54 protein-coding genes are annotated in these 55,356 nt (G+C 63.1%); 30 read left to right on the forward strand and 24 right to left on the reverse strand.

All coding sequences use genetic code 11. The features are described from left to right. Nucleotides 1-62 precede the first annotated feature (62 nt). The gene (locus AC1DXN_RS20160; RefSeq protein WP_477270825.1) at nt 63-278 is read right to left on the reverse strand and encodes a hypothetical protein; all 216 of its coding nucleotides are present in this window, start codon (nt 276-278) and stop codon (nt 63-65) included. Between the two features lie 201 nt (nt 279-479). Here AC1DXN_RS20160 and AC1DXN_RS20165 point away from each other — a divergent pair, with 201 nt between their 5' ends. Next, nucleotides 480-716, forward strand: a complete 237-nt coding sequence (locus tag AC1DXN_RS20165) for a hypothetical protein (protein WP_477246343.1) — start codon at nt 480-482, stop codon at nt 714-716. 24 nt (nt 717-740) lie between these two features. Here the strand turns inward: AC1DXN_RS20165 and AC1DXN_RS20170 are convergent, their stop codons facing one another. Then, nucleotides 741-1,088: a hypothetical protein gene (locus AC1DXN_RS20170; RefSeq protein WP_477246345.1), complete on the reverse strand. Its 348-nt coding sequence runs from the start codon at nt 1,086-1,088 to the stop codon at nt 741-743. Between the two features lie 190 nt (nt 1,089-1,278). Here AC1DXN_RS20170 and AC1DXN_RS20175 point away from each other — a divergent pair, with 190 nt between their 5' ends. The 7 genes from AC1DXN_RS20175 to phoB all read left to right on the forward strand — a co-directional run bounded on the left by AC1DXN_RS20175 (nt 1,279) and on the right by phoB (nt 12,569). Further along, nucleotides 1,279-5,859 carry a PAS domain-containing protein gene (locus AC1DXN_RS20175; RefSeq protein ID WP_477421637.1) on the forward strand — a complete coding sequence of 1,527 codons (4,581 nt, stop codon included), beginning with the start codon at nt 1,279-1,281 and terminating at the stop codon, nt 5,857-5,859. Nucleotides 5,860-6,372: 513 nt separating this feature from the next. Continuing rightward, nucleotides 6,373-7,401 carry a substrate-binding domain-containing protein gene (locus tag AC1DXN_RS20180; protein ID WP_477246349.1) on the forward strand — a complete coding sequence of 343 codons (1,029 nt, stop codon included), beginning with the start codon at nt 6,373-6,375 and terminating at the stop codon, nt 7,399-7,401. A 95-nt stretch (nt 7,402-7,496) separates the two neighbouring features. Beyond that, complete coding sequence (gene pstC, locus AC1DXN_RS20185; RefSeq protein WP_477270829.1) at nt 7,497-8,957, forward strand: phosphate ABC transporter permease subunit PstC; 1,461 nt, start codon at nt 7,497-7,499, stop codon at nt 8,955-8,957. After that, nucleotides 8,954-10,270 (forward strand): phosphate ABC transporter permease PstA, encoded by a 1,317-nt coding sequence (gene pstA / locus AC1DXN_RS20190; protein ID WP_477270831.1) that lies wholly within the window; start codon nt 8,954-8,956, stop codon nt 10,268-10,270. Before pstC ends, pstA begins: the two co-directional genes overlap by 4 nt. A gap of 16 nt (nt 10,271-10,286) precedes the next feature. Then, nucleotides 10,287-11,111: a phosphate ABC transporter ATP-binding protein PstB gene (pstB, locus tag AC1DXN_RS20195; RefSeq protein WP_202299037.1), complete on the forward strand. Its 825-nt coding sequence runs from the start codon at nt 10,287-10,289 to the stop codon at nt 11,109-11,111. Nucleotides 11,112-11,152: 41 nt separating this feature from the next. Continuing rightward, complete coding sequence (phoU, locus tag AC1DXN_RS20200) at nt 11,153-11,860, forward strand: phosphate signaling complex protein PhoU (protein ID WP_477270833.1); 708 nt, start codon at nt 11,153-11,155, stop codon at nt 11,858-11,860. A gap of 19 nt (nt 11,861-11,879) precedes the next feature. Then, the gene (gene phoB, locus AC1DXN_RS20205; RefSeq protein WP_477270835.1) at nt 11,880-12,569 is read left to right on the forward strand and encodes a phosphate regulon transcriptional regulator PhoB; all 690 of its coding nucleotides are present in this window, start codon (nt 11,880-11,882) and stop codon (nt 12,567-12,569) included. 338 nt (nt 12,570-12,907) lie between these two features. Here the strand turns inward: phoB and AC1DXN_RS20210 are convergent, their stop codons facing one another. Next, nucleotides 12,908-14,155 carry an ROK family protein gene (locus AC1DXN_RS20210; protein WP_477270837.1) on the reverse strand — a complete coding sequence of 416 codons (1,248 nt, stop codon included), beginning with the start codon at nt 14,153-14,155 and terminating at the stop codon, nt 12,908-12,910. A gap of 272 nt (nt 14,156-14,427) precedes the next feature. On the opposite strand from AC1DXN_RS20210, the gene xylF reads away from it, so the two are divergent. The 4 genes from xylF (at nt 14,428) to AC1DXN_RS20230 (ending at nt 19,567) form a co-directional block, all read left to right on the forward strand. After that, on the forward strand, nt 14,428-15,468 hold the full coding sequence (gene xylF / locus AC1DXN_RS20215; protein WP_477246362.1) for a D-xylose ABC transporter substrate-binding protein: 1,041 nt from the start codon (nt 14,428-14,430) through the stop codon (nt 15,466-15,468). 150 nt (nt 15,469-15,618) lie between these two features. Next, nucleotides 15,619-16,950 carry a sugar ABC transporter permease gene (locus AC1DXN_RS20220; protein WP_477270839.1) on the forward strand — a complete coding sequence of 444 codons (1,332 nt, stop codon included), beginning with the start codon at nt 15,619-15,621 and terminating at the stop codon, nt 16,948-16,950. Nucleotides 16,951-16,963: 13 nt separating this feature from the next. Then, nucleotides 16,964-17,761: an ATP-binding cassette domain-containing protein gene (locus tag AC1DXN_RS20225; protein ID WP_192259350.1), complete on the forward strand. Its 798-nt coding sequence runs from the start codon at nt 16,964-16,966 to the stop codon at nt 17,759-17,761. Nucleotides 17,762-17,944: 183 nt separating this feature from the next. Next, nucleotides 17,945-19,567, forward strand: a complete 1,623-nt coding sequence (locus AC1DXN_RS20230) for a CHASE domain-containing protein (RefSeq protein ID WP_477270841.1) — start codon at nt 17,945-17,947, stop codon at nt 19,565-19,567. A gap of 90 nt (nt 19,568-19,657) precedes the next feature. Here the strand turns inward: AC1DXN_RS20230 and AC1DXN_RS20235 are convergent, their stop codons facing one another. The 6 genes from AC1DXN_RS20235 to AC1DXN_RS20260 all read right to left on the reverse strand — a co-directional run bounded on the left by AC1DXN_RS20235 (nt 19,658) and on the right by AC1DXN_RS20260 (nt 23,115). Next, nucleotides 19,658-19,900: a YMGG-like glycine zipper-containing protein gene (locus AC1DXN_RS20235; protein WP_477270843.1), complete on the reverse strand. Its 243-nt coding sequence runs from the start codon at nt 19,898-19,900 to the stop codon at nt 19,658-19,660. A gap of 83 nt (nt 19,901-19,983) precedes the next feature. After that, on the reverse strand, nt 19,984-20,310 hold the full coding sequence (locus AC1DXN_RS20240) for a hypothetical protein (protein ID WP_477270845.1): 327 nt from the start codon (nt 20,308-20,310) through the stop codon (nt 19,984-19,986). 114 nt (nt 20,311-20,424) lie between these two features. Further along, nucleotides 20,425-20,607: a hypothetical protein gene (locus AC1DXN_RS20245; RefSeq protein ID WP_477270847.1), complete on the reverse strand. Its 183-nt coding sequence runs from the start codon at nt 20,605-20,607 to the stop codon at nt 20,425-20,427. A gap of 136 nt (nt 20,608-20,743) precedes the next feature. Further along, a complete protein-coding gene (locus tag AC1DXN_RS20250; RefSeq protein WP_477270849.1) occupies nt 20,744-21,778 on the reverse strand; it encodes a sensor histidine kinase in 1,035 nt (344 codons plus the stop codon). 172 nt (nt 21,779-21,950) lie between these two features. Beyond that, nucleotides 21,951-22,118 carry a DUF1328 domain-containing protein gene (locus AC1DXN_RS20255; RefSeq protein WP_023670098.1) on the reverse strand — a complete coding sequence of 56 codons (168 nt, stop codon included), beginning with the start codon at nt 22,116-22,118 and terminating at the stop codon, nt 21,951-21,953. A gap of 202 nt (nt 22,119-22,320) precedes the next feature. Further along, a complete protein-coding gene (locus AC1DXN_RS20260) occupies nt 22,321-23,115 on the reverse strand; it encodes a response regulator (RefSeq protein WP_477246376.1) in 795 nt (264 codons plus the stop codon). Nucleotides 23,116-23,337: 222 nt separating this feature from the next. On the opposite strand from AC1DXN_RS20260, the gene AC1DXN_RS20265 reads away from it, so the two are divergent. Continuing rightward, complete coding sequence (locus AC1DXN_RS20265) at nt 23,338-23,541, forward strand: NepR family anti-sigma factor (RefSeq protein WP_477271483.1); 204 nt, start codon at nt 23,338-23,340, stop codon at nt 23,539-23,541. A gap of 3 nt (nt 23,542-23,544) precedes the next feature. After that, nucleotides 23,545-24,096, forward strand: coding sequence for a sigma-70 family RNA polymerase sigma factor (locus AC1DXN_RS20270; RefSeq protein ID WP_258607097.1), 552 nt, complete (start codon nt 23,545-23,547; stop codon nt 24,094-24,096). A gap of 32 nt (nt 24,097-24,128) precedes the next feature. On the opposite strand, the gene AC1DXN_RS20275 is transcribed toward AC1DXN_RS20270, so the two are convergent. Continuing rightward, nucleotides 24,129-24,449: a response regulator gene (locus tag AC1DXN_RS20275; protein ID WP_477271485.1), complete on the reverse strand. Its 321-nt coding sequence runs from the start codon at nt 24,447-24,449 to the stop codon at nt 24,129-24,131. A 208-nt stretch (nt 24,450-24,657) separates the two neighbouring features. On the opposite strand from AC1DXN_RS20275, the gene AC1DXN_RS20280 reads away from it, so the two are divergent. The 3 genes from AC1DXN_RS20280 (at nt 24,658) to AC1DXN_RS20290 (ending at nt 26,355) form a co-directional block, all read left to right on the forward strand. Then, entirely contained in the window at nt 24,658-25,419 is a 762-nt protein-coding gene (locus AC1DXN_RS20280; RefSeq protein ID WP_477270851.1) for a Crp/Fnr family transcriptional regulator, read from the forward strand. A 133-nt stretch (nt 25,420-25,552) separates the two neighbouring features. Further along, a complete protein-coding gene (locus tag AC1DXN_RS20285; protein ID WP_477246380.1) occupies nt 25,553-25,879 on the forward strand; it encodes an ElaB/YgaM/YqjD family protein in 327 nt (108 codons plus the stop codon). 11 nt (nt 25,880-25,890) lie between these two features. Continuing rightward, nucleotides 25,891-26,355 (forward strand): hypothetical protein, encoded by a 465-nt coding sequence (locus tag AC1DXN_RS20290; protein WP_477270853.1) that lies wholly within the window; start codon nt 25,891-25,893, stop codon nt 26,353-26,355. A gap of 4 nt (nt 26,356-26,359) precedes the next feature. Here AC1DXN_RS20290 and AC1DXN_RS20295 read toward each other — a convergent pair whose 3' ends face one another. Beyond that, nucleotides 26,360-27,874 carry a sensor histidine kinase gene (locus AC1DXN_RS20295; RefSeq protein ID WP_477271487.1) on the reverse strand — a complete coding sequence of 505 codons (1,515 nt, stop codon included), beginning with the start codon at nt 27,872-27,874 and terminating at the stop codon, nt 26,360-26,362. 169 nt (nt 27,875-28,043) lie between these two features. Here AC1DXN_RS20295 and AC1DXN_RS20300 point away from each other — a divergent pair, with 169 nt between their 5' ends. Beyond that, the gene (locus AC1DXN_RS20300; protein WP_477270855.1) at nt 28,044-28,259 is read left to right on the forward strand and encodes a hypothetical protein; all 216 of its coding nucleotides are present in this window, start codon (nt 28,044-28,046) and stop codon (nt 28,257-28,259) included. Here AC1DXN_RS20300 and AC1DXN_RS20305 read toward each other — a convergent pair. After that, nucleotides 28,241-29,161, reverse strand: a complete 921-nt coding sequence (locus AC1DXN_RS20305) for a diacylglycerol/lipid kinase family protein (RefSeq protein ID WP_477270857.1) — start codon at nt 29,159-29,161, stop codon at nt 28,241-28,243. The two genes, AC1DXN_RS20300 and AC1DXN_RS20305, sit on opposite strands and share 19 nt — an antisense overlap. A gap of 109 nt (nt 29,162-29,270) precedes the next feature. Beyond that, nucleotides 29,271-30,851, reverse strand: a complete 1,581-nt coding sequence (locus tag AC1DXN_RS20310; RefSeq protein ID WP_477270859.1) for an alkaline phosphatase family protein — start codon at nt 30,849-30,851, stop codon at nt 29,271-29,273. Between the two features lie 234 nt (nt 30,852-31,085). Between AC1DXN_RS20310 and AC1DXN_RS20315 the strand changes: the two genes are divergently transcribed. The 4 genes from AC1DXN_RS20315 (at nt 31,086) to AC1DXN_RS20330 (ending at nt 34,163) form a co-directional block, all read left to right on the forward strand. Beyond that, complete coding sequence (locus AC1DXN_RS20315; protein WP_477270861.1) at nt 31,086-32,018, forward strand: VOC family protein; 933 nt, start codon at nt 31,086-31,088, stop codon at nt 32,016-32,018. 4 nt (nt 32,019-32,022) lie between these two features. Beyond that, nucleotides 32,023-32,655: an alpha/beta hydrolase gene (locus AC1DXN_RS20320; RefSeq protein WP_477270863.1), complete on the forward strand. Its 633-nt coding sequence runs from the start codon at nt 32,023-32,025 to the stop codon at nt 32,653-32,655. Then, the gene (locus tag AC1DXN_RS20325) at nt 32,648-32,947 is read left to right on the forward strand and encodes a GNAT family N-acetyltransferase (protein ID WP_477246395.1); all 300 of its coding nucleotides are present in this window, start codon (nt 32,648-32,650) and stop codon (nt 32,945-32,947) included. Before AC1DXN_RS20320 ends, AC1DXN_RS20325 begins: the two co-directional genes overlap by 8 nt. Before the next feature lie 157 nt (nt 32,948-33,104). Next, nucleotides 33,105-34,163 (forward strand): dipeptidase, encoded by a 1,059-nt coding sequence (locus AC1DXN_RS20330; protein WP_477270865.1) that lies wholly within the window; start codon nt 33,105-33,107, stop codon nt 34,161-34,163. Between the two features lie 150 nt (nt 34,164-34,313). Here AC1DXN_RS20330 and AC1DXN_RS20335 read toward each other — a convergent pair whose 3' ends face one another. From AC1DXN_RS20335 to AC1DXN_RS20350, 4 genes are all read right to left on the reverse strand, one after another. Then, on the reverse strand, nt 34,314-34,571 hold the full coding sequence (locus AC1DXN_RS20335; protein ID WP_477270867.1) for a hypothetical protein: 258 nt from the start codon (nt 34,569-34,571) through the stop codon (nt 34,314-34,316). 2 nt (nt 34,572-34,573) lie between these two features. Next, nucleotides 34,574-35,809, reverse strand: a complete 1,236-nt coding sequence (locus AC1DXN_RS20340) for an aminomethyl transferase family protein (protein WP_477270869.1) — start codon at nt 35,807-35,809, stop codon at nt 34,574-34,576. Between the two features lie 210 nt (nt 35,810-36,019). After that, nucleotides 36,020-37,585, reverse strand: a complete 1,566-nt coding sequence (locus tag AC1DXN_RS20345) for a phytoene desaturase family protein (protein ID WP_477270871.1) — start codon at nt 37,583-37,585, stop codon at nt 36,020-36,022. After that, nucleotides 37,572-39,191, reverse strand: a complete 1,620-nt coding sequence (locus AC1DXN_RS20350) for a phytoene desaturase family protein (protein ID WP_477270873.1) — start codon at nt 39,189-39,191, stop codon at nt 37,572-37,574. Before AC1DXN_RS20350 ends, AC1DXN_RS20345 begins: the two co-directional genes overlap by 14 nt. Nucleotides 39,192-39,391: 200 nt before the next feature. Between AC1DXN_RS20350 and AC1DXN_RS20355 the strand changes: the two genes are divergently transcribed. The 5 genes from AC1DXN_RS20355 to AC1DXN_RS20375 all read left to right on the forward strand — a co-directional run bounded on the left by AC1DXN_RS20355 (nt 39,392) and on the right by AC1DXN_RS20375 (nt 44,517). Next, nucleotides 39,392-40,192, forward strand: a complete 801-nt coding sequence (locus AC1DXN_RS20355; RefSeq protein ID WP_477270875.1) for a class I SAM-dependent methyltransferase — start codon at nt 39,392-39,394, stop codon at nt 40,190-40,192. 27 nt (nt 40,193-40,219) lie between these two features. Continuing rightward, nucleotides 40,220-40,885: a transcriptional regulator BetI gene (gene betI, locus AC1DXN_RS20360; RefSeq protein ID WP_477270877.1), complete on the forward strand. Its 666-nt coding sequence runs from the start codon at nt 40,220-40,222 to the stop codon at nt 40,883-40,885. 54 nt (nt 40,886-40,939) lie between these two features. Beyond that, entirely contained in the window at nt 40,940-42,022 is a 1,083-nt protein-coding gene (locus AC1DXN_RS20365; protein ID WP_477270879.1) for an ABC transporter substrate-binding protein, read from the forward strand. 111 nt (nt 42,023-42,133) lie between these two features. Next, entirely contained in the window at nt 42,134-43,210 is a 1,077-nt protein-coding gene (locus AC1DXN_RS20370; protein WP_477270881.1) for an extracellular solute-binding protein, read from the forward strand. Further along, nucleotides 43,207-44,517 carry a flavin monoamine oxidase family protein gene (locus tag AC1DXN_RS20375; RefSeq protein WP_477270883.1) on the forward strand — a complete coding sequence of 437 codons (1,311 nt, stop codon included), beginning with the start codon at nt 43,207-43,209 and terminating at the stop codon, nt 44,515-44,517. Before AC1DXN_RS20370 ends, AC1DXN_RS20375 begins: the two co-directional genes overlap by 4 nt. Here the strand turns inward: AC1DXN_RS20375 and AC1DXN_RS20380 are convergent. Genes AC1DXN_RS20380 through AC1DXN_RS20390 form a run of 3 tightly spaced genes read right to left on the reverse strand, consistent with a single transcriptional unit; the run spans nt 44,481 to nt 47,330 of the window. Next, complete coding sequence (locus AC1DXN_RS20380) at nt 44,481-45,554, reverse strand: ABC transporter ATP-binding protein (RefSeq protein WP_477271489.1); 1,074 nt, start codon at nt 45,552-45,554, stop codon at nt 44,481-44,483. The two genes, AC1DXN_RS20375 and AC1DXN_RS20380, sit on opposite strands and share 37 nt — an antisense overlap. 37 nt (nt 45,555-45,591) lie before the next feature. Continuing rightward, complete coding sequence (locus AC1DXN_RS20385; RefSeq protein ID WP_477270885.1) at nt 45,592-46,416, reverse strand: ABC transporter permease; 825 nt, start codon at nt 46,414-46,416, stop codon at nt 45,592-45,594. Then, a complete protein-coding gene (locus tag AC1DXN_RS20390; protein WP_477270887.1) occupies nt 46,413-47,330 on the reverse strand; it encodes an ABC transporter permease in 918 nt (305 codons plus the stop codon). Before AC1DXN_RS20390 ends, AC1DXN_RS20385 begins: the two co-directional genes overlap by 4 nt. Nucleotides 47,331-47,601: 271 nt before the next feature. Between AC1DXN_RS20390 and AC1DXN_RS20395 the strand changes: the two genes are divergently transcribed. Further along, nucleotides 47,602-49,017 carry an aminotransferase gene (locus AC1DXN_RS20395; protein WP_477270889.1) on the forward strand — a complete coding sequence of 472 codons (1,416 nt, stop codon included), beginning with the start codon at nt 47,602-47,604 and terminating at the stop codon, nt 49,015-49,017. A gap of 176 nt (nt 49,018-49,193) precedes the next feature. Here the strand turns inward: AC1DXN_RS20395 and AC1DXN_RS20400 are convergent, their stop codons facing one another. Then, a complete protein-coding gene (locus tag AC1DXN_RS20400) occupies nt 49,194-50,396 on the reverse strand; it encodes an aromatic ring-hydroxylating oxygenase subunit alpha (RefSeq protein WP_477270891.1) in 1,203 nt (400 codons plus the stop codon). 442 nt (nt 50,397-50,838) lie between these two features. Between AC1DXN_RS20400 and AC1DXN_RS20405 the strand changes: the two genes are divergently transcribed. Continuing rightward, complete coding sequence (locus AC1DXN_RS20405) at nt 50,839-51,249, forward strand: hypothetical protein (RefSeq protein ID WP_477246423.1); 411 nt, start codon at nt 50,839-50,841, stop codon at nt 51,247-51,249. A gap of 190 nt (nt 51,250-51,439) precedes the next feature. Here the strand turns inward: AC1DXN_RS20405 and AC1DXN_RS20410 are convergent, their stop codons facing one another. Further along, a complete protein-coding gene (locus tag AC1DXN_RS20410; RefSeq protein ID WP_477246424.1) occupies nt 51,440-53,527 on the reverse strand; it encodes a GAF domain-containing sensor histidine kinase in 2,088 nt (695 codons plus the stop codon). Between the two features lie 61 nt (nt 53,528-53,588). Then, entirely contained in the window at nt 53,589-54,320 is a 732-nt protein-coding gene (locus AC1DXN_RS20415) for a response regulator (protein ID WP_477270893.1), read from the reverse strand. A gap of 94 nt (nt 54,321-54,414) precedes the next feature. Here AC1DXN_RS20415 and AC1DXN_RS20420 point away from each other — a divergent pair, with 94 nt between their 5' ends. Further along, complete coding sequence (locus tag AC1DXN_RS20420) at nt 54,415-55,101, forward strand: response regulator transcription factor (protein WP_477246428.1); 687 nt, start codon at nt 54,415-54,417, stop codon at nt 55,099-55,101. Between the two features lie 78 nt (nt 55,102-55,179). Here the strand turns inward: AC1DXN_RS20420 and AC1DXN_RS20425 are convergent, their stop codons facing one another. Next, complete coding sequence (locus AC1DXN_RS20425) at nt 55,180-55,347, reverse strand: hypothetical protein (RefSeq protein ID WP_477270895.1); 168 nt, start codon at nt 55,345-55,347, stop codon at nt 55,180-55,182. Nucleotides 55,348-55,356: the final 9 nt, after the last annotated feature.

The raw sequence follows: 55,356 nt of genomic DNA on the forward strand, positions 1-55,356 counted from the left end.
AAAAGTATCCAGCGCGCGACACGCGGGCAATCGTGGGTGGTGCGGGTGCTGACTTGTCGTTATCAGTGGTGCAGGCGCCTCGCATTGACATGCCGTTGCAGTTCCGGCGTCTCGAAGACGTAGTCGCTCCAGGCCGATTCCGGAATCTGGCCGGCCATATAGCATTCCAGCAGCAGGCTCTGCTCAGGCGTCAGGGGTCTCGGCGCCCGCTCATGGTCGAGTCCCAGCGAGTGGAACAGGTTTCTGGTCAGGCCAGAGACGGTGAAGTGAACAGACATCTTCGGTCTCCTTAGCACACACAACGCGAGCACACACAACGCGCAGGACCGGGCAAAGGTTTCAGCGGCAAGCGGCCGATGTTGCGGGATCGGGATCCATGGTGCCCCTCAGGCCGTGGCGCCGGGGCGACATGCATCGAGCTGCCTGGAACGCTCTTGCCGTCACGGCGTTGTGACAGGGATCAACCAGGAGCAATCGCCATGGTCACGTTCAGGGAAATGAAGGTGCAGGAGATTGTCGAAGACCAATCTCTGACCACCGATCAGAAAATCGCCAGGCTTCGCGACATCGAATCCGAGGCGCGCGGCTTGCAGCGGGCGGCGTCGGAAAGTTCGATGAGCGACGATGATGGCTGGCAGGATGAGCTGCGCCAGGTGCGTTTCGCGCTGGAGAAGCTCGGCGCCAAGGAGCCTAAAAAGGGCGCAGCGTCGCTTTGACTATCTCAACTGAAAGTCGGCCGGCTATTCGCAGACGACGCGATAGCGCTTGCCGGGTGCGCTGACGTCCTTGCAGGTCAGCGGCTTCGTTGGCTCGGCAGACAGGCTGGGCGGGTTGGAGACCCTGGTCAGGCGCCGTGCCGGCGGGGTGTCGCTGTGGGCCACCCATCGTCTCGGCTCCTGCGGCGGCACCGGAAAGACACCGGTTTGCGCCTGCAATTGGGTTGCCCGCGTCTGCGATGGATCCTGGTCCCAGAAACGCCTGACATCGAGCGGTCTGGGGATGACCACCGTCCCGTCATAGCTGCGCGCGCAACCACTGCCGAAAAGCAGCGTCACGCCCAGGAAACAAGGCAGAATCCGACCGAACATTAGCAATACCCCTTGGTAACTTATAACGCGGCTGCGGTCCCGCCGACAACCGGCCGAATTGACGCGTTGCAGTTGCCGTCTTTTGGATCAATGCAACCCGTTATGGTTAGCGGATCATTAATGCTTCTCGGGCACATTCCGTCGGCGAACCGCGGGGAGGGTTCGGCCTTGGTTTTCGGGGTGGGACGGGATGGCGGAAGCGGACGAAACAGTTGGGGCACGTGGCAAGCGCGGTGCCCGCAAGAAGGGTGTGCACGGCGACGATGCGCTCGCCGATCACATCGATTCGGCCGAGGCGCTGCGCCAGTTGGTCGAAGCGGGCGCTGACTGGGTCTGGGAGACCGACGCCGAGTTGCGCTTCTCCTGGGTTTCGGAAAACTACCAGGCCGCCACCGGCATCGATCCCGCGACCATTCTTGGCCGATTCCGCTTCGATTTCCTCAAGCAGATGATGGACGGCAATCGCAATGCCGCCGCGCATCTGGAGGATTTGCAGGCGCATCGGCCGTTCCGGGATTTCGTCTACGAATTGCAAGGCGGCCGCCCCGACTGCCACCGGGTTGCGATCACCGGCTTTCCACGCTTCGATTCCGAGGCGAAATTTGCCGGCTATCGCGGCATTGGCCGCAATGTCACGGCGTTGGCCGATGCATTCGACCAGCTGAAGCCGACGCAGCAAGACAGCGATGCGCCGGCAGCCGGCGAGAATGCACAGCATCTGGCCGATCTCGAGCGGACCATGGACGCCATGCATATGGGCGTCGTGCTTCTGGACGCCCGGCTCGAAACGCTGATCGTCAACAAGGCCTATCGCGACCTCTCCAGGATTCCGGAGGGCGCCGTGACCATTGGCGCCCCGTTCAGCCTGTTGATGGAATTGAACCGCCGCAACGGCATCTATGGCGATATCAACGAACAGGCGTGGCAGCGCTACCTCGCCAGCCGCATCGAGGAGATTCGCGCCGGCTCCGTCGCGCCGCGCGAGTTCCCGCACGCCGATGGCCGGACGATGATGTTCTCGGTGACGGCGCTGTCGGGAGGCAAGCGGCTGTTGACCTATTACGAGGTCACCGAGCTCAAGGCTCGCGATGCCGAGATCGTCAGCGCCAACGCCCGGACTGCTGAAACCTTCGCCAATCTGCGCACGATGGTCGACCAGATGCCGATCGGCGTCCTCGTCCTCGATGCCGACATGCGCGCCGAAGTCATCAATCGCGCCTTCTACGATTTCTGGGGGATCGACGCCCGGCGCGCCGAGATCGGCTGCAACTTCCGCGACCTGATGCAGGCCAGCCGCGACGTCGACCCCTATGGTTCCGACGATGCGACATGGCATCAGCATATGGTCGAGCGTGAGGCGGAGATCAGGGCGGGCACGGCCGGATCGAAGCAATTCCCGCGCAATGACGGCCGCACGCTGATCTCGTCGATGTCGCCACTGGCCGGCGGCAAGCGGCTGATTTCCTATGTCGACGTCACCGAGATGAAGGATCGCGAGGCGGAACTGGCCGAAGCGCTGGAGAAATCGCGGCTGGCCGAGGCGGTGATCAACGGGGTCAAGGACCCGATCTTCGTCAAGGACGACAATCTGCGCTTCGTCTTCGTCAACGAGGCGTTCTCTTCGCTGTTCGGACAGACGCCGCAGGCGATGCTCGGCAAGCCCGGTGGCGATTTCGTCACGGCGGACGAGGTGGTGCTGTTCGAGGAAAGCGAAAAGCAGGTCCTGGCAAGCGGCAAACCCTACGAAGTGGAAGAGAACTTCGCATTTGCCGGCATCGGCCGCTCGCGCATCGTTAGGAAAAACCGCGTCTCGATGGCCAGCGGCCGCAATTATGTCGCCGGTTTCATTTTTGACATTTCCGACATGAAGCGCCGCGAGACGGAAGCCGAGGACGCACGCAAGAACCTCGCCACCGTGCTGGAATCGTTGCCGGCTGCCGTCATCATCTACGACCGCGACGACAATTTCGTCTTCGCCAACCGCAAGCTGCAGGATACGCTGCCGGCGCTGAAGCCGGCGTGGCACCCCGGCGGCACCTTCCGCGACGCGCTGAAGCTCGGCCATTCGGTCGGCTATTTCCGCCTCAGCGGCGACCCTCAGGTCGACAAACTGTATGACGGCGATCCCGAGCGCTGGCTCGACGCCATTCTCGCCCGCTACCGCTTGCCCAACTCGTCCTATGAGCGCCTCAATCCCGATGGCCGCTGGTACCAGGTCTACGACATGCGGACCGAGGACGGCACGTTCATCGGCGTGCGCGTCGACATCTCCGAAATCAAGAGCCGCGAAAAGGCGCTGCAGGAAAGCATGCGCCAGATCGACCTGTTCCGGCACGTGATGGACGAACTGCCGGTTGCCGCCTTCATCAAGGCCGATGATCTGAGCATCGAATTCGTCAACAAGGCCTGGTGCGCGCTGACCGGCATCCCAAAGGAAGAGGTCATCGGCCGCACCGACCGCCAGCTTTTCGGCGTCGACGATGCCGAAACTTACAGCCAGGACGACACCGAAGTCGTCGTCACCGGCCGCGTCCGCGAGATCGAGGAGCCCGTTACCCACCGCGACGGTACGCTCAGGCAATTGATGACGCGCAAGAGCCAGCTGGTGGCGCTCGACGGGTCGGTGCACCTGGTCGGCTCCAGCACCGATATCACTGAGGTCAAGGCGCGCGAACACGCGCTGCAGGAGAGCATGCGCGAGAACGAGGTGTTCCGCAGCCTCATCGACAATGTGCCGGTGTCGATCTACGCCAAGCGCTCCGACCTCAGGCAGTTCTACGTCAACAAGGGCTGGTGCGACCTCACCGGTCTCACCAGGGAAGATGCGATCGGCAAGACCGACATCGAGATTTTCGGGCAGGACGGCGAAGCTTTCGTCAATGGCGATCTTGCCGTGCTGCGCACCGGCGAGACGCAGGAGGTCGAGGAGACGGTGACGCTTGCCGACGGCAGCGTGCGCCACCAATTCGCACGCAAGGGCGCGATGATCGCGTCCGACGGCTCGCTCTATCTGATCGGATCGACCACCGACATCACCGAACTGAAGCTGCGCGAGGCCGAATTGCGGGAGGCACGGCAGCGCGCCGTGCTTGCCGACCGCGCCAAGTCGGAATTCCTGGCCAATATGAGCCACGAGATCCGCACGCCGATGAACGGCGTGCTCGGCATGGCCGAACTTCTGGCCAAATCCGATCTCGATCCGAAGCAGAAGACGTTCACCGACATCATCGTCAAGTCGGGCAACGCGCTTTTGACGATCATCAACGACATCCTCGACTTCTCCAAGATCGACGCCGGCCAGCTGGTGCTCGACCCGGCGCCCTTCAACCTCCCCGAGGCGATCGAGGATGTGGCGACGCTGGTGTCGACGCGCGCCAAGGAGAAGGACCTCGAGCTCATCGTGCGCATCGAGCCCGGCCTGGAGAGCCTGTTCATCGGCGATGTCGGCCGCATCAGGCAGATCGTCACCAATCTGGTCGGCAATGCGGTGAAATTCACCGACGAAGGCCATGTGCTGGTCGACGTGACCGGTCAGAAGGTGCCGACGGGAACAAAGCTCACCATCTCGGTCACCGATACCGGCATCGGCATTCCGCCTGAGAAACTGAAACTCGTCTTCGAAAAATTCAGCCAGGTCGATACCTCGTCGACCAGACGCCACGAAGGCACCGGGCTCGGGCTCGCCATCACCTCGCGCCTGGTCGAGCTGATGGGCGGCGAGATCGGCGTGGAAAGCGACGAAGGCAAGGGCTCGACCTTCTGGTTCACCGTGACATTGCCCAGGGCCGGGCAACAGAGCGGGCAGCGGATCATGCCGGTCGACGTGACCGGCGCACGGGTGCTGATCGTCGACGACAATGCCGTCAACCGGTCGATTCTGAGCGAGCAGATGGCGTCATGGACGTTCGATGCGTGCGCGGCGGAAAGCGGCGCCGAGGGGTTGAAGGTGCTCGTTGCCGCCGCTGCCTATGGGGTGCCGGTCGACTGCGTCGTGCTCGACTACCAGATGCCGGGAATGAGCGGCGCCGAAATGGCGCGGATCGTGCGCAACACCGCCGGCCTCGCCGATACGCCGATCATCATGCTGACATCGGTCGACCAATCGCTCGCCAACACCAGCTATCGCGATCTCGGCATCGATGCGCAGCTGATCAAGCCGGCGCGGTCCTCGGTGCTTTTGGAAACGCTGGTCGCGACAATCCAGCGTCACCACCACCACACGACGGACGGTCGCGTGCTGCCGGCAGCACGCAGCGGTTCGGGCGGCATTGCCGAACCAGCATCCGCAAAGCCGCCACACGCTGCTTCGGAGCGGGCCTTGCTGCAGCCACCGCCGGTTCGTGCCCGCGCCCGGGCCACCGGCGATGAACGCAGGCTCGACATACTGGTTGCCGAGGACAATGAAGTGAACCAGATGGTGTTCACCCAGATCATCGGTGAAACCGGTTACAGTTTCGAAATCGTCGGCAACGGTCGCAAGGCGCTCGACGCCTTCGGCAGGCTCAACCCGCGCATGATCCTGATGGATGTCTCGATGCCGGAGATGAGCGGGCTCGAAGCGACGGCCGCCATTCGCCGGCTGGAAGAGGAGACGGGTACGCATATCCCGATTGTCGGCGTCACAGCTCATGCGCTGAAAGGCGATCGCGAACGTTGTCTGGAAGCGGGCATGGACGACTATCTGCCCAAGCCGATCAGCCCCAGGGCCTTGCTGGAAAAGGTCGAGCGCTGGGTCAACGCCGGCGGGGAGGTCCTGCGCAGCGCAGGATAGGCGCGCCGTCGCAGCTGCTTTCGCAAGGAGCGGAGAAAGATCGCCGAAGATTCGGCGCCGCCCTTGCGCGAAACACTATGGTGCGATCGCACCATACCAAAACAAGCCCGCAGCCGGGACAATGGTCGCATGGAAATCCGCTCCGGTTACGGGCGGGAGCAAGCGACCGCCGGCAAGAAACAGCGTCAATTCTACCCCAACGGACCCTGTTTTCGGTGATGGCTCGGCCAAGACACACTCTGGCCACAGGCAACGCGCTCCCGCCCGGATTTTCTTTCTCGGCGCCTGTCACCGAGGAACAAGCCGCCCGCAATCGCGCAAGTCCCTGATTCCGGCAGCAAACCGCGGCCATATTGCCAAGGCTGGCCGGCCGCCACTTTCGGCACGTCCGTTCGACGTTACCGGGCTGACACGAAACTGTCATGCGACTGTAATAATCGGGGGCTATTGGCCTCAGCGGGCGCCGACAGACACTGGCGCCGAGAGACCATCTTCCGAACAGGAGCAGGCCACATGAAGAAATTCCTCCTCACGGCGTCGGCCGCGGCGCTTGCGCTGGCCGCGTCGTCCGGCTTCGCCGCCGCGCGCGACCAGATCCAGGTCGCCGGGTCGTCGACCGTGCTACCCTATGCCAAGATTGTCGCCGAGCAGTTCGGCGAAACCTTTACCAACTTCAAGACCCCGGTGGTCGAGTCCGGCGGCAGCGGCGCCGGCATCAAGGAATTCTGCAAGGGCGTCGGCGAAGACACGATCGATATCGCCAACTCCTCGCGCCCGATCAAGCCGGACGAGGTCAAGTCCTGCGCCGACGCCGGCGTGAAGGAAATCCAGGAAGTCCGCATCGGTTATGACGGCATCGTCTTCGCCACCGACATCAAGGGCCCGGACTGGGCGCTGGTTCCCGCCGACATCTACAAGGCGCTGGCCGCCAAGCTGGTCGTCGACGGCAAGCTGGTCGACAATCCGAACACCAAGTGGAGCCAGGTCAACCCGAAGCTGCCCGACTGGGACATCGCCGCCTACATTCCGGGTGAAAAGCACGGCACGCGTGAAGTGTTCGAGACCAAGCTTCTCGACGCCGGCTGCGACAAGGCCGCCATCAAGGCCACCGGCATCAGCGACGACAAGGAAGTCGGCAAGACCTGCATCGCCATCCGCAAGGACGGCAAGGCTATCGACATCGACGGCGACTATACCGAGACGCTCGCTCGCATCGACTCCAACAAGACCGGCGTCGGCGTGTTCGGCCTCGCCTTCTACGAAAACAACGCCGACAAGCTGAAGGTTGCGACCGTCAAGGGCATCGTGCCTTCGACCGCGACCATCGCCAGCGGCGAGTATCCAGTGTCGCGCCCGCTGTTCTTCTACGTGAAGAAGGCGCATCTCGGCGTCGTTCCCGGGCTCAAGGAATATGTCGAGTTCTTCCTTGACGACCAGATGGTCGGCCCGGAAAGCCCGCTCGCCGAATACGGCCTCGTTGCGGCTCCCGACGCAGAGCGTCAGGCCCAGCGTGACGCATTCGCCGCCGGAAAGACGATGTAATCAGCTACCGAACCAGGGCGCGGGCCAAGTCCGCGCCCTGGTTTCGTCGCCTGCCGCAATGGCGGCGGCGCTTTGAATTTTCCTTGGGGTGGGTGATGTCGTCCTTGCTCGTACTCGCCATTATCGTTGCCATAGGCCTGGTTGCGTTCTTTATCGGCCGGCAGCGTGCTTCCGCTCAGGACAATGGCACGGTGAAGCCGCATTCGCGCGCCCACTATCACGGCTGGTGGGCCTTCCTGCTCGCCGTTCTGCCCGCCCTTTTGCTGCTCGCCGTCTGGAACGTCGGCTCTTCGGTCTATCTCGACCGTCACATTCACGCCGCCTTGCCCGAGCGGACCGCCGACAGCAAGGTTGCCAGCGAGGCGCTGGACGTCAGTCTGGTAAAGAGCCTCGCCAAAGGCTTGCGCCAGCTCGACGCGAACACCGCACTGCCAGCCACTTTCGCCGAACTGCAGCCGATGCTCGCCGCCAAGGGCGTGGCGCTGGCGACCGACACGCAGGACTACATGATCCCGATCGCCGTCGAGGCGAACGCCGTGCAGAACCGGCTCGGCCTGTTTGGCGCAATTATCACCTTCGCCTTGTCGATCGCCGGCGCCTTCTATGCGCTGAGGCAGATCGCGCCGCGCGCCAGGGCGCGCAACAATGTCGAGAGGCTGATGCTGTGGGGGCTGCTTGCCGCCTCCACCATCGCCATCCTGACCACGGTCGGCATCGTGCTTTCCATGCTGTTCCAGACGATCACCTTTTTCGAAAGCGTGTCGCCGGCGAGTTTCTTCTTCGGCACGGTCTGGGATCCGCGTTTTTCCGCTGCTGGTTCGGGCGGCAGCCAGGGCCAGTTCGGCCTGATCCCGCTGCTTGCCGGCACGCTCTATATCGCGGCGGTCGCACTCGTGGTCGCGGTGCCGATCGGGCTGATGTCGGCGGTCTACATGGCCGAATATGCAACGCCCCGGCTGCGCTCTGTGGTCAAGCCGGCGCTGGAACTGCTCGCCGGCATACCGACCATCGTCTACGGCATCTTCGCGGTGGTCACGCTCGGGCCGTTCCTGCGCGATCTCTCCGCGGCGCTGACGGGCGGCTCGCCCTTCGTCCAGGGCCAGAGCATTTTCACCGCCGGGCTGGTCATGGGCGTCATGCTGATCCCGGTCGTGTCTTCGCTGTCCGATGACATCATCACGGCGGTGCCGCGCGCCATGCGCGACGGCTCGCTCGGCCTCGGCGCGACCCGCTCCGAGACAATCAAGCGCGTCATCCTGCCGGCGGCACTTCCCGGCATTGTCGGCGCCATCCTGTTGACCGCTTCGCGCGCCATCGGCGAGACGATGATCGTCGTGCTGGCGGCAGGCGTCGCCGCCAATCTCACCGTCAACCCGTTCGAGGCGATGACGACCATCACCGTCAAGATCGTCAACCAGCTGACCGGCGACCTCGAGTTCAATTCGCCGCAGACGCTGGTCGCCTTCGCGCTCGGCCTGACGCTGTTCGCGTTGACGCTGGTGATGAATATCGTCGCGCTCTACATCGTGCGCAAATACCGGGAGCAGTACGAATGACCGACATTCCCATGGACACGATGGTCCGGGCCGCCGCTCATCCGCGCCGCGACATCGGGCTGAAGGCCCGCTATGCCGCCGAACGCCGCTTCCGCATCTATGGCATGCTGGCGATTTCCGTCGGCCTCGCCTTCCTGGCCATCATCCTCGTCACCATTGTCTCGAAGGGCTACACCGCCTTCTGGCAGACGACGGTGTCACTGCCGATCTCCTTCGACGAGAAGGTGATCGATCCTTCCAACAAGCGGGCCACCGATCCGAATGTACTGATCAAGGCGAATTATCCCAAGCTTGCCGAAAACGCGCTGATCGCCAAGCTCGGCATTTCTCCCGACGACAAGCCGGCTATCAAACAGCTCAAGGGCTTCCTGTCCGAAGGCGCCCGCGTCCAGCTGCGCGACATCGTCGCCGCCGATCCGTCGGTCATCGGCACGACGCGTGACGTCAACATCCTGGCTGCCGCCAATCTCGACTCGGCCTTCAAGGGGCAGATCGACCTCGGCGTCGAGGAAGCGCGCCGCAAGGTTTCCGACCAGCAGATCGCCTGGATGAACAAGCTGAAGGCGGACGGCGTGATGGCCGAGCACTTCAACGCCGGCCTGTTCACTTACGGCGCCTCCAGCCGCCCTGAAACCTCCGGCATGGGCGTGGCGATCATCGGCTCGCTCTACATGATGGTGATCGTGCTCTTGCTGGCGCTGCCGATCGGTGTCGCCGCCTCCATCTATCTGGAGGAATTCGCCAAGAAGAACCGCTTCACCGACCTGATCGAGGTCAACATCAACAATCTGGCCGCGGTGCCGTCGATCGTCTTCGGCTTGCTCGGCCTTGCCGTCTTCATCAACTTTCTCGGCATGCCGCGCTCGGCGGCCTTCGTCGGCGGCCTGGTGCTGACGCTGATGACGCTGCCGACGATCATCATCGCGACGCGTGCGGCGCTCGCCGCCGTGCCGCCGTCGATCCGCGCAGCAGCGCTTGGTCTTGGCGCTTCCAAGATGCAGATGGTGTTCCAGCATATCCTGCCGCTAGCCGCCCCCGGCATTCTCACCGGCACCATCATCGGCCTGGCGCGCGCGCTCGGCGAAACCGCGCCGCTGCTCTTGATCGGCATGGTCGCCTTCGTCGCCGACTATCCGAAGACACCTTTCGATCCGGCGACGGCGCTGCCGGTGCAGATCTACCTGTGGGCGAACGAGGCCGAACGCGCCTTCGTCGAACGCATGTCCGGCGCCATCATCATCCTGCTGGTCTTCCTCATGGCCATCAACATCACCGCGATCGTGCTTCGGCGCCGGTTCGAGCGGCGCTGGTAGAAAAAGGCATTTTGGTATGAACATCATGACCGAACAGTCCCTTGAAAACGCTGTGGGCGATAAAATGAACGCCAAGTCGAACGAAGTGATCAAAATGCGCGGCGACAAGGTCGGCGTGTTCTACGGCGAGAAGCAGGCGTTGTTCGACGTCAATCTCGACGTGCGCCTCAATCAGGTGACGGCGCTGATCGGCCCCTCGGGTTGCGGCAAGTCCACCTTCCTGCGCTGCCTCAACCGCATGAACGACACCATCGACTCGGCGCGGGTGACCGGCAAGATCACGCTGGACGAAGAGGATATCTACGACAAGAGCATCGACGTCGTCGAGCTCAGGGCGCGCGTCGGCATGGTGTTCCAGAAGCCCAATCCGTTCCCGAAGTCGATCTACGAGAACGTCGCCTATGGCCCGCGCATCCATGGACTGGCCAAGCGCAAGGCCGATATGGATCAGATCGTCGAGTCGAGCCTGAAGAAGGCGGCGATCTGGAACGAGGTCAAGGACCGCTTGCAGGAACCCGGCACCGGCCTTTCCGGCGGCCAGCAGCAGCGTCTATGCATCGCCCGCGCCATTGCCGTGTCGCCCGAGGTGATCCTGATGGACGAGCCCTGCTCGGCGCTCGATCCGATCGCCACCGCCCGTGTCGAGGAACTGATCGACGAACTGCGCCAGAACTACACGATCGTCATCGTCACCCACTCGATGCAGCAGGCGGCGCGCGTGTCGCAGCGCACGGCGATGTTCCATCTCGGCTATCTCGTCGAGGAGGGCGCCACCGACAAGATGTTCACCAACCCCGACGACAAGCGCACCCAGGACTACATTACCGGCCGGTTCGGCTGAGCGGTTCCGGCAGCGAAGTTTCAGGCACGAGGACTAGGATCATGGGTGAACATACCGTCGCATCTTTCGATGAAGAGCTGGGGCAGATCAGCAAGCTGATCCGCGACATGGGCGATCTCGCTGGCTCGATGGTCAGCGGCTCGACCAAGGCGCTGCTTAATTCGGACAACGCCCTTGCACAGCGCGTCGTCTCCGACGACGCCATCATGGATGCGCGCCAGCGCGAGCTGGACGACCGCGCCATCACGCTGATCGCCAAGCGCCAGCCGATGGCCAACGATTTGCGCGCAGTGGTCGGCTCGATCCGCATGGCTGGCGACCTCGAACGCATCGGCGACCTGGCCAAGAACATCGCCAAGCGCGTCGGCACCGTCGGCCTCAGCGTCACGCCGCGCGACCTGTCGCATTCCATCGATGCGATGGCCCAACTGGTGCTTATCCAGGTGCAGGGAGTGGTCGAGGAATATGCCGCCGCCGATGCGGCCGCGCTCGCCAAGCTCAGGAATGACGACGAGCGCATCGACGTCAAATACACATCGGTGTTTCGCGAGCTTTTGACCTACATGATGGAAGATCCGCGCAACATCACCGCGTGCACGCACCTCCTGTTCTGCGCCAAGAACCTCGAGCGCATCGGCGACCATGTCACCAACATCGCCGAAAATGCGTATTATGTTTTGACCGGCACGCAGCTGCCCGCCAATCGTCCGAAGCAGGACGAGACGGCGATGTCCGCGCCGGCGGCATGACGACAAGGCTGACCAGTCGATGATCGCGCCACGCATCATGGTGGTGGAGGACGAGGAGCCGCTAGGCCTGCTCCTCCGCTACAATCTCGAATCCGAAGGCTACCAGGTCGAGGTGGTGACGCGCGGCGACGAAGCTGAGATCCGCCTGCAGGAAAACGTGCCCGACCTGCTGGTGCTGGACTGGATGGTTCCGGCGGTTTCCGGCATCGAGCTGTGCCGGCGTCTCAGGATGCGGCCCGAAACCGAGCGGCTGCCGATCATCATGCTGACCGCGCGTGGCGAAGAGAGCGACCGCGTGCGCGGCCTGTCGACCGGCGCCGACGACTATCTGGTCAAGCCGTTCTCGACGCCGGAATTCATGGCCAGGGTCAAGGCGCTGCTGCGCCGCGCCAAGCCGGAAGTTCTGTCCAGCGTGCTCAAGGTCGGCGACATCGTGCTCGATCGAGAATCGCACCGGGTTTATCGCAAGAAGAGCGAGATCCGGCTCGGGCCGACCGAATTCCGCCTGCTTGAGTTCATGATGCGTCATCCTGGCCGGGTGTTCTCGCGCAGCCAGTTGCTCGACAATGTCTGGGGCGAGACGATCTATATCGACGAACGCACGGTGGACGTGCATGTCGGCCGGCTGCGCAAGGCGGTCAACAATGGCCGCATGCCAGATGTCATCCGAACCATTCGGGGCGCCGGTTATGCGATCCGCGAAGACTAGGTCCCTCGGCGCGGAAGCGTTTATTGGTTGAATGCGTCCACTCCCGGACCTCACACGTCGATGATTGGCTCAGCCCGCTCATGGCTTCGTCATTCTTGGGCGAAGCAAGGAGCGTAGCGACGCGGCGCAGACCCAAGGATCCATGCCGCGACCTCAAGGCGTTGCTACTGTGCAGAATTCTGCCCCGTTGAATTCTTTGACCGATTTCACGGCATGGATCCCAGGGTCTCCGCGACGGAGCTTCGCTCCTGCTTCGCCCTGGGATGACGACGTTGGGACGGCTTCGGCCAATCTCCAAAGTCGGCGACAATCTGCGGCATCAATGATTGACGTCGTCCTCAGGCCACGTCTTTCCCGATAGCGCCAGCCCGTGCCTGCCCGCCCGGCGCGAAGATCTCCTGGTCGACGAAGCTCAGTGCCCGCATGGCGCAGCCTTCGCGGATCAGCGGCAATTCGTTCGGTTCGGTGTCGAAGGAGATCGATTTCGAGTGCTGGCCGCCGGCGGTCTGGGCGATGGCCTCGCGCAGCGCCGGTTCGATCAGGTCGAAGGCGGCGGCGCTGACGCCGACCATGGCGACCGGCGCGGGATCGATCAGCGCAAAAAGACTGCCGAGGCCGAAGCCGAGCGCTTCGCCGGCCTTGCGGTAGGCCTCGCGCTCCGGCCCGTCTTTCTCGCGTGCCGCGACGGCGAGCGCCCGCATGTCGGCGTCGCTGACATCGGCGACCGGCTCGGCGTCCTCGCCCAATTGCCTGGCGTTGCGCCAGATGGCGTAGTTGCCGGCATAGGCCTCGACGCAGCCGCGCCGCCCGCAGCGGCACAGCGCCCCGCCCGGGCGATGGATCATGTGGCCGAACTCGCCGCCCGATGAATGGGTGCCGGTGAACAGCTCGCCCTTCAGCACCAGTCCCATGCCGATGCCGTGCGACAAAAGGATGGCGATGAAATCGTCGTGGTAGCGGACCGGATCGCGCCACTGCAGCGCCACCGCCATCATGTTGCAGTCGTTTTCCATGGTGGCCGGAATGCCGAATTCGCCTTCCAGTATGTCGGCGAAGGCGATGTCGGTCTGCGGCGTGATCGGCGACCACAGCATGGCGCGGGCGTGCGAATCGGTGATGCCTTGGATGCCCATAGCAATGCGGGCAACGCTGTGGGTGTCGAGGTCGGGATCCTCGAGCCGACGCCTGACTATGGCGACACATTCGCCGATCAGTTCGTCGCGCGGCATGGTCAGCGTGTCCAGCCGGCGCTGCTCTTCGGCCACCACCTGGCCGGCATAGTCGATGACGGCGACGGAAAGGAAATTCAGCGACAGCACCACGGTCATCACCGCGGCTGCTTCCGGATTGAGCCCGAGACCGACTTGCGGCCGGCCGCGTTTCAGCGAAACCGGCTCGCTGGCCTTGCTCTCGGCCAGGATGCCTTCCTCGATCAGGTCCGACGAGATCGCCGATATGGTGGAGTGGCTGAGGCCGGTGGTCGCGGCGATCTCGGTCCGCGACGGCTGGCCGGCGCGGCGCACGGCCGAAAGCACCATCGCCCGGTTGCGGCGGCGCAAATCGTCGTGGCGGATTCCAACCGACATCTTTCTTGCTTTCCTCCCGGTCGTCCTCGCGGCCTCTCATGATATTGAAGGCAGTCGGTGACACCAGCCAAATATTGGCAGAAGCCGGCAGCCCTGTCATTATTTATTGCGAGCCTCGAAAAAAAGTCAGTGGCACGTCAAAATCCATCAGAATCGATGTTGACAGCGCTCCGACGTTGGATCAGTATTTTTTCGAGGCTCGAAAAAATAGAGCCTTTGTGCCGGCCTTCGGGCCAGTTTGGTCGCGCCGCACGCGGCGCAGGGAGGATACAATGAAAAGATTCACAGCCGCCATCCTGGCGGGTGTCGCCATGTCGCTGACGCTGGCGTCGGTCGCACAGGCGAAGGACAAGGTCATTGGCGTTTCGTGGTCGAACTTCCAGGAAGAGCGTTGGAAGACCGATGAAGCGGCGATGAAGACGGCGATCGAGGCCGCCGGCGACAAGTATATCTCCGCCGACGCGCAGTCCAATCCCGGCAAGCAGCTGACCGATGTCGAGAGCCTGATTTCGCAGGGCGCCAATGCGCTGATCATCCTTGCGCAGGATGCATCGGCCATCGGCCCGGCGGTGCAGAAGGCACTGGACGAAGGCATTCCGGTCGTCGGCTATGACCGTCTGATCGAGAACAAGGATGTCTTCTACCTGACCTTCGACAACAAGGAAGTCGGCCGCATGCAGGCCCGCGAAGTGTTCAAGGCCAAGCCGGAAGGCAACTACGTCTTCATCAAGGGCTCCGGTGCCGATCCGAACGCCGATTTCCTGTTCGCCGGCTCGATGGAAGTGCTGAAGGAAGCCATCGACGGCGGCAAGATCAAGAATGTCGGTGAGGCCTACACGGACGGCTGGCTGCCCGCCAACGCCCAGAAGAACATGGAACAGTTCCTGACCGCCAACGACAACAAGGTCGATGCGGTGGTTGCAGCCAATGACGGCACCGCCGGCGGCGTCGTCGCCGCGTTGACGGCGCAGGGCCTGGCCGGAACCGTACCGGTGTCGGGCCAGGACGGCGACCACGCCGCGCTGAACCGCATCGCACTCGGCACGCAGACCGTGTCGGTGTGGAAGGACGCGCGCGAACTCGGCAAGAACGCCGCCGAGATCGCCTCGCAGCTGGCCGACGGCAAGAAGACCGGAGACATTGCCGGCGCCAAGGACTTCACCACGCCTGGCGGCAACACCGTCAAATCGCTCTTCCTGACCCCGGTTGCCATCACCAAGGACAACCTCAACGTCGTCATCGATGCCGGCTGGATCAAGAAGGACGAAGTCTGCGCTGGCGTCACTGCTGGCAGCGTTGCAGCCTGCAACTAAAACCGGACCGCTATCGGTTCCAAATCTCGGCGCCGCGGCCCAAAAGCCGCGGCGTTTCTCAAGGGGCTTTCCGCTTCAAATGACCGCGGAAAGCAAATAGCATCCATGTTCCGGCATCCGCGCCAGACGGCAAACCGGTGGGAGGATAGCATGACCGACACGACCTCTAATCAGCCGGTCGCCAGCACTGCCGCGGACCGGGCGCGTGCATCCGAACTCAGCGCCGCCGGGCGGTTCCTCAGGGCTACCGAGCTCGACACGCGCATGCTCGGCATGGTCGGCGCGCTGCTGGTCATCTGGGTCGGCATACACATCCTGTCGGGCGGGCTTTTCCTGACGCCGCGCAATCTGTGGAATCTGTCGGTGCAGACCTCCTCGGTCGCGATCATGGCGACCGGCATGGTGCTGGTCATCGTCATGCGCAACATCGACCTTTCGGTCGGTTCCGTCGAAGGCGTGATCGGCATGATCATGGGCGTGGCGCAGGCCGAATTCCTCATTCGCGTCATCGGCTTCCAGCTCGGAAATCCCTGGCTCTGGATCATCGCGCTTGCCGTCGGCGTGGTGCTTGGTCTGCTGATCGGTGCGTTCCATGGCTTCATCATCGCCTATATGGAGGTTCCGGCCTTCATCGTGACGCTGGGCGGCCTGCTGGTCTGGCGCGGCATGGCATGGCTCATCACCAGCGGCCGCACGGTAGCGCCGCTCGACGCCACTTTTCAGCTGATGGGTGGCGGACCACGCGGCTCGATCGGCGCCACGGCCAGCTGGATCGTCGGTGTCGTCGCCTGTGCGGCGGTTGCCTTCGCGCTGCTCAACGGCCGCTCGCAACGCAAGCGGTTCGCCTTTCCATTGCGCCCCGTCTGGGCTGAGACCTTGCTTGGCGTGGTCGCTTGCGTGGCCATCCTCGGCGCCGTCTGGATCGCCAATTCCTATCCATGGCCGATCGGCATCGTGCGCCAATACGCGCAGCAGAACGGCATCACCCTTCCCGAAGGCGGGCTGTTCATCGCCCACGGCATCGCCATACCGGTGCTGATGGCGGTGACTGTCGGCATCATCATGACCTTCATCACCAAGCGCACGCGTTTCGGCCGCTATGTCTTCGCCATCGGCGGCAATCCGGAGGCAGCCGAACTCGCCGGCATCAACACGCGCTGGGTGACCATGAAGGTGTTCATGATCATGGGCGTGCTGGCGGCCATCAGTGCCGCGATCTCGTCGGCCCGCCTCAACGCGTCGACCAATGCGCTCGGCACGCTGGACGAGTTGCTAGTCATCGCCGCCGCCGTCATCGGCGGCACGTCGCTGGCCGGCGGCGCCGGAACGGTGATGGGCGCCATGCTCGGCGCGCTTCTGATGCAGTCGCTGCAATCCGGCATGGTGCTGCTTGGCATCGACTCGCCGCTGCAGAGCATCGTGGTCGGCGCCGTGCTGGTCATCGCGGTGTGGCTCGACACGGTCTACCGCAAGCGGGTCTAGGGGAGGAACGATCATGGAAAAAACTGCTCCCACGGGCACAGCGCTGATCGACATGCGCAACATCTCGATCGCCTTCGGCGGCATTCGCGCCGTCGACGATGCATCCATCGATCTTTTCCCGGGCGAGGTCGTGGCGCTGCTCGGCCACAACGGCGCCGGCAAGTCGACGCTGATCAAGATCCTTTCCGGCGCCTACAAGCGCGACGCTGGCCAGATCTTCGTCAATGGCCAGGAGGCTGCGATCTCCAACCCGCGCGATGCCAAGAAATACGGCATCGAGACGATCTACCAGACGCTGGCGCTGGCCGACAATGTCGACGCCGCCGCCAATCTGTTCCTCGGTCGTGAGCTGATGACCGGCTGGGGCACGCTGGACGATGTCGCCATGGAAGCCGAGGCGCGCAAGGTGATGGGCCGGCTCAATCCGCGCTTCCAGCGCTTCAAGGAGCCGGTGATCAAGCTGTCGGGCGGCCAGCGCCAGTCGGTGGCGATCGCGCGCGCCATCCTGTTCAACGCCCGCATCCTGATCATGGACGAGCCGACGGCGGCACTCGGGCCGCAGGAAACGGCGCAGGTCGGCGAACTGGTCAAGCAGCTCAAGGCCGACGGCATCGGCATCTTCCTCATCAGCCATGACATCCATGACGTGTTCGAACTCGCTGACCGCGTCTGCGTGATGAAGAACGGCCAGGTCGTCGGCACGGCGCGCACCACCGATGTGACCCAGGACGAGGTGCTCGGCATGATTATCCTGGGCAAATGCCCACCCGGGGCCATTCCCGGGCCTGGCGCGCTGAAGATCGCAGCATAGGCTATTATCTGGTTCGGCCATGATCTGTTCCGAAAACCGGTTTCCACTTTTCGGGATCATGATCTGGTAAGCCGGCTAACCATAGGCAATCGATAGGCCAACTCTCACGATGGTTTGTCCTCGCCATTGTGTTGGCGCGGTGACATGCCATAAAGGTCCCGAATCCATGGGCCGCAACATCCGTTGAAGAAGTTCTTCCCGATCGTCGCCTTTGTCGCCGTCGCGCTGATCAGCCTGACGATGGCCGGATTTGCCTATTTCGCCACGCAGGAGGCGGCGCGGATCAAATTCGAGGCGGCCGCGGACGACGCGCTCAACCGGATCGAGAGCCGCATTGATCTGCATCTGTCGCTGCTGCGCTCAACCCAGGCGCTGTTTGACGCCCGGAATGGCGACATTTCGCAAGCAGAGTTCAAGGCGTTCTTCAGCGCGCTCGATGTCGACAACAATTTCGCCGGCCTGCGTGGCATCGGTTTTCTCAGGTTGGCGAAAACCGGCGACGAGGCGGCGATCGAGCGTGATATTCTGCACGATCATGGCGTCGCACACCCGGTCTATCCTGAAACGACGCAGCCTTGGCGCACGCCCATCTTCATGTTCGAACCGCTGGACCCGTCCAACCAGTCGAGCATCGGTTATGACATGTTCACCGAACCGGTGCGCCGGGCGGCGATCGAAAAGGCGATGGCCGATGACCAGCAGCATGCGAGCGGGCTCATCCAGCTCGGCCAGGGCACGGGTGCAGCGCAGACCTTTACCGGCTTCCTGGTTTTTGTGCGGCTCAATGTGGAAACCGCGCCTGACGTCATCAATGCGTCGAGATCCTCGACGGCGGGTTTACTCTATGCCGCCTTCCGCGCCCGCGATCTGTTCCAGATCGCACTCAGCCGGACGCCGCTGCTGCCGGTCAATACCGAAATCTACGATGGCAAGGTGGACGCGGGCGATCTGTTGTTCCGGTCCGAAACACCCCCGGCGGCAACCTTCGGCGACAGGCTGCTGGTGACACGCCAGATCACCGTGGCCGGCCGGCCATGGACCGTCCTGTTTCGGCCGACAAGCGCCTTCTCGCAGCCCTCCTCGCGCGCCATTCCGGTGATGCTGGGCCTGTTCGGCCTGCTGCTGGCAGGCACAATTGCGCTGGTGGCGCGCTATCAGGAGCGGGCCTATGACGCCAAGTCGCTGCTGCACGAAACGACCGAGAAGAGCTTGCTCGAAAAGGATCTGATGCTGCAGGAGATGAAGCATCGTATCAAGAACTCGATCACGCGGGTGCTGGCGATCGCACGCCAGACGGCGTCGCGGGCCACCGACGTCAACGAATTCTCAGCGTCCTTTTCGGCCCGGCTGCAGGCGATGGCGGCATCGCAGGACATGCTGACGCGCTCGCGTTGGCAGAAAGCCGATCTCGGCGATCTCTTACGCATCGAACTTGGCCAGGTGTTCGGCAAGGAGCTTCCGGAAGGCGTCTTGTCGGGGCCACAGGTTCTGCTCGATGAGACGACGACGCAGGCGCTCGGCCTGACTTTTCACGAGCTGGCGACGAACGCGCTGAAATATGGCGAGGCTGGCAATTCGGTTGGCGCGCTCAAGGTCGACTGGTCGGTTAAAGGGCGCGGACGCGACCGGATGCTGGCCCTCAACTGGCGCGAGGCCGGGCAAAAGAAGCTGGAAGCACCTGTCGAGACCGGCTTCGGCACAAAACTGATCGATCTCAATGTCACGCGCGAATTGCGTGGCACGATCAGGCGCGATTTCCGTGCCGACGGATTGAAAGTGGAAATCAGGATTCCGCTGTCGGACTGAAACGCCGCCACGGGCGGTTCGAATACGCAAACAAACGGAGACCGGACCAGCCGGTCTCCGCCTTGACTGCTTGACGCGCTTTGAAGCGGATCAGCAGCGAGCCGTGTAGAGATGGCCGCGGTTGTCGCGATACTGGCAATAACCATTGCGCAGGTTGCGCACCAGCAGGCCGGAACCAGCACCGACAGCCGCGCCGATGAGCGCACCCTTGCCGCCGCCAATCAGGCCACCGGCCAGAGCGCCGACACCGGCGCCGACGCCGACGTCCTGCTCGGTCGTGCTGCAACCGCTGACCGCAACCACCGCAACCATGGCAATAATCAATTTCCGCATAGAGTCTCTCCTCACTTGTGTCCTCACTTTAGTAAGCTCTAGCCGCCATTTAGCATGAAATGACGGCCTTTGCCCGCTCGAATCTATTGTTGGCGAACAGAGTCTTTTTCGGGGCGCACGCCGTTCGATGCAACCATAAGGTTGGAAATCTCCAACGAAGCATCGAGCGTCCCGTCCGGACGCACGTTCCAGACGACCTGGTCATAGTCGTCTTCCAGTGCCGGATCGACGGCAAGACATTTGGCGACGACGTGCTGGGCCTGACCCTGGACATCGCCCAAGGCGAAGGGCCGCTCGGCGGTGCATTCGTCAGCGGTCTCGAAGACGCTGACCGGCACGGGCAGTTCGCGGCACTCGGTCATGGTGTTCGAACAGCCGATGACCAGCAGCAAGGCGGCAATATGTTCCATGGCGACAATCCTCTCGCCATAGCAACGGCCCACATCGTTCAAAGTTCCTGCGCTTGCGGCCAAGTGCATGAATAATTGGAAGGATGCGGGGCTTGGGGTGAGTTCAACTGGGGGTCAGCTCAACTGGAGTGCCGCGATCAGCACGACAACCGCGACCAGCGCGAGAATGGCGAGGCGAAGGGCCGTATGGGAAACGTTGGGCGAGGGCGCGGCCGATGGGTCAAGATCCTGAAATCCACTCATCGAGATGCGGGCGGCCTGCTCCAGTCTGTTCAGATCGGCAACTGTCAACTTCATTCCTCCCATACTGCGCTGCAAGCCGTGGTCGAAACGTTCGAGGCATCGGCAAGTTCCAGCGCTACCTGGGAAGCACAGCATCGGACTTTATGGTGAACAGTCGGTTAAGGGATCACGGCGCTGCCGTGAGACGCGCTCACTCGGTCTCGAAATTGCCGTGCGGAACGACAAGCCGGTATTCGAGGCGGCCGCCGCTGATTTCAAGTGTCGCGGTGCCGTTCAACGACGTCGGTACGACGCGCTCGAGCGCAACGCTGCCAAAGCGCTTTTCGTTGCGTTGATTGTCGTTGGCGCCGATGGCTTCGGCCCAGGTCAGCGACAAGGCCGGCCTGCCGGCGGAAGCGTTGGTCAGACTGGCCGTTACCTCGACGAAGCCATCCGGTCGCGACAAGGCGCCGTAACTCACCGAATTGACGGCGAGTTCATGCATCGCCAAGCCGATATGCAAAGCGGCATTGGGGTTGAGATAGGGGTTTTCACCCTGGAAACGCAGGCTGCGTGCCGGATCGGCGCCGTAGCGGCCAACCTGGCCGGAGACGAGTTCGCGAAGGGCGGCACCCCGCCAGTTGGACGATGTCACCAAATCCTGGGAAGAGGCCAACGACTGCAGCCGGCCGCGAAAGCGCGTCAGGAAATCACCAAGTGTCTCCGAGTAGCGGCCTGTCTGGGTGGCAATGCTCTGGATGATGGCCAACAGGTTTTTCGAGCGGTGGCTGACCTCGCGCAGCAGCGTCTTCAGCGTCTGCTCGCGGCGTTTCTGCTCGGTCGTTTCAACCATGGTGGTGACGACACCCTGCACCGTCCCGCCATCGCCGTGGTCGGCATCGATCCACACCTGGAACCAGCGAACGCCGTCGTCGGCGGGAACACTGAGCTCAAGCCGTTCGGCATTGCCGGATGCGATGACATTGCGTTTGGCGGCGCCGATGCGCTCAGCCTGTGCCGGCGGCAATATGCCGTTGCTGTCGGTGGTATCGGCGGCCCATGGCGCGCGCATGTTGCGCGCCCATACCGTCTTCATTTCGCGGTCCTGGTAGAGAACCGAAATGCCGGCATTGTGCAGTGCATGGAGAAGAGCGCGGCCAAGCTGCATGCCGCTTTCGGCGGGATGCAAAGCGATGACCTCGTCACTCTCGCCGCTGTTGGTCATGTCTCCGGCTCGGGAACGCATCAATCACCTGTCCACCCAACTCAGGGCTGAACGGTTCATTGCGGATTGGGTTCCCTCATACTCTTCTCCGGCCCCCTTAAGACGGTCCGCCGGGCGGTGTCCGTTGAAGGACCCCGCCCGGCGGTGGCTGGAAACCGTTTGAGGGGTGCGGCTTCCAGTGTCCGGTCGCGCCTTACGAGGCCCGTCTGAACAGGCCGGCGAGAAGCGAAATGACCAGGAAGGCGAGAAAGATGAAGAACAATATCTGCGCGATACCGGCCGAGGTGCCGGCGATGCCGCCGAAACCAAGCGCGCCGGCTATGATCGCGACGACGAGGAATACGAGCGCCCAGTAAAGCATGATCCATCTCCATCAAATGGTATGAGAAAAACGTGGTTGGTTGCCGTTTGTTCCACCATTTGCCGAAAAAGACGACCGCTGGAAAGGGGCGTCTGCAGCGCGATGCGTTGGGTGCGCCTGACGGCTCACCCGGCGATTGCGCCGGGCGAGCGTCTCTTGGCAGCCATCATTTCATTTTTGGAAGCGCAGCGCAGGCCGGAGTCTAGGCAGCGGCTTTCGCTTGCCGGTCGAAGAACAGGGCCTGGCTGATCAGCGCCTTGACCATATCCGGGTTGAACGGCTTGGTGACCAGGAAGGCCGGTTCCGGCCGCTCGCCGGTCAACAGGCGCTCGGGAAAAGCGGTGATGAAGATCACCGGCACCGATGTCGACGACAGGATCTCGTTGACGGCATCGATGCCCGAACTGCCGTCGGCAAGCTGGATGTCGGCCAGCACCATCCTTGGCCGCGTCTTGCCGAACATCATCACCGCCTCGGCGTGGGTGCGCGCCGTTCCAACGACGCGGTGGCCAAGACTCTCGACCATCTCCTCGATGTCCATGGCGATCAGCGGTTCATCCTCGATGATCAGCACGTCGGTTGCCACCTGGCGGGAAATCTCGTTGCTCGCCTGGGCGAGGAGTTCGGAGAATTCCTTGTCGCCGACATCGAGGATTTCCGCCGCCTCGTCTTCGCTGAAGCCTTCGACGGCGACGAGCAGGAAGGCCTGGCGGGGAAGCGGTGCGATCGCGTTCAGATTGGCCGCGGCGCGCTGTTCCCACGCCGACTGCGCCTGCTCCTGCGGGACGCGGATGGCGACCGAGGTGAAGAGCTTGGCGAAAATCTTGTAGAGCGCGATGCGGTCGTTCGATGCGTCGGGAAAGATATCGACATCGGCGATGATGGCCTCGAGCATCGCGGCGACCAGCGCATCGCCGCTCTCCTGCGATCCGGAAACGGCGCGCGAGAAGCGGCGCAGGAACGGCAGGTGCGGAGCGATGGTTGCAGATAGGCTCATGGTAGACGTCTCCCTCAGATGACGTGATTGCACAGGTCGCAGGTCAAGCTGATTGCAAGCCCCGAAGACACAAACGCCGGTTTTCGCAAAAAGTTCCGATCACTATGGAACTAATATACCGGGGCGGCGTTTCAGGGTCGGGATGGGCAACCAGACGAGGGTGCCGCTTGCCTTGCGTATGTAACTAGTAGAGCGGCTCGGATGCTGGAAATAAAGGGCGACATGAAGGACATGACGAAAGATACAATGGCTGGCGCCGCAGACAGGCGCCGGGCTGCTTCCGGTGACCCGCTCGGGCCGAATTCGGAAATCGGCCGCAAACTCAAACAATATTATGACGAGCTCGTCTCCGACAATGTGCCGGATCGCTTCGCCCAGTTGCTCAGTCAGCTGGAACAGGCTGAACCCGCACAGAAGAAGGACTGAGACATGGCGGCTGTCTCTCAGGGCTTCAAGACCGATCTGCTCGGCTCGATCCCGAGCCTGCGCGCCTTTGCCGTGTCGCTGACACAAAATGCCGACAAGGCCGACGACCTGGTGCAGGAAACGCTGGTCAAGGCCTGGGACAAGCATGAAAGCTTCCAGCCGGGCACCAACCTCAAGGCATGGCTGTTCACCATCCTGCGCAATGAATTCTATTCGCAGATGCGCAAGCGTGGCCGCGAGGTGCAGGACAGCGACGGCATCATGACGGCCAGGCTTGCCGTTCATCCGGCCCAGCATGGCCAGCTTGACCTCAAGGATTTTCGCGGCGCGCTCGAGCAATTGCCCGAGGACCAGCGCGAAGCCATCATCCTCATCGGCGCGTCGGGCTTCTCCTATGAGGAAGCCGCCGAAATCTGCGGCTGCGCGGTCGGAACGATCAAGAGCCGCGTCAGCCGTGCCCGCACGCGGCTGCAGGAAATCCTGAAGATTTCAGGCGAAGACGAGTATGGGCCGGATGCAATTTCGGCGCAGGTGACGGGGTCAAACGCCGCTTAGGGCGTGACGGCTTGAACGGTCTGCGAGCAGTGTCACGCCGCAGACCGTCGTCCGCAGGCCGCCGCCACCGCCTCGACGAGATCGTCTCCCGAATAGGGTTTGGTGACCAGTCTGATGCCCGGAAAGGACGCCTTGATCTCGTCGGCGTCCGAATAGCCGGAGGCGAAGATGAAGGGCACGCCCGACTGGCGCAGCCGCGAGGCGAAATCGACCGTTGACGCCCCGCCCAGCATGAGGTCGACGATGGCCGCGTCGAATTGCGTTGCAACCTTCTGCTGATCGATTTCGGTCAGATCGCGGGCAATGACCACGTCGCCGGCGCCATAGTCGCGGCAAAGCTGCTCGACATCCATGGCGATCAGGAATTCGTCCTCCAGGACCAGTATCCGCAGTCCGTTGAGCAATGGGGGCACTTCGCAAAGTCTCCTTGGAACAGAGCGAGTCATGATCGTTATTTGGCAGCCTGTCATTTAAAAAAGACATGCCCGATGCTGGAACTCCGATCGCTGCGAGACGTTTGCCTTCAGCCTGTCTCAAGCAGGCTTTCGAAGAGGGGTCGAAATGTCTGGCCAGAACGGTCGTTCTTTCTCCAGCCGCCAGTATCCATGCGAGAAATGCCCTCTGCGACCGCTACCGGTGTTCCGGGAGTTCGAAAAGCCGGAACTCGCCTTCATCAGTACGTTCAAGAAAGGCGAACTCGCGGTCGACAAGGGCGCCACGGTGCTGGTCGAGGGCAGCCACAGCGCTCATCTCTACACGGTGCTGTCGGGCTGGGCTTTCCGCTACAAATTGCTGTCGGATGGCCGCCGCCAGATCCTCAACTATCTCATGCCCGGCGATCTCATCGGCCTGCAAGGCAGCGTGATGGGCGAGATGCAGCATTCGGTCGAGGCGCTGTCGCCGATGCTGCTGTGCGTCTTCGAGCGCGAGTACCTGCACGACCTTTACCGCAACCATCCGGGCCTGGCCTACGACATCACCTGGATCGCCTCGCGCGAAGAGCGGATGCTGGACGAGAACCTGCTCAGCGTCGGCCGCCGCAGTGCGATCGAGCGCCTGGCCTATCTGATCGCCTTTATCGGCAGCCGGGCCAAGGTGGTCGGGCTCAACGGCAAGGCACCGGTTCAAATCCCGATCACCCAGCAGCATGTCGCCGATACGCTCGGCCTGTCGCTGGTTCACACCAACAAGACGATCCGCAAGCTGATGGACCGCAAGCTGATCGTCTGGCGCGAGGGCGGCTGCGAGGTGGTCGACAATGAGGGGCTTCAGAACCTCGCGCGTTGGGAAGGACTGGGCGAAGGGCGCCGGCCGCTGATTTGAGCGAGCGGGGTTGGATGACGTTCGGCCGGGCTGGACTCATCCGTGGAAACATCTTTTGATGGAGCTTGTTCCGATTTCGGAACCTTGGCCTGTATCGAGCGTTTGAAACCAAGCAAACGCAAGGAGTTAAGCAATGGCAACTGCCACAGGAAAAACCGCTGGCGACAGCCGGACGAATACGGACCTTGAAGCCGACATCAAGCAATTGAAGGCCGATATCGAAAAACTCACCAAGCAGTTGGCCAAGACCGGCGAGCATGGCTACGGGACGGCGCGGCGCGCCGCCACCGAGGGTGTCGAACAATTGCGCGCCCAGGGCGAGGCAGCCTTCGACAATCTGCGCAGCAACGCCAAGGACATCGAAGCACAGATGATGGCCAGCGTGCGCGAGAAACCGGTGACGTCGCTGGCGATCGCTGCCGGCGTCGGCTTTCTCTTCGCGCTTCTGGCGCGGCGCTAGTTCCTGTCCAGATGGGAATGCTGGCATCGTTGATCTCGGCCTTCGCCTCGGGCGAAACAATTGCCGCCGTGCGCCGCGCGCGCACGGCGGCAATTGTCTATGGGCTCGCGGCGCTTATGGCGCTCTGCGGTCTCGGCTTCCTGCTTGGGGCCGCCTATATCTGGGCGGCCGACCGCTACGGCTCGCTGGCAGCCTGCCTCGGCTTCGGCGCCGGCTTCCTGGTGATTGCCGGGCTCATCCTGCTCATCCACCAGATATCGGCGGGTTCGCGCGCGCGGCGCCGTGCCAGACGGCGTAGTGCCGATATGAAGGCGATCGGCATCACGGCGGCTCTCGCCGTGCTGCCGACGCTGCTCAAGGGCAAAGGTGGGTTGGGCGTCATACTCGGCCCGGCGGTGGCACTCGCCGCCTACGCCATCTATCGCGAGAACGTGAAGCCCGGCCCTGACGATCCGGATGGCGGAGAAGATAGCTAGCGCGTCACTTCGACAGGTCTTCGAGCGGCATCGATATTTCGGCGAACACGCCCTCCGGGCGAAATTCGTGGATCACCTCGCTGGAGATGACCTTGGCGAGGCTGCGGCGGATGAGGATCGAGCCGAAGCCGTGGCGCTCGGGCGCCGAGACTGGCGGGCCGCCGCTTTCGCGCCAGGTCAATATCAGGCGCTGTGCGCCTTTCTTGCCCTGTGTCTTCCAGTCGAGCTGAACCTTGCCCGAAGCTACGGACAGCGATCCGTATTGCAGCGCGTTGCTGGCCAGTTCGTGCAGGATCAGGCCGAGCCCAACCGCCTGATCGGGCGAAAGCAGCAGGTCGGCGCCGGAGATCGCCATGCGCGGCTGCGAGGCGCTGTCGAACGGTTTCACTTCGATCTGCACCAGTTCGGCAATGCCGATGCCGCGCCATTCGCGATCCGACAACAGATTGTGGGCGGCACCCAGGGCCTGCAGCCGGGCGCCGAAAGCCTCGAGAAATTCGCTTGGCTGGCGGGCATGGCGCACGGTCTGCGTCGCCAGCGCCTGAACGGTCGCCAGCGTGTTCTTGACGCGGTGGTTCAGTTCGCGCAGCAACAGCCTTTGCCGCTCGTCGCCGAGCTTGCGTTCGGTGATGTCGTAATTGACGCCGAAGATCAGCGTCGGCTTGCCGTCGCCGTCGCGCTCGATGACACGGCCGCGCGTGGCGATCCAGCGCGGCGGATTGAAACCCTTGACACGGTACTCGCCGAAATAATCGTCGCTGCCGGTCAGGGCGTCGCGAAAGCGCGTCTCGGTCTGATAGACGTCGCGGGGATCGATGGCGCCCAGAATGTCGCGTGCCTTCAGCCGGTTCGAACGCGGCAGGTTGAACAGCTCGGACAACAGCACATCGCAGTCGATCATGTCGGTGCGGATGTCCCATGCCCAGCTGGCAAGCGAGGCGGCATCGAGCGCGATGGCGCGGCGCTTTTCCTCGCGCACCAATGCCGCCTCGGCCAGTGCTCCGCTGCGGGTGGCATCTTTCAAGGTGAACAGGCTGGCGGCGAGCGCGGCCAATGTCTTCAACTGATCGAGCTTGGCGGCAGACGGATGTGCGTGCGGCTTTCGGTCGAGCACGCAGAGCGTACCGATCCGCGCGCCGGCCACCACCATCGGCGCGCCGGCATAGAAGCGGACATGATGCTCGCCAGTGACCAGCGGATTGTTTGAAAAACGCGAGTCGATTGTGGCATCGGTCACCACCATCGGCTCGTCGCCGGCGGCGATCGCATGGGCGCAGAACGAAATGTTGGTTGCCGTCTCCGTCTCGTCCAGGCCGTAGCAGGCCTTGAACCATTGTCGCTCGACATCGAGCAGCGTGACCAGTGCGATCGGCGTTTGCATCACCGCGGCGGCAAGCCGGCTGATGCGATCGAAGTCGGGATCGGCAGCGGTGTCGAGCGCGTCGAGGCTGTGCAGCACGGCAAGCCGGTCCTCGGCGTTTACCGCGCGGCGGACATTGGCCGGCAGACCCGGCGCCATCTGTACCTTGCTATCCACCAAGCCCCCAATGACTTGCCTGCGGTCTGTCTGTGCCGCGCCGACGGTTGGCCGCTGGCCTCAGTATCCGGAACTTTTGTAGTGGAGAATCGTTACCTGACCATGCTTTGCCAGACACGCCTGTCGGCGCCACGCGATAGGGAGGCCGGCCTTGGTCAAGATCATTCATGAAAACAAAGCCCGTCAGGGAGGCTGGGGACGACATGGCCTGCGCATCCTGATTGCCGCGATGCTGCTGGTGTTCATCGCCTGGGGCATCGCCGAAATCTATGGCGAGATGATCGACACGCCCGCCGGCCAGGGGCAGACGCCCAACAGCCAGGGTTTGCGGCTTGATGGCTTTGGACATCAGGCGGCCTTGGCCTGAGTGGCGCGTCGCGGCACTAGCACGTTCAGCACGCCGGGATGAATTTCGATCGTCGTCTCGCGGTCGAGTCTGACCAGTTCGCCATCGATGACGGCGCGGAATTTTTTGGCTGGCGAATGGATTTTCAGGGTCGCCCGCTCGGCCTGGTGTATCTCGACATGCTCGTTGTCGCGCCATTTGCCGCGCGCCATGTTGAAGAAGAATTTCACCAGTTCGCCGCGCTGGCGCGCCACGGTAACGTAGATACCGAGCACGCCGCCAGCGGGGTTGTCGGCGTAGGGCAAGTGGCCCTCGCCAAACAAATTGTTGGTGATGCCGATGCCGGTGATGCGCGTCACGATCTCGGCTTTGCCGACGGTCAGGGTCACCTTCATCGCCGGTGGGTTGTTGATCGTCGACCAGGCGGCCTTTGCCGAGGCGCGGATCTTTCCCAGCCGGGAGCCGAATTCCATGTTCTGGCGCAGCTGCACCATCCTGGCATGCATGCCGATCGAGAATTGATGCACGAAAGGCCGTCCGTTGGCGCTGGCGACGTCGACGGCGATCACCTCGCCGTCGGCGAATGATTTCAGCGCCGCGTCGAGGGTCTGCGGGATACCAAGCCCGCGGGCAAACAGGTTCATGGTGCCGGCCGGCAGAATTGCCAAGGCCTTCTTGCCGTTCATCAACCGGGCCGCCGCAGCCGAAATGGTGCCGTCACCGCCGCCGGCCAGCACGACATCAATGCCGCGCCGTGCGGCGATCCTTGCGAGCGCTGCCTCAACGTCTTTGCCGGCAACGATGTCGATATCGATGGAGTGGCCAGCCGCTTCCAGCGTCTGGCGCATCCGGTCGGAAAAGGCTGGAAGATCGGTCGTGCGCAAGGTGCCGCCGTCCCGGTTCAGCACCGCCGCAAATCGCATGCCCCACTCCGTATGCTCTGCAATCATTGAGCTGGGAAAGCCCAGCCAAAGGCTGAAACGGAGCGGCGGAAGAAAGGTTCCGCCTGACGAGGCGAAATCTGTGCGAGCTCTATCTCGCTCCTGAAAGCGGCAGGCCGGCGACATGGCCGGCAACGCCAGCTTTGGTCAGTTCGGCCAGCGCCAGCGACTGGTCGAGATGCTCGGCCCGCCAGGCGAGGAGCCGTTCGGCAAACTCCAGCCGCACAGCGAGATAGGCCGGATCCGTGGCGACATTGTTCAGTTCTCCGGGATCGTTCTTCAGGTCGAACAGTAGCGGCGGCAGCCCGCCACCGAAATGCACATATTTGAACTCCTTCGCGCGGATGACGGCGAGGTTGCACTGGCGCGGGCCGATGCCGAAATGCCGCTCCGCCTCACCCTCGGCAATCGAGCGGAAATCGAACTCCCAATGTGCGGCGTCGCGCCAGTCCTGGGGCGCTTCATTCGCCAGGAATGGTTTTAGCGAGCGGCCGTCGAGATGCGGCGGCGGCGCCTCGCCGAGCAGGTCGAGCAGCGTCGGCGCTATATCCACCGCCTCGGTGAAGCGGTCGACACTTGTGCCGGCTGCCTTGCCATGACGCGGGTCGCGAATGATCAGCGGAATATGAAAACTGCCGTCGAAGAAGCCGCCCTTGCCGAGCATGAAATGGTCGCCCATCATCTCGGCGTGGTCGGAGGTCAAAACGATGATGGTGTCGTCCCAGGCGCCCGCCGCCTTGAGCGTTTGCCAGATGCGGCCGAGCTGCGCATCGACCTCCGAGATCATGCCGTAGTAGAGCGCGCGGATGCGGCGGAAATTATCGTCGCCCCAGTCGCGCACCAGGCCCTCGGCGCCGGGACGGAAATTCGCCCGCTGCTGCCGGCCCATACCGTAAGCGAGATAGGGGTGGCTCCCGGCTTCGGTCTGCCAGCTCCCGGCACGACGGAAGGCTGGACCGGCGGCCGGATGGTATAGGGTGTTGTAGGGCTCCGGCACGATGAAGGGCGGATGTGGGCTGAGGAAAGAGACATGCGCGAACCATGGCGTGTCGCGCTGTTCGCCAAGCCAGCGGACGAATTCGCCGGTCAGGAAAGCCGCCGGAGTCTCGTCATTCGAATAGATCGGCGCAGCATTGGTGACCGGCTCGTCGGTCTTGTTGCCCGAGGCCTCGCCAGCGGGGCGATGGATGTCGGGAAAGCCGGCGCCGGCATCGACACCGCGCAGTGCCAGCCAGGACAGCCAGGGCTTCTGGTGCTCGGGCAGAAGCTGGCGCACACTAAATCCCGGCAGCACGCCTTCGTAGGTTGTCAGCCTGGGGTCGCCGGGCGCCAAGGTGCGCGGATCGAGCGAGACGTCGGTGTAGCCGAACAGCGTCGGATCATAGCCGAGGCTTCGCGCCGAAAGCGCGATGTTGCCGTGGCGGGCGTCGAGCGGCGTGCCGTTGCGGCAGACGCGGTTGTTCATCTGGTAGAGGCCGGTGTAGAGGCAGGCACGCGCCGGCGAACAGGGGGCGGCCCCGCCAAAATGCTGCCGGAACAGCACGCCCTCGGCGGCCAGCGCGTCGGCGTTCGGCGTTTTCACCACCTCGTGGCCAGCAGCCGACAGACAGTCGCCGCGCCACTGGTCGCAAGAGATCAGGAGAACATTCGGGCGTCTGTTTTTGTCGGCCAATCGCGGTATCCTCGTCCTCACCAGGCGCCTGGAAGAGCGCCGCTCATGGAACCGAAATTTCGCGACGGCGCAAGCCTGACCGATTTGCAAAATAGTGAACAAGGACCGCGCCACTGTTCACCATTAGCGCACAGTCCATTCTGTGTTTGCTGCCTTTGATCCGGACGGCCAGGCCCTCATATTGGCGTGGACAGCGGCATGGGCCGCGCAGATACAAAGGGAAGGAGCAGGAAAATGCTCGACCAGATCAAAGGGCTGCACCACGTCACCTCGATGGCCAGGGATGCGCGCCAGAACAATGAATTCTTCACGAAGAAGCTCGGCCTGCGCCGGGTCAAGAAGACCGTCAATTTCGACGCGCCCGACGTCTACCACCTCTACTATGGCGACGAGGTCGGCACGCCAGGTTCGGTGATGACCTATTTTCCGTTCCCCAACATCGGCAAGGGCCGTCACGGCGTCGGCGAGGTCGGCACCACGGTCTATTCGGTGCCTGAGGGCACGCTCGGCTATTGGGAAAAGCGGCTTGCCGACGAGGGCGTCAGCGGCCTCTCGCGCGAAGAAACATTCGGCGAGAAGCGTCTAGCCTTCGCCGGTCCCGATGGCGACGGTTTCGCGCTGGTCGAAGACAGGACCGACACCCGAGCACCGTGGGCGAAGGGCAGCGTTCCCGCCGATGAGGCGATCCGCGGCTTTCACTCGGTGTCGCTGCGGCTGAAGGACGGCGGCGCCACCGAAGAGCTGCTGAAATTCATGGGCTATGAGGAGATCGAACGGTCAGGCGCTATCAGCCGGCTGGCTGTGAAGAACGGCAACGGCGCCGATATCGTCGACATCGAATCGCTGCCCGGTGCTGGCTTTGCCAATCTCGGCGCTGGGTCGGTCCACCATGTTGCTTTCGCCGTCGAGAACCGCGCCAGGCAGCTCGAAGTGCGCAAGGCGCTGATGGATACCGGCTACCAGGTGACGCCGGTGATCGACCGCGATTATTTCTGGGCGATCTATTTCCGCACGCCGGGCGGCGTGCTGTTCGAAGTCGCCACCAACGAGCCGGGCTTCGATCGCGACGAGGATACCGCGCATCTGGGCGAAGCGCTGAAGCTGCCGTCGCAGCACCAGCACCTCAGACCCTATCTCGAAGAACATCTGCAGAAGCTGGAAGGCTGAGGTCATGAGCAAGGACGCGTACATCCACAAGGTGCTGCCCGGGTCGCCTGACGGCCGGCTGCTGTTCGTCTTCCACGGCACCGGGGCGGACGAGAACCAGCTGCTGTCGCTGGGGCGCGATCTCGTACCGCAAGCCACCATCATCTCGGCGCGCGGCGATGTGTCGGAGCAAGGTGCGGCGCGCTTCTTTCGCCGTACCGGCGAGGGCGTCTACGACATGGACGACTTGGCGCGGGCGACTGAGAAGATGGCCGGTTTCGTCAAGGCGCATATCGAGGCGGCGAAGCCGTCCTCGGTGCTTGGCCTCGGCTACTCCAACGGCGCCAACATCCTGGCCTCGGTGGTGTTCGCGGCACCTTCGCTGTTCAATGCTGCGGTGCTGATGCATCCGCTGATCCCGTTTGAACCCGAGGTGAAGGGCAGTCTCGCCGGTCGTCGCATCCTGGTCAGCGCCGGCAAGCGCGACCCGATCTGCCCGCCGAACCTGACGTCGCGGCTCGAAGCCTATTTGCGCGCCGATGGCGCCGATGTCACAGTGGAGTGGCATGAAGGCGGCCACGAGGTGCGGCCGAACGAGATCGAAGCGGCGCGGCGGTTCTTTGCTGCCGTACCGGTTGAAGGAGCAAGCAATGCCTGACCAACTGCCTGAAATCGAACTGGAGGATCGCGGCTCCAAGGGCCGCTATTTCCTGCGCGGACCTGATGGCGCCGAGGCGGAGACGACCTTCACCAAGATCGGCGAGCACCAGATCATTATCGATCACACCGAGGTGCCGGATGCGTTCCGCGGCCAGGGTGCGGGGCTTCGCCTCGTCACCCGCGCCGTCGAGGATGCGCGGGCGGCGGGCAAGAAGATCATCCCGCTCTGCCCATTCGCCAACGCCCAGTTTCGGCGCCATCCGGAATGGGCTGACGTGCTCAAACAGTAAGGTCCATTCGCCTGCGTGGCGGGCGGCAAGATGGTGGAGAGTGGACAGCCACAAGGAGTTATTGTCTCTGGCATTTGCGCAGCCCGGCCATCTTGCCTAAGTAGACGGTTCGCCTGCAGACTGGCGCTCCGTCTCCCTTGAACCGAATGGCTCCTTGATGTCCGAACTCGATCTCGTCCCCGTCTTCGACGGCCACAACGACACGCTGCTCAGACTCTACCAGTCGAAAGACACCGATGTCGAAAAGCTGTTCATCGAGGGGACTCCGGGCGGCCATATCGACCTGCCGCGCGCCAAAAAAGGCGGCTTTGCCGGCGGCATGTTCGCGATCTTTCCGCCACCGGTCGAGAAATCCAAGCGTGCCGCGGTGCCGCCGGCACCCACCGACGATGAGCCGTTGCCGCCTGAACTGCCGCGCACTGACGCGCTGACGTCCACCATCGCCATGGCCTCGATCCTGTTTCGGCTGGAGCGGGCCGGGGCGCTCTCCGTTTGCCGCAGCGCCGGCGACGTGCGCAATGCGATGGCGAAAGGCTCGATCGCGGCGGTGTTCCACATCGAGGGCGTCGAGGCGATCGATCCCGAACTCACCCTGCTCGACGTGCTGTATCAAGCCGGCCTGCGCTCGCTCGGCATCGTCTGGAGCCGTCCGAACGCTTTCGGCAACGGCGTGCCGTTCCGCTTTCCCTCGTCGCCCGACACCGGGCCAGGCCTGACCGACGCGGGCAAGGCGCTGGTCAAGGCCTGCAACCAGCTCAAGATCATGATCGACCTCTCGCATCTCAACGAGAAGGGCTTTCGCGATGTCGCCGCGCTCAGCGATGCGCCGCTGGTCGCAACGCACTCCAACGTGCATGCGCTCTGCACCCATTCGCGCAATCTCACCGACTGGCAGCTTGGCGCCATCCGCGAGTCCGGCGGCATGGTCGGGCTGAACTTCGCCACCGGCTTCCTGCGCGAGGATGGCAGGATGAATGCCGACACCAGCCTCGACATTATGGTGCGCCACGTCGATTCGCTGCTGCAGGCGCTGGGCGAAGACGGCGTCGGCCTCGGTTCGGATTTCGACGGCGCCATGATCCCGGCGCCGATCGGCGATGTCGCAGGTCTGCCGAAGCTGATCGATGCGCTGGCCGCGCGTGGCTTCGGTCGCGCGCTGATCGAGAAGATCGCCTATCGCAACTGGATCAATATGCTGGAAAAAACCATAGGGTAGGCCTGTTGATATTCAGGTGAGGCCAGCCTGCAAACGGCGGCTTCCTGCGCTTCCGGTGCTCACGTACTTTAAGTACGCTCCGCTCCGGTTCTCGGAAGCCACCGTTTCGACTCGGCCTAACCTGAATCTCAACAGACCTTCGGAGAAATACTAAGCACCCATGCGCGTCAGCCAGTCCTGGCCGATGCCGCGATCGCGGATGATGGGCAGCGGATCGGTGGAATCCAGCCGGGCGCAGATGCGGTAGACTTCGAGTGTCTCGGCGCTCAACTCGCCGCGTTTGTAGAAGAACATGGCGGCGGCGTAGCGCGTGCGGCCCGACCATTTTTCGCCGAGCGGCGTGTTGACCAGTTCCCACTGTTCGGCGGCTTCACCGTCATCATCCGGCTTGTCGGCCTCGTCGGTCATGCTCAGAAATCCGCCGGCGGATTGGCGGTGCGGCGGTCGAGCTTGATGAACGGCCGCGCCACCACCTTGGCCCGCTTCATCAGCTTCTGGTACTGCAGCTCGCGCATGGCATAGATCTCGACCCAGAGGTCTTCGACAACAGTATCACCATAGGGACGCGCCAGCGAGGCGATGGCGATGTTGCGCTTGGCCATCGGCGACCACATGGCGGCGCTGACCAGCCCGACCTCATGTGACTTCTTGTAGTAGACGATGGCGTGTTCGGCCGGGATGTTGCCTTCGATCTCCAGCCCGACCAGCGCATGGCGCAGTCTGCGTTTGTCGCGGGCTTCGAGGATGGCGCGGCGGCCGTTGAAATGACCTTTTTCCAGATCGATCATGAAACCGAGACCGATCTCGTCCGGCATGCGCAGGCGGTCGGCACGGATGGCGTGCTCGGAGGTGGTGAAATCCGCATTGGCGACGATCAGCCCGGCTTCCAGACGGGCGCGGTTGAGTGCGGTGTAGCCGATGGCGCGGATCCCGCGCAGTTCACCCGCCACCATCAGCCGGTCCCAGAGGCTGAGCGCCTTGTCGGCGGGTACGAACAGCTCGTAGCCGAGATCGCCGGTGAAGCCGGTGCGCGAGATGCTGACGGTGCCGCCATCATGCGGGAAATCGGCGAGGTCGAACACTTTGAGTTTCTCGACGCCGGCAAAGCCGGCATCGCGCAGCACGGCAAACGAGGTCGGTCCTTGCAAGGCCAGACCGGCGACGGCTTCGGTCTCTTCCTCGACCGTCACATCGAAACCGATGGCGCTGTCGAGCAGCCAAGGCAGATGCCGCTCCTGCGAGCACAGCCGGAAGCGCGTCGGCGACAGGCGGAACAGCGTGCCGTCGTCGAGGACAAAACCCTCGTCGTCACACCAGGCCGTGTAGTGGACGCGGCCTGGTTTCAGCTTTGCCACATCGCGCAGCGTGACACGGTTGAGCAAGGCTACGGCATCCGGACCTTCGATGCGGTATTTGGTCATCGGCGAGATGTCGAACAGAGCTGCCTGGCTGCGGATGGCGAAATATTCGAGCTCCTCGTCCCACAGTGAATGCGGAGCGCGATAGCCGGCCCAGTTGTACCAGTCCTGGGTTCTGGCCAGCGCATCGATGCGCGGCTGGAACGGGGTGCCAAGACGAAGCGTGCGGAAATGCGATTGAGCCGCGATGCGGGCTATCGATGGTTTGGTCTTGAGTTGGCGGTTCATGGCAGCATTCCTTCGCGCCCCCCTCTGTCCTGCCGGACATCTCCCCCACAAGGGGGGAGATCGGCTGAACGTGCGGTAGGCGCCTTTTCTGCAACGTTGGAAATTGGCGAAAGCAGAGATGATAGCCAATCTCCCCCCAAGTGGGGGAGATGTCCGGCAGGACAAAGGGGGGCGCCGTAGAGTGCAGCGTTGGCTCGTTGAGACATCCCGTCACCCCTTCATCGCGATTATGCGCTTCGCCGCATTCAAGCCGGGTGCGCCGGAGACACCGCCACCCGGATGCGAGCCGGCGCCGGCAAGGAACAGCCCTTCGACCGGCGTGTCATAGCCTGACCAGCCGGACACCGGTCGCGACATCAGCATCTGGTCGGCCTGCAACTCGCCGTGATGCCAGTGGCCGCCCGGCATGCGGTAGCGTGTCTCGATGTCGGCCGGCGTCAAAAGCTCGGTGTGCAGCACGGACTTGCCGATACCCGGCGCATAGGTCTCGAGTTGAGCCATGATCGCCCTCAGGAATTTCGGCTTGCCAGCGCTCCAGCCTTCTTTCAGCGCATAGGGCGCATATTGCACTACCGCCGACAGCACACAGGCGCCAGCGGGCGCGAGCGACGGATCGGCAAGGCTGGGCAGCGTGATCTCCATCACCGGCTCAAGCGAGAACTCGCCGTATTTCGACGGGTTGAAGGCGCGCTCGACATGGTCGGGCGACGGCGCGATGACCAGCCGGCCCTTGTGGCCGGCGGCATCGACGCCGGCGAATTGCGGCGGCCGGTCGAGCGCCAGATGGAGCTTGGCCGCATCGCCCTTCATGCGGATGTTTTTTACCCTGCGCGCGAACCCGGTATCGACTTCGCGTGGGCCGACGAGATCGAGGACAGTGGTCGCCGGATTGATGGCGGAAATGATTGTTTTCGCCCGAAGCACTTCGCCGCTGTCGAGGGCGACGCCGACAGCGCGGCCCTTCTCGACCACGATTTTCGCCACCGGCGACGCGGTGCGGATGGTGACGCCGACCTGTTCCGCGGCGGCGCGGATGGCGGTGACGACCGCGCCCATCCCGCCCTTCGGCACGATCTGCGCGCCGGCCTTGCCCCCGGTCTCACCCGCCAGCCGGTAATAGAGGCCGAGCAGCGAGGTCGGCGAGCGTGGGCCGAGATGGCTGCCGAGCGTCGCATCGAAGGCGAGCAGGCCCTTCAGTCTGATATCGGCAAGCTGCTCGTCGAGCAGGTCGGCAACATTCATCAACAGCACGCGCAAGAAATCGCGCATGTCTTCCTTGCCGAGTTTTTTCAGCGCCAGCGCGGTCTGGCCAAGCGCCGCCGTCTCAAGCAGCGACATGGCACCAAGATCGGGTGGCCGGCGCGACAGGAACGGCTTCAGGATGGCAGCATAGCGTAGAAGTTGTGCGCGCAGTTCCTTCCATGCGGATTGCTCGGAGGCACTGGCGCCGGTCAGCACCTCGCCATAGGCGCCGTGCAAAACGAGCGGCGGGCCGTCCTTCGACAACGCCAGCGACGGCACGAAGTCGCTGCGTTCGATCTGCAGTCCATGTTTTTCCAGCTGCAGTGTCTTCACCACGTCGGGATGCAAGCGGTTCAGCACATGGGCGATGGAGGAGGCGCGAAAGCCGGGCGCGAATTCTTCGGTGCGCGCGGCGCCGCCGACATCGTTTGCGGCTTCCAGCACCAGCACCTTGCGGCCGCTCTTGGCCAGCACGGCGGCCGCGACAAGGCCGTTGTGGCCGCCGCCGATGATGATGGTGTCAAATGACGTCATGGGCCGGGCTCATATGCGAGGTGGACTTGGCGAGGTCGCGCAGGATCTCTGCGGCGGCATTGCGGCCCGGTGCGCCCATGACGCCGCCGCCGGGATGGGTCGAGGAGCCGCACATATAGAGGCCGCCAACCGGTGAGCGGTACTGTGCGTAGCCCGGCACCGGACGGTTGAACAGAAGCTGGTCGAACGTCAGCTCGCCCTGGAAGATGTTGCCTTCGGTTAGGCCGACCTCGGCCTCGATTTCGCGCGGCGTGCGCACCTCCATATGGACGATGCGATCGCGGAAGCCGGGCGAGTATTCGGCGATCTGCGCAACTACGCTTTCGGCGAAACCGTCGCGATCGGCATCGGTCCATTCGCGACCGCCGATCTTGGGCGGCGCATACTGCACGAAGCAGCTCATGAAGTGCTTGCCGGGTGGCGCCATGGTCGGGTCGAGCGTCGTCGGGATGACCATGTCGAGGAACGGGTCGGCCGACCAGCGCCCGGCCTTCCAATCGTCATAGGCGCGCTCCATGCGCTCCATCGAATCGGTGAAATGCATGTCGCCGCGATAGACTGGCGAATCCTTCGGAAGCGCCGGGAATTCGGGCAGCGAATCCAGCGCGATGTTGACCTTGCCAGACGAGCCGCGAATCTTGAAGTTCTTGACCCGGCGCAGGAAAATATCGGGCAGTTCCTTTTCCTCGACCAGCTTGAGGAAGGTGCGCTTCACGTCGGCGTTGGAGACGACGAGCTTGCCGTAGATCTCCTCGCCACCGGCGAGCACGACACCCGTGGCCTTGCCGCGCTGGACCAGGACGTGATCGGCCTCGGCGCCGGTGCGGATGGTGCCGCCCGAGGCCTGGAAGGACGCGGCGAGCGCCTTGGTCACCGCACCCATGCCGCCGCGCGCATAGCCCCAGGCGCCGACCGAGCCGTCGACCTCGCCCATATAGTGGTGCAGCAGCACGTAAGCGGTGCCCGGTGACATCGGGCCGAGCGCGGTGCCGATGATGCCGGATAGCGCGAAGTTGGCCTTGATGACATCGGTCTCGAAATATTCGTCGAGGAACTCCGAGATCGACATGGTCCAGAAGCGCAGTGTCAGCGCCATTTCCTCGGCTGAGAGGCCGGCAAACTTCTTGCCGAGATAGAGCAATTCGCCGATGTCGCGCGGCCGAAAACTGGTCGGGTCGGGTGCGGTGCGCATCAGCAGTGGCTGGATGAAACGGCACTGCCGCGTCACGTCGCGGGCGTAGCGGTCATAGGCTTCGGCATCGCGCTTGGAGAAGCGGGCGAACTCGCGCCGATGCGCATCGTGGTCACGGTAGTTGGCAAGGTAGTCGCCATCCTTGGTGAACACCGCGCCGCCTTCATAGGAGATCACCTGCAGGCCAAAGCGCGGCAGTTCGAGGTCGCGCATGATCTCGGGGCGAAACAGCGAGCAGACATAGGAGCAGTTGGAATAGAGGAAGCCCGGCGTCAGCTCGCGGCTGGTGGCGGCGCCGCCGACCCAGCCGTTCTTCTCGACCACCAGCACATCGAGCCCGGCGCGCTGCAGATAGCAGGCATTGACCAACCCGTTGTGACCGCCGCCGATAATGATCGCGTCCCAAGCCTTCATTCGCGCCCAGCCTTCATTGTGCTCGACCCTTCATTTTTGCGTGATCAATCCCCGAATGCGCGGAATTTGGCACGGCAGCAGTCGTTCTGTCCAGCCATTCTGAATGAATGTTCAACAAATGATGTTGCGTTTTCCCTGATATACGCTACGCTTTGCCGGCATTCGAACCTGCGCAATTCGGCCGATGGGACTGAGGTCTGATGATCGAAACGGCAGATGCCGAGCCAGAGTATGACGACACCGCGATCCGCTTCCTCGAAGCGCTGTGGGGCGACGGCTACCTGTCGCCGGGCGGGCCGGACGAGGTCGACCGCGTCGTCGACGGCCTTGCGCTCAAGGGCAAGACGATCCTCGACATAGGCTGCGGCTCCGGCGGCATCACGCTGCATCTGATCGAGCGCCATGGCGCAGCGCACGCCACCGGCTTCGACGTTGAAAGGCCGGTGATCGATACAGCCAGGCGGCGGGCAGCGGCGCGCGGGCTCGGCAGCCGCGCCAGCTTTGTCCAGGCGCCACCCGGTCGCCTGCCATTCCCCGACGCTTCCTTCGATGTCGTCTTCTCCAAGGATGCGTTGCTGCATGTGCCCGACAAAGACGCGCTGTTTGCCGAGATCTTCCGCGTGCTCAGACCGGGCGGCGTCTTTGCGGCGTCGAACTGGATGATCTCGCATGACGGCGAACCGTCGCCTCAGATGAAAGCCTATGTCGCAGCGGAAGGCCTGTCCTTCGCCATGGCCTCGCCGGCGCGCTATGCGCAGGCGATGCGCCTGGCCGGCTTTGCCGATGTCACGATCCGCGACCGCAATCCCTGGTACCGCGATGTAGCACGCGGCGAGCTCGAAAGGCTCAAAGGCCCGCTCTACCCGACGGTCGCGGCGGTGGTTGGGGCAGCCTATGTCGACAAGAACATACGAACCTGGGAGGCCATGCAGAAGGTGCTTGACAGCGGTGAGCACCGTCCCACTCATCTTCGCGGGTGGAAGCCGGCTATGGTGGGATAGCCGGCAATGTGGAGCATGACGGCACCGATGAAAGCTGCAGCGCGCGAAGAGCGATCCCCAGACATTTCTGGAAAGAACGAACCGGAAAAACGCGGCCGCAAGGCATCGAAGGAAGTCAGGCAGCTGCAGCTGATCGAGGCGACCATCGATTCGCTGGCCAAGCGCGGCTATGCCGAGACGACGATGGCCGATGTCGCCGACGGCGCCGGCCTGTCACGTGGCATCGTCAACTTCCATTTCGAGAGCAAGGAGAAGCTGCTCGTCGCCACGCTGCAGTATATGTATGACGAGTATTCGGCACATTGGCGTGCTGCCCTGCAGAAAGCCGGTGATGATCCGGCCCGCCAATTGCAGGTGCTGGTTTGGGCCGACTTCGACCGCTCGATCTGCAACAAGCGCAAGCTTGCCGCTTGGCTCGCTTTCTGGGGCGAGGCCAAGTCGCGGCCGGTCTATCAGGCGCTGAGCAGTTCCCGCGACGCGTATTACCAGCAGGTCTTCATCGATCTCTGCGCGGCGCTCAAGCAGAGCGGCGGCTATGCCTATGAGCCGCAGGTGATGGCGCTGGCGCTGTCGGCGATGCTGGAAGGGTTGTGGCTGCGGCTGATGATGGGAACCGAAGACACAACGCGTGAAACCGCCCTGCAAGCGGCGAACGCATTCCTCGCCGCGGCCTTTCCCAAGCACTACCGATAACCAGAAGCCAGCCAGTCGAGCCGTCAACGCAACGACAAAGAGGATGGAACTGCAATGAGAAAATTCAGCCGACGCCTGACACTGACCTTAGCCCTCGCCGGAACCCTCGCCGCTTCGGTGGCGGCGATTGCCGTCGCCGCCGACAAGGACCTGATCGTGTTCGACTGGTCCGGTTATGAGGACCCGAGCTTCCACCCGAAATATGTCGAGAAGAATGGCGACTCGCCGACCTTCGCCTTCTTCGGCGACGAGGATGAGGCGTTTGAAAAGGTCCGCTCCGGCTTCAAGGCCGATCTCGGTCATCCCTGTTCGCAAAGCGTGACGAAATGGCGCGAGGCCGGACTGCTGCAGCCGCTCGACACCTCGAAAATATCAGGCTGGAAGGACCTCAATCCCGGCATCATGGCGATGAAGAACCTCGCCACCACCGACGACGGCAAAGCCTGGTTCATGCCGTGGGACTGGGGTAACACGCAGGTCACCTTCAACACCTCCAAGATCGACGAGAAGGACGTGCAGTCGCTGAAGGCCTTCGCCGATCCCAAGTTCAAGGGCCGGGTTTCGATCGGCGACAATGTCGACGATGCCTATGCGCTGGCCAGCCTCGCCATCGGCCTCAAGGACTGGACCAAGATGACGGATGACCAGTTCAAGCAGGCCTCGGACTTCCTGCGCCAGGTGCACAAGAATGTCCGATCCTACTGGACCGACACCACCGACGTCGTCCAGCTGCTAAGCGGCGGCGAGGTCGATCTGGCCTGGGCGTGGAACGACGCCACGGTGCAGTCGGTGGCCGCCGGCGTGCCGATCAAGTCCAAGAAGGACACCGACGAAGGCATTTCGACCTGGGTCTGCGGCTATGTGCTGTTCAAGGATGCGCCGGGCAATATCGACAAGGCCTATGACTTTCTGAACGCGGTCAACGATCCGGAAACCGCCAAGGTGCTGGTCAAGGACTGGGGTTATGGCCAGGCCAACGCCAAAGGCATGGCCGGCGTCGACCAGGCCGTGCTGAAGGAAAAAGGCTATGACGACGTCGGGAAATTCGTCGACAAGACGCTGTTCCAGTCGCCCGTTCCGTCGGAACTCAAGCTCAAGATGATCGCCGAGTTTGAGAAGATCAAAGCCGGCTATTGATCTCCGTTCTGCACCTCCCGTCTGCCTGCCATATGGCGGGCAGACAGGCTCGCCAAAGCTGCGGAATTTTCCTAACCTCGCTTCGGTTCCCGCGATGAGGAGTTTCGCGCCATGGATTCCATGTTTCGCCGCCTTGTCCTTGCCGCCGTCTTCACCATCGGCGCTGGCGCGGCCTATGCGCTTGCCGAAGGCGGCGGCGACCTCGTCGTGTTCGACTGGTCGGGCTATGAGGATCCGCTGCTGCATCCGGCCTATGCTGCCAAATACGGTGCCGAGCCGACCTTCGCCTTCTTCGGCGACGAGGACGAAGCGTTCCAGAAGATGCGGGCCGGCTTCAAGGCCGATATCGCGCACCCCTGCTCGCAAAGCGTGGTGAAGTGGCGCGAGGCCGGCATGCTGCAGCCCCTAGACACCTCGAAGATATCTGGCTGGAAAGACCTCAATCCCGGCATCATGGCGATGAAGGATCTTGCCACCACCGCCGACGGCAAGGCCTGGTTCATGCCCTTCGACTGGGGCAACACCTCATTGCTCTATCGCACCGACAAGGTGACGGCGGAAGAGGCGCAGTCGCTGAAAATCTTCGCCGACCCGAAGTTCAAAGGGCGCGTCACTATCGGCGACAATGTCGACGACGCCTATGCGCTGGCCAGCCTGGTCATCGGTCTGAAAGACTGGACCAAGATGACCGACGCGCAGTTCAAGGAGGCGTCGGCTTTCCTGCGCGACGTGCACAAGAACGTCCGCTTCTACTGGACCGACGACACCGACCTCAACCAGGCGTTCATCGGCAATGAGGTCGATCTCGTCTGGGGCTGGAATGAAACCTTCGTGACGCTGAAAGGACAAGGACTGCCGATCGCCATGAACCGCGGCACCAGGGAAGGCATATCCACCTGGGTGTGCGGCTATGTGCTGATGAAGGACGCGCCTGATAATCTCGACCAGGCCTATGAATTCCTGAACGCGGTCAACGCGCCTGGTGTCTCCGACTACTTGGTCAAGACCTTTGGTTATGGCCACGGTAACGGCGCCGGCATGGCGGCGATCGATGCCAAGGTCCTAAGCGAGCGCGGTTTCGACAATCTCGACAAGTTCCTCGACAAGACATTGTTCCAGCAACCGGTGCCGCCCGAGCTGAAGCAGCGGATGATCGACGAGTTCGAGAAGATCAAGGCCGGCTATTGAAGACCGGGATCGAGAGAACCGATGTCGTCATTGTCGGCGCCGGCTTCACTGGCCTGTCGGCGGCGCTTGAGCTGAAGAAGGCCAGCATCGATTTCATCCTGCTCGAAGCACGCGATCGCGTCGGCGGACGGGTGGAGTCCAGAGACAATGGGCTTGGCGAGCGCATCGACAGCGGCGGCCAGTTCTTCTGCGAGGATATGCCCGAGCTGATGGCGCTGGTCAGGACCCGCGCCAAGACATTGATCGAGACTCATGTCGATGGCGACTTCATCGCCCAGCCGTCGATGTCTGCGCGGGAAGCGGAACGCGCCTATGCCGGGTCGATGGCGATCCGTGACCGCATGAATGCGATCGCGCCTGATGCCCCTGAGATCGCCGGGCTGACCGTCGCCGCCTGGCTCGAACAGCAGAATGATCCCGACCAAGCCAAGGCCGCCTTCCGGTCGATGATCGAGGGCCTATGGTGCCTGGCGCTGGAGAAGGTGCCGCTGTGGCACCTCATCGACAACGACCGCCGCATCACCAACGAGGTGCCGGAGCTACAATATTTTCTGCACGAAACCATGCAGTCGGTGGCCGAGGATCTGGCCAGCGATCTCGGCGGCCGGCTGCGCTTGAACACGCCCGTCACACTCATCGAACACGGACCGGAGGGGGTTCGTCTGGCTTCAGTGACCGGCCCCATTGAGGCACGAACGGCACTTATCGCCGTGCCACCGGTGATGGCCGCGAAACTGGCGTTCGCGCCACCGCTTCCGGCTGCGCTCGGACGAGCCCTCAGCGTCTGGGAAAGCGGAGCTGTGATCAAGGTGCTGGTGCGCTATGACAACGCCTTCTGGCGCGACAAGGGCTTGAGCGGCATGGTGATGTGGCGCGACCTGCCGGGCCTGTTTGCCTGTGACGTCAGCAAGGACGACGACCATGCGGCGCTGGTCGTCTTCATTGGTGGTCCGCTGGCCCTGCGCTGGCGCGAGTTCGGCGATGCGGCGTTGCGCGCCGAGGTGACGGCAAGATTGCAGGACGCGCTGGGCGACCATGCGAGCAAGATGCTCGATCTCAGCTATCGCGACTGGACGGACGACCGCTGGAGCGGCGGCGCCTACAGCGACCTGATCACGGATGTGACGGCAACCGACGCAGAGCGGACAATCCTGGCCGGCTCGCTGCCGCTGTATTTTGCGTCGTCGGAGCTGTCGCCGTCATTTCCCGGTTATGTCGAGGGCGCTATCATCGCTGGACGCATCGCCGCGCGAAAGATCATTTCCGAAATTCAGTCCGCCATCGCCACCAGCGCTTCCGGGTCGTAGGCGAGGCGGATCGAGGTGCCGACCGGGATGTCATCGGCGCCGAAATCATTGGTCTCGGTCACCGACAACGGCTTTTCCAGCCCCGGGATTTCGACGATCAGATGGGTGATCTCGCCGAAGTAATGGCGCTCGACCACCTTGCCTGCGACCTCGAATTTCGCCGTGGCATTGTCCCACAGCACACGCAGCCGTTCCGGCCGGATGCCCAGCGTGGCAGCGCCGCCATTGCGGACAAAGGCCTTCGGCTTGTCGGTCTTGACCCGGCCGAAGCCGAGCGTGTCGACAACCAGCGAGGCGCCGTTTTCCTCGACGATCTCAGCCTTGACGAAATTCATGCCGCCGAGGAAGTCGGCCACCTGGCGGTTGACCGGCCGCTGGTAGATTTCCTTGGGCGAGGCGACCTGGGCGATCTTGCCGCCGAACATCACGGCGATGCGGTCGGACATGGCGAGCGCCTCATACTGGTCGTGGGTGACCAGCACGAAGGTGATGCCAACGGCCTGCTGCAGGCGGCGCAGTTCGACTTGCATCTGTTCGCGCAGTTTCTTGTCCAGCGCCGACAGCGGCTCGTCGAGCAGCAGCACTTTGGGGCGCATCACCAGTGCACGCGCTAAGGCGACGCGCTGCCGCTGGCCGCCGGAGAGCTCGGTGGCGAGACGCTTGCCGAGGCCGGTCAACGAGACCTGCGCCAGCGCTTCCTCGACGCGGCGCTTTTCCTCCGAGCCTTCCAGCTTCAACCGCTTTAGCCCATAGGCGACATTCTGCTCGACATTGAGATGCGGGAAGATGGCATAGCTCTGGAACACCATGTTGGTGGGGCGGCGATTGGCCGGGATGCCTTCCATCGACTGGCCGTCGACCGAGATCGTACCGCTGGTCGGGTTGTCGAAGCCGGCGATCATGCGCAGCAGCGTGGTCTTGCCGCAGCCGGAGGGGCCGAGCAGCGAGAAGAATTCGCCCTCCTTGATGGTCAGCGAGGAGTCGTCGAGTGCCTTGAACGATCCATAGCTGCGGGTGACGTTCTTGATCTCGATCATCGGCCGTTCGGCTTGCGATCGTTCGGCTTGCGGCCGCTCAGGCATAGAGGCCTCCCTCGTTCTGGGTGCGTTTTGCCGCGCGGCGGCGCAGGATTTCGGCGACGGTCATCAACAGGAAGGAGGCCACCAGCAACAGCGTGCCCAGCGCCAGCACGCCCGGCAGTTTGGCGGCAAAGCGCAGCTGGCCCCAGATGTAGATCGGCAGCGTTGCCTCGGTGCCGGTCAGGAAGAAGGCGATGATGAATTCATCGAGCGAGATGGTGAAGCAGACCAGCAGGCTGGAAATGATCGCCGGCGCCACCATCGGCAATGTCACTCGCCGAAACGTGCCGAAGGCGCTCTCGCCGAGATCGGCGGAGGCTTCCTCCAGGCTGCGGTCGAAACCCTCGAAGCCGGAGGTCAGCACCGTCATCGAATAGGGAATGCAGACCAGGACATGGCCGAGCACGACGGTGAACAGCGACAGGCTCAAACCCAGCTGCAGCATCACCAGCAGCATGGAGATGGCGACAATGACTTCCGGCAGCACCAGCGGCGCCATGATCAGGCCGTTGATGGTGCGGCGGCCGGGGTAGCGGTAGCGGGTGATCGAGCGTGCCGCGAGGATGCCGAGAACGGTCGAAAGGATGGAGGCTGAGACGCCGACGACCAGGCTGTTCCAGGCGGCGTCGAGCAGTGCCGGCGTGCGCGGCAGATCCTCATACCAATGCAAGGTAAAGCCGGTGAGCGGGAATTTCGGCGTCGCCGCGGTGTTCACCGAGAAGATCGGCAGGAAGATGACCGGCAGATAGAGGAAGACGACGTAGAGAAACGCATAGGTCGACAGCCAGCCATTGGCCAGGAAGCGCCGCACCGCCGTCATCGTGCCAGCCTCTGGATGGCGCGGATGATCAGCACGGTGGCGCCTGCCATCAAGGTCACGATCAGCATGGTGGTCACCGAAAGGGCTGCGCCCAGCGGCCAGTTGGACGCCTTGCCGAACTGGGCCTGGATGGCGTTGGCGATCATGACGCCGTCCTTGCCGCCGACAAGTTTTGGCGTGACGTAGTCGCCGACCGTCGGGATCATGACGATGAGCGCCGCCGAAATGACGCCGGGCGCCGACAGCGGCAGCGTCACGCGCAGGAAGGAGCACAGCGGGCCGTCGCCAAGGTCCTTGGCCGCCTCGACCAGTGTGCGGTCGACCTTCTCCAATGACACGAAGATCGGCAGGATGGCGAAGGCCGCCCAGGCATGGGTCAGCGTGATGATGACGGCGCTGGAATTGTAGAGCAGCGCGGTCGACGGCTCGTCGATGATGCCGAGGCCCATCAGCCCGGAATTCAAGACGCCGTTGTAGCCGAGGATGACCTTCCACGACATCACGCGCAGCAGGTAGCTGGTCCAGAACGGGATGGTGATCAGGAACAGCCACAGGCTCTTGTGGCGGCCGCCATGGAACGAGATGAAATAGGCGATCGGATAGGCGAGCACGACCGTGAAGAAGCTCACCGTCAGCGAAATGTAGAGCGAGCGCCAGAGCAGATCGCGATAGATTGGCTCGGACAGTGCGATGCGGTAGTTTTCCAGCGTGAAGGTGTGGTCGATGGTGAGGTAGTTCTGTGTCCAGAAAGAATGGGCGATGACCACCAAGATCGGCCCCACCAAAAGGATCAGCGCATAGAGAAGGGTCGGGCTGATCAGGGCAAAGCCCTGGACGGGTTCGGATTGCAGAAGGGCGTTTCGCCTGGCCCGCGTCATGCCGAATGGAGGCGACCCTTCAGCCGCCGCCGTCATTGCAGGGCTCCTAGCGCGATCGCGGTTTCTGGCTCGGACTGTCCCGCCATGCGGCTCCCATTGTCTAACAGATCCTGGCGCCGGCTGCCTGTTCCCCATGCTCGCCGGCTTTCTTTCATCATGCGCGCATCCGTGGATTGAAATCAAGCGCTAATTCTGCAATATTGATTGAACGGACATTCAAAATGAAGTGAAGAAAGCCGACATTTCCAATGCTTGGTGCTTCGTTTCGTGTTCGACCATATCTGCGATCAAACAAGGCGAGGCGACAATGGCGGCTGCAAGAGATCTGAGGGCGACTGAAACGGCAGGGCCCGCCGACGATGCCGTCGAACTGGCCAAGCGCCATCTCGTCCAGCCCTGGCCGTTCGCCGGCTCGGTCGGGGCCGAGGCGCGTGCGCTGATCGGCGAGGGCGACGGCATCTACATCACCGACGCTGCCGGCAAAAGGCTGATCGACGGGCCGGCCGGCATGTGGTGCATCAATGTCGGCCATCGCCGCGAGGAACTGGCGAGGGTGATGTACGACCAGGCGATGAAGCTGTCCTACAACACGCCGTGGTACACGATGAACGCGCCGTCGGCGGAGCTTGCCATGCGCATCGCCGGCCATGCGCCGGGCGATCTCAGCCATGTCTTCTTCACCACCGGCGGTTCCTCCGCGGTCGAGACGGCGCTGCGCTTCATGCAATTCTACAACAATGTGCGCGGTCGCCCGGAAAAGAAGCTGATCCTCAGCCGCGGCGGCGCCTATCACGGCTCGACCTATCTGTCGGCCTCGCTCAATGGCCGCCCGCGCGACCGCGACTGGATGGACGGCGCCGACGAACTGGTGGTCAAACTGTCGTCGCCCGATCCGTTCCGGCGCCCGAAAGGCATGGACATTGCCGCCTTCACCGATTTCCTGGTCGATCAGTTCCGCGATACGGTGACCCGTGTCGGCGCCGACAAGATCGGCGCTTTCGTCGGCGAGCCGGTGCAGGCATCGGGCGGCGTCATCGTGCCGCCGGATGGCTATCTCAAGCGCATTCACGAGATCTGCCGCGACAACGATATCCTCTATATCTCCGACGAGGTGGTGACCGCCTTCGGCCGGCTCGGCCATGTCTTTGCCTCCGGCGAGGTGTTCGGCATCGATCCTGATATGATCACTTTTGCCAAGGGCGTGACCTCGGGCTATTTCCCGCTTGGCGGCGTCATCATCTCGGCGCGGCTGCTGCAGGAATTGCGTCGTTCGAACCATCCGGACGCGATGTTCGGCCATGGCCTGACCTACACCAGCCATCCCGTCGGCTGCGCCGTGGCGCTGAAGAACCTCGATATCCTGGAGGAAGATGTGCTCGCCCACACGCGCGAGGTCGCGCCCTATTTTCAGGCGCAACTGAAGACGCTGGAGGAATTGCCGCTGGTCGGCGAAGTGCGCGGCATGGGGCTGATGGGTTGCGTCGAATGCGTCGCCGACCGCGAAAGCAAGGACCCGCTGCAGCTCGACAAGGATGTCGGCAAGCGCATCGACGCGCATTGCCACGAGCTCGGCCTGCTGGTGCGGCCGCTGATCAATATGTGCGTGATGTCGCCGCCGCTGATCATTTCGCGCGAGCAGATCGACGACATGGTGGCGATCCTGCGCGAAGGCATTTCGCGCACGATGGATGATCTCAGGAAAGAGGGTGTCTGGCAGGGGTGAAGTTTCTCCCTTCTCCCCGTTCACGGGGAGAAGGTGCCCGGAGGGCGGATGAGGGGCGGCGCTGACGTCGGCGATTGGTCGTCGTCGACCCGAGTCACAGGCACGGCGCTGCCCCTCACCTGCCTGCCGGCATCCTCTCCCGTATAGAGACGGGGAGAGGGGCGCTCTCCTTGCTCCTACACCTGCGATCGCATGGCCTCGTTGAGGTTCCACATCTCCTTCTCGTCCGGCGCCGTCTCCAGCCCCAGAACGGGAATCTGCTTGCGCAGATGGTCGTGGTGGGTGCGCACACCATATTCGAGGTCGGAGAGGTAAAAGCCCTCGAAGGCTTCGGACAGCATCGATTCGTTCGACCACACCGAGAGCTGCACGTCCTCGTTCATGGTGTCGCGATCGATGCGGTAGGCGAGGTAGCGTGCCGCCGCCTGCTCCCGGGTTTCGTCGGGATAGCGGTAGATGGCGCCGCGCAGCAGCGTCTCGCCGGTCGTCAGCGGGAACTCCTGATAGAACTGCACCGATTCCGGCATGATCGACAGCGCGTTGTTGGGGAACATGCCGTAGTAGATCCACGCCTTGCGCAGGTGCTCCGGCAGGTGCTCCGCCGCCGGCGCGTGCTTGATATATTCACGCACGCTCCAGCGCCGTCCGGCATGCGGATTGTAGGTGGCGAAGGAACGCGACACGCCGTTGATGAACGGCTCGTCGAAATAGGTCGCGCCGTAGAGGTCCTGCAGCGCCGGATGCGCCATGGCGACGTGGTAGCCCTCATTGTCGACGTCGCGCACCGACTTCCAGTTGACCGGGGACTTCTGGGTCCAGATGCCCCAAGACGGCACCATGTCGGCAACGCCGTAGTTGGCCATCTCGGCTTCGATCGGCTTCAGCAGTTCTGCGACCGACGGCTGCGGGCCGCCCTTGCGGAAACGGATGAAGACAAAACCCATCCAGATTTCGAGGTCGAGCGGCATCAGGCCGAATTCGGTCTTGTCGAGATCGGGGAAGGAGCGCGGGCGGGCCGCACCGCGCAGCGTGCCGTCGAGATTGTAGACCCAGCCGTGGAACGGGCAGACCAGAGCGTTCTTGCAGTTGCCCTGGCTGTCGGCGACGACGCGGCTGCCGCGATGACGGCACATATTGTTGAAGGCGCGCACGACGCCATCCTTGCCGCGCACGATCAGCGCCCGCTCGCCGACCACGTCCATGGTCATGTAGTCGCCGGCATCGGGCACGTCGGAGACATGGCCGGCGATCTGCCAATGGTTGCGGAAAACGTATTCTTTCTCGAGCTCGAGAAGGGCGTCGGAATGATAACTCCAGCCCGGCAAGCCCCGCCGGTCCCAATCGTTGGGGATCGCCACGTCACGGAGGTGCGGGTTCATGGACAGCTCTTCTTTTTGTTGAATACTCATTCAATATAATCATATTTTGCATTGAAATGCAATGGTTTGTGGAAATCGCAAGATTTTCGCCCGGCCAATTCGAGTAGCTTCGACGCCCGTGCTGCCGCGGAAAATCCGGGGATTTCCGAGCGTTAACCAGGGTTGTGATGCGGGCGCGCTGCGTCGGGATTGGCGCTCGCCCTGTCGGCAAAATCGTGCCGGAAAATGGCTGCCGTTCGCAATTTATTTCGGGAGTGTGAGATTGGTCATAGTTCGATCGCGCGGATGCGAGCTTTGCTGCCTGACCGAATATGCCCGGTAATGCCCGAAATATCTGTTTCGCCGCTGTTACACGGGCAGACGAGATGCATCATTCATCAGTTACACAGCGCGATTAAGTTCGCTTCATAGCAAAAGAAATAAGAAACGAAGGGGAATGACGATGTACACGAAGGTTGAGACTGCCGACAGCGACATCCGCCTCCAGGCTCCGGAGCGCAACGACCGGCGCCCAAAACTGGCGCTGCGCCAGCGCGCCAGTGACCATCCGATGGCGATGTTCATGATGCTGAGCGCCGTTGCCTTTGTCGGGATGATGTTCACGCCGACGATTGGTCCGGCCTTCGCGTCACTCAATCCGCCGGCCAACGTCGTCGACGGTGCGCCGACCACCATCAAGACCGCGCGCCTGCCGATGCCGGAGATCGATTTTGCCTGCAAGGGCCAGGCCTGGGGCGCCGAGAGCGCGGACTGCCTGCGCGTCATTGCCGCGCAGTCGGGCAAGCACAGGGACCGCGCGGTTCGCATGATCGCTAATGCCGCGCCGCTGACCAATACGCCCAACGTCTTTTGATCTTTGTTGAACGTGACCGCGAAACATTCCCTGCTTCGCGATCATGCTTTGACCTCCCCGAGCGCTCCTCTTGCGCTCAGTCAGGCTCCCGCCGCATTGTCGGTCGGGAGCCTCTTTTTTGGAATCTATTGATATTCAGGTGAGGCCGGCCTGACCTGAATCTCAACAAATCCCGGGAAGGCGCTGAATTTCAGCTCGCAACAGCCGCCTGCTCGGCAATGGCCGACAGCACGCCGCGGACGTCCAGCGTGCTGAAAGGCTTTTCCAGGATCTGCGGCCGCTGCGCTGCCGGCAGGGCCTCGATCTCGGCCTTCGCGCCGATCAGGTCGCCGGTGACCAGCACGAAGCGCCGGGCCAGGTCGGGTTTTTCGGCGAGTAGTTCGCGATAGATTGATATGCCGCTGATGCCGGGCATGCGCAGATCGGAAAAGACGATGTCGGGCGGCATGTGGCCGGTCAGGGTCGCAACGGCCGATGTCCAGGCCGGGACGATCCGCGACTTGATGCCCATCAGCTCCAGAATGTCGGAGAGCGAGCCGGCGACATCCGGCTCGTCGTCGATGATCAGTGCGTGGCGCAATCCGCTCGAGCGGGCCGGGCTGTCGCCGGCGGCGGCGACGCCGGCGGTGATCGCCGGCAACTGGACGACGAACCGCGCGCCCCTCGGCAACACCTCCTCGAACCAGACATTGCCATTGTGCCGCTCGATGATCGATTTCGAGATCGACAGGCCGATGCCGGTGCCGACACCGACCGGCTTGGTGGTGAAATAGGATTCGAAGATGCGCGAGCGAATCGCCTCGGGCACGCCCGGTCCGTTGTCCTCAACCGAAAATCCGGGATTGCCGCGGTCGCTGCGAAACGTGCGCACCTTGATCAGCCGGTCGCCGGCGACGCCTGCCAGCGCGTGCTGGCTGTTGATGAGGAAGTTGGCGGCAACCTGCGTCACATGGTCGGCATCGGCCATGGCCAGCAACGGGCCGGTGGCGAAATCGGTGTCGATGATGATGCCGCTCGACCTGGCGCCATAGGCGGTCACTTCGAGCGCGGCGCGGATCACCTGGTTGAGGTCGGTCTCGGCCTGCGCCGTGGGATGCAGGCGGACCATCGACAGGAAGCTTTTGACGATGCGGCCGCAGCGTTCGGCGGCGGCGCGCACTTTTTCGGCGCGCACCTTGGTCTGCGGGTCTGAGGCGAATTCATGCAGCAGCGTCGATTGCGCGACGACCACGGCCAGCGGATTGTTCAACTCGTGCGAAACGCCGGCAAGCAGCGAGCCCATCGCCGCCATCTTCTCGTTCTGGTGCAGCTTTTCGCGCTGGCGGCCGATCTCCTCTTCGGCGCGCAATTTGTCGCGCAGGTCGCGGATCGAGCCGAAGATGAGGCAGCGATCGGCAACCCGCATCTCGGTCGCCGTCAGCTCGATCGGAAACACCTCGCCGGCTGCGTTTTGGGTGACGGTTTCGAGCCGCTGGCCGACCATCGGCGCGCCGCGGCCGGTCATGTATTCGGCCCCCGACGCATAGCCCTTGCGGTAATAGATCGGTACGATGGTGTCGAGCAGGTCCTTGCCGAGGATATCGGAGCGCTGGAAGCCGAACATCTTCTCGGCGGCCGGATTGAATTCGATGATCGAACCGGTCTCGTCGATGACGACGATGGCGTCGAGCGAGGCCTGCAGCATGGTGCGGCGGATGACTTCGCTAGCATGAGCCTCGGACGGCGACCGTTCGATGGCGTCGCCGATGGCGAGCGCGACGATGTGCAGTGTCGCCTCTTCCTCGTCGCTCCATTCGCGCTCGTTGACGCAGTCGTTGACGGCTAGCGTGCCCCACAGATGGCCGTGCGCGAAGACCGACACCGACAGGAACGACTTGATGTTCTGCTTCTCGAAATCGGTCCTGAGGAAGCCTTCGAGATTGCGTGTGTGGCCGGCGAAGATCTTGCCTTGCCGCTCATCCTCCGCCAGACGCTCCAGCAACGGGTCCGAGTTGACGATCGACTGCATGATGACTGTCGGCGATGCCAGTTCGGTGCCGAAGCGCGGGGCGATCCAGTAGGCCGCCACAGACTGGGCGAAGCCCTGGCCGGGCAATTCGCGCAGCCTGAACAGGATGCCGCGCTGGCAATCCATGGCAACGCAGAGCGTCTCGAGGATGCCCACCATCTCACGCTGCCAATCGCCGGCCTCGCGAAGCCGGCGAACGACGCGGACCGCCGCCATTGCGGCGCCCTGACGGGTGCCTTGCATGTCCGTGCGTGCCGGTTCAGCAGTCATGGTCTGTCGTTACCCAGGTCGCGCCGGTGTGGTTACTTCCCACAGCAGGCTATCGCGCCGCTCAGTGTCCGTCGCCGGTCGGCAGCGAAAAGATATAGCCTTCGCCGCGCACCGTGCGCAGAAATTTCGGATTGGCCGGATCCGCCTCGATCTTCTTTCGCAGCCGCATGATGCGGATGTCGACCGCGCGCGACGATTCAGGGTCCTCCACGAAGCCGATCGCTTCGGAAATCGCCGCACGCGTCAACAGCCGGTTGGCGCGGGTCAGGAAAACCTCGAGCACGTCGAACTCGCTCTTGGCCATGTCGATGACCGCGCCATTGGCGCCGGTGACCAGTCTGCCGTCGAGATCGGCCTGGAAAGGGCCGAAGCTCATGAAGCGGCGGCCGGCGCCTGTCTCGACCTTGGCGGCTTGCGGCGCGGTCGGCTGCGGCACGCGGCGCAGCACGCTGCGAACCCGCGCCAGCACTTCACGCAACTCGTAAGGCTTGACGATATAGTCGTCGGCGCCGAGTTCCAGCCCGACGATGCGGTCGAGCGCAGTGCCGGCGGCGGTGGCGTAGATGATGCCGATCGGCATTTTCGAGCGCAGCCAGCGGCCGAACGACAGGCCGTCTTCGCCTGGCATGGCGATGTCGAGGATGGCCAGATGAAACGACTGTGTTTCCAGCAAGGTGCGGGCTTCGGCGGCACTTTCGGCCGTGGTCATTTCATAGCCGTTGGCGCCGAGATACTCGGCGACCGCGTCCCTCAGATCGGGCTCGTCCTCGACGATGATAATTCGTGCCCGCACTATGATCTCGCTCCCGCTTTCAGCGGAAAGTAGATTGGGTATAAACATCATGTCCAGCACTCATCTCGGGTTGCGAAGGGAACGGTAAGAAAACATGGCCGCACGATCCGTCATCGCGCTTGTTTCCGTCGCCGAAGTGGTGGCGACCGATCTCGCCGACCATCTCGAGCGGCGTGGCCATGACGTGCGCGAGGCGCGCCAGCCCTGGGAGGCCGAATCGCTGCTTTCGGCAAAGGGCATCGACATCGTCATTGTCGGCGACAGCCTCAGCCAGGCCGAGGGGCGCGACCTGCTCAGGCGCCATGGCGGCGAGGGTGGGCCCGATTTCATCCTGATCTGCCGGCCGGCCGATCTGGTCGACAAGGTGCTGGCGCTCGAACTCGGCGCCGCCGACGTCATCGAAAGTCCGCTTAATGTCAGGGAGCTTGCCGCACGCATTGGCGGCCTCTTGGCGCGGCGCGGCCGCAACACCGGGGAATTGCTCGTGCTGGAGAACGCGACCGTCGACCTCAGGTCTGCGATGGTCATGCATCGTTCTGGTACCGAGGAACAGCTGTCGCCCGGTCAGGTGGCGTTGCTGAAACTGTTTCTGGCCAGTCCGCGCAAGGTGCTGACTCGCGACGACATCATCGCTGCGGCACCCGCCGAAAACGCCGATGCGTTCGATCGCTCGATCGATTCGCGGATCGTGCGGCTGCGCCGCAAGCTCGACACCGAAACCATCACCACGATACGGGGCGCCGGCTACCGGTTCGATCCGCCAACACAGCGCGCCGATTGAGGGCAACAACGCGTCTTTTTGTCTAGCATCGGATTTTCCCAAAACCGGTTTCCCCTTTTGGGTCCGATGCGCCTGCACTCAGCGCACCACCAGCAGCGATGGTCCCGATGGCATTTCGTTGGCCACGACGACTTCACTGGCGTGAGCGCGATCCTTCAGCAGCACGGTGGCGAGACCGGCAAAGCCGAGCAGGCCTTGTGTGTAGAGCAGTGCGGAAAGCACTGAAGCGGCAAATTTCGTGTTCATCTGTCTCTT

It is taken from the genome of Mesorhizobium sp. P2_H9 (assembly GCF_056403215.1).

What these genes read in the sequence shown, in the direction of transcription:
- AC1DXN_RS20160 (WP_477270825.1), bottom strand. Translation starts at nt 278, where the DNA reads ATGTCTGTTCACTTCACCGTCTCTGGCCTGACCAGAAACCTGTTCCAC.
- AC1DXN_RS20165 (WP_477246343.1), top strand. Translation starts at nt 480, where the DNA reads ATGGTCACGTTCAGGGAAATGAAGGTGCAGGAGATTGTCGAAGACCAA.
- AC1DXN_RS20170 (WP_477246345.1), bottom strand. Translation starts at nt 1,088, where the DNA reads ATGTTCGGTCGGATTCTGCCTTGTTTCCTGGGCGTGACGCTGCTTTTC.
- AC1DXN_RS20175 (WP_477421637.1), top strand. Translation starts at nt 1,279, where the DNA reads ATGGCGGAAGCGGACGAAACAGTTGGGGCACGTGGCAAGCGCGGTGCC.
- AC1DXN_RS20180 (WP_477246349.1), top strand. Translation starts at nt 6,373, where the DNA reads ATGAAGAAATTCCTCCTCACGGCGTCGGCCGCGGCGCTTGCGCTGGCC.
- pstC (WP_477270829.1), top strand. Translation starts at nt 7,497, where the DNA reads ATGTCGTCCTTGCTCGTACTCGCCATTATCGTTGCCATAGGCCTGGTT.
- pstA (WP_477270831.1), top strand. Translation starts at nt 8,954, where the DNA reads ATGACCGACATTCCCATGGACACGATGGTCCGGGCCGCCGCTCATCCG.
- pstB (WP_202299037.1), top strand. Translation starts at nt 10,287, where the DNA reads ATGAACATCATGACCGAACAGTCCCTTGAAAACGCTGTGGGCGATAAA.
- phoU (WP_477270833.1), top strand. Translation starts at nt 11,153, where the DNA reads ATGGGTGAACATACCGTCGCATCTTTCGATGAAGAGCTGGGGCAGATC.
- phoB (WP_477270835.1), top strand. Translation starts at nt 11,880, where the DNA reads ATGATCGCGCCACGCATCATGGTGGTGGAGGACGAGGAGCCGCTAGGC.
- AC1DXN_RS20210 (WP_477270837.1), bottom strand. Translation starts at nt 14,155, where the DNA reads ATGTCGGTTGGAATCCGCCACGACGATTTGCGCCGCCGCAACCGGGCG.
- xylF (WP_477246362.1), top strand. Translation starts at nt 14,428, where the DNA reads ATGAAAAGATTCACAGCCGCCATCCTGGCGGGTGTCGCCATGTCGCTG.
- AC1DXN_RS20220 (WP_477270839.1), top strand. Translation starts at nt 15,619, where the DNA reads ATGACCGACACGACCTCTAATCAGCCGGTCGCCAGCACTGCCGCGGAC.
- AC1DXN_RS20225 (WP_192259350.1), top strand. Translation starts at nt 16,964, where the DNA reads ATGGAAAAAACTGCTCCCACGGGCACAGCGCTGATCGACATGCGCAAC.
- AC1DXN_RS20235 (WP_477270843.1), bottom strand. Translation starts at nt 19,900, where the DNA reads ATGCGGAAATTGATTATTGCCATGGTTGCGGTGGTTGCGGTCAGCGGT.
- AC1DXN_RS20240 (WP_477270845.1), bottom strand. Translation starts at nt 20,310, where the DNA reads ATGGAACATATTGCCGCCTTGCTGCTGGTCATCGGCTGTTCGAACACC.
- AC1DXN_RS20245 (WP_477270847.1), bottom strand. Translation starts at nt 20,607, where the DNA reads ATGAAGTTGACAGTTGCCGATCTGAACAGACTGGAGCAGGCCGCCCGC.
- AC1DXN_RS20250 (WP_477270849.1), bottom strand. Translation starts at nt 21,778, where the DNA reads ATGCGTTCCCGAGCCGGAGACATGACCAACAGCGGCGAGAGTGACGAG.
- AC1DXN_RS20255 (WP_023670098.1), bottom strand. Translation starts at nt 22,118, where the DNA reads ATGCTTTACTGGGCGCTCGTATTCCTCGTCGTCGCGATCATAGCCGGC.
- AC1DXN_RS20260 (WP_477246376.1), bottom strand. Translation starts at nt 23,115, where the DNA reads ATGAGCCTATCTGCAACCATCGCTCCGCACCTGCCGTTCCTGCGCCGC.
- AC1DXN_RS20265 (WP_477271483.1), top strand. Translation starts at nt 23,338, where the DNA reads ATGAAGGACATGACGAAAGATACAATGGCTGGCGCCGCAGACAGGCGC.
- AC1DXN_RS20270 (WP_258607097.1), top strand. Translation starts at nt 23,545, where the DNA reads ATGGCGGCTGTCTCTCAGGGCTTCAAGACCGATCTGCTCGGCTCGATC.
- AC1DXN_RS20275 (WP_477271485.1), bottom strand. Translation starts at nt 24,449, where the DNA reads ATGGATGTCGAGCAGCTTTGCCGCGACTATGGCGCCGGCGACGTGGTC.
- AC1DXN_RS20280 (WP_477270851.1), top strand. Translation starts at nt 24,658, where the DNA reads ATGTCTGGCCAGAACGGTCGTTCTTTCTCCAGCCGCCAGTATCCATGC.
- AC1DXN_RS20285 (WP_477246380.1), top strand. Translation starts at nt 25,553, where the DNA reads ATGGCAACTGCCACAGGAAAAACCGCTGGCGACAGCCGGACGAATACG.
- AC1DXN_RS20290 (WP_477270853.1), top strand. Translation starts at nt 25,891, where the DNA reads ATGGGAATGCTGGCATCGTTGATCTCGGCCTTCGCCTCGGGCGAAACA.
- AC1DXN_RS20295 (WP_477271487.1), bottom strand. Translation starts at nt 27,874, where the DNA reads ATGGCGCCGGGTCTGCCGGCCAATGTCCGCCGCGCGGTAAACGCCGAG.
- AC1DXN_RS20305 (WP_477270857.1), bottom strand. Translation starts at nt 29,161, where the DNA reads ATGCGATTTGCGGCGGTGCTGAACCGGGACGGCGGCACCTTGCGCACG.
- AC1DXN_RS20315 (WP_477270861.1), top strand. Translation starts at nt 31,086, where the DNA reads ATGCTCGACCAGATCAAAGGGCTGCACCACGTCACCTCGATGGCCAGG.
- AC1DXN_RS20320 (WP_477270863.1), top strand. Translation starts at nt 32,023, where the DNA reads ATGAGCAAGGACGCGTACATCCACAAGGTGCTGCCCGGGTCGCCTGAC.
- AC1DXN_RS20325 (WP_477246395.1), top strand. Translation starts at nt 32,648, where the DNA reads ATGCCTGACCAACTGCCTGAAATCGAACTGGAGGATCGCGGCTCCAAG.
- AC1DXN_RS20330 (WP_477270865.1), top strand. Translation starts at nt 33,105, where the DNA reads ATGTCCGAACTCGATCTCGTCCCCGTCTTCGACGGCCACAACGACACG.
- AC1DXN_RS20335 (WP_477270867.1), bottom strand. Translation starts at nt 34,571, where the DNA reads ATGACCGACGAGGCCGACAAGCCGGATGATGACGGTGAAGCCGCCGAA.
- AC1DXN_RS20340 (WP_477270869.1), bottom strand. Translation starts at nt 35,809, where the DNA reads ATGAACCGCCAACTCAAGACCAAACCATCGATAGCCCGCATCGCGGCT.
- AC1DXN_RS20345 (WP_477270871.1), bottom strand. Translation starts at nt 37,585, where the DNA reads ATGACGTCATTTGACACCATCATCATCGGCGGCGGCCACAACGGCCTT.
- AC1DXN_RS20350 (WP_477270873.1), bottom strand. Translation starts at nt 39,191, where the DNA reads ATGAAGGCTTGGGACGCGATCATTATCGGCGGCGGTCACAACGGGTTG.
- AC1DXN_RS20355 (WP_477270875.1), top strand. Translation starts at nt 39,392, where the DNA reads ATGATCGAAACGGCAGATGCCGAGCCAGAGTATGACGACACCGCGATC.
- betI (WP_477270877.1), top strand. Translation starts at nt 40,220, where the DNA reads ATGAAAGCTGCAGCGCGCGAAGAGCGATCCCCAGACATTTCTGGAAAG.
- AC1DXN_RS20365 (WP_477270879.1), top strand. Translation starts at nt 40,940, where the DNA reads ATGAGAAAATTCAGCCGACGCCTGACACTGACCTTAGCCCTCGCCGGA.
- AC1DXN_RS20370 (WP_477270881.1), top strand. Translation starts at nt 42,134, where the DNA reads ATGGATTCCATGTTTCGCCGCCTTGTCCTTGCCGCCGTCTTCACCATC.
- AC1DXN_RS20380 (WP_477271489.1), bottom strand. Translation starts at nt 45,554, where the DNA reads ATGATCGAGATCAAGAACGTCACCCGCAGCTATGGATCGTTCAAGGCA.
- AC1DXN_RS20385 (WP_477270885.1), bottom strand. Translation starts at nt 46,416, where the DNA reads ATGACGGCGGTGCGGCGCTTCCTGGCCAATGGCTGGCTGTCGACCTAT.
- AC1DXN_RS20390 (WP_477270887.1), bottom strand. Translation starts at nt 47,330, where the DNA reads ATGACGGCGGCGGCTGAAGGGTCGCCTCCATTCGGCATGACGCGGGCC.
- AC1DXN_RS20395 (WP_477270889.1), top strand. Translation starts at nt 47,602, where the DNA reads ATGGCGGCTGCAAGAGATCTGAGGGCGACTGAAACGGCAGGGCCCGCC.
- AC1DXN_RS20400 (WP_477270891.1), bottom strand. Translation starts at nt 50,396, where the DNA reads ATGAACCCGCACCTCCGTGACGTGGCGATCCCCAACGATTGGGACCGG.
- AC1DXN_RS20405 (WP_477246423.1), top strand. Translation starts at nt 50,839, where the DNA reads ATGTACACGAAGGTTGAGACTGCCGACAGCGACATCCGCCTCCAGGCT.
- AC1DXN_RS20410 (WP_477246424.1), bottom strand. Translation starts at nt 53,527, where the DNA reads ATGACTGCTGAACCGGCACGCACGGACATGCAAGGCACCCGTCAGGGC.
- AC1DXN_RS20420 (WP_477246428.1), top strand. Translation starts at nt 54,415, where the DNA reads ATGGCCGCACGATCCGTCATCGCGCTTGTTTCCGTCGCCGAAGTGGTG.
- AC1DXN_RS20425 (WP_477270895.1), bottom strand. Translation starts at nt 55,347, where the DNA reads ATGAACACGAAATTTGCCGCTTCAGTGCTTTCCGCACTGCTCTACACA.